Consider the following 55,686-nt stretch of genomic DNA (forward strand, 5'->3'; position numbering starts at 1 on the left):
CTTGCCGTTTTTATCGAAGAAGCGAAGCGAGATATCGCCGACGGCTCCCGCTTCCGCGAGATCAGAGAGTTCGCGAGACGAAAAGATGTTACCGGACCGTGCGAGAAGTTCGGACGGTTCGACTGCTCCGATTCCGACGATCGCAAGCGTTATGCTGCCGAACAAGTCCATCGTCTCCCGAACGTATGGATCGGCCTGCATAAGAAATTTTGCCTCTCTGGACGTCGTAACGCCCTGCACAGCGAGCAGTTTCGGCTCAGCGCCGGTCAGCCGAGCAAGCCGCGTGGTGAGCTGCGTCGCATGCGTCTGCACTGAAGGATCGCCCATGCCTCCAAGGGTTTGGACGACGTATTTCGCCTGAGCGCTCTTCAGGGGATGAATGTTCTCGACCATCTTGGAGATGGTCTGGCTCCAACTCGAAACGCCGATGATCTCCCCTGGCGCAAGCGTCACCTCCAAGAGATGAGCCGCGGCCTCTCCGATACGGGCCATGATGGCTCCGTCCCGATCTTCCGTGCACTCGACGACGATCGCCTCCGGCAAATCATATTTCTCGCGAAGCGCGCTCTCAAGCTCGCTGTAGGTGCCAACGGGGGGGGTCACGCTGGTTCGCACAATATCTTCAGCCTCGGCACGCTTGAGCATGCGCGACACTGTCGCCTGCGACAGGCGAAGGTGCTGTGCGATCTCCGCCTGTCGCCGCCCCTCCAAGTGGTACATCTGGGCGACCCTTGAGATGAGGCGGAGTTCATTGAGGCGAGTCATCGCTAATCCTAGGGTGAATTTTTATTCATCATTAGCCGTTGTTTCGCGTGCCGTCGAGCGGGCAAGTGCATCATTCCAGGTATTCAGAAGCACCGCTCGATCCACGGGTTCCGGGTCAATGACATGTGAGCTCCGCGGGAGCTCTGCGATCTCCTGAAGATCGCTCCACAAGCCAAGTGAGAGACCCGCGAGATATGCGGCCCCCAAAGCCGACGCCTCGGGTGCTTCGCATTGGATCACGGGATGTTCGATGAGGTTCGAGACACACTGCATCAGGAAGCGGTTCTGGCTCGGTCCGCCGTCGACATAGAGCGCCCCGAGCTCGCCGCCGCTTTGTGCTCGCATGGCGGCGATCACGTCGTGCACCTGGAAGGCGATCGAGTCGGTTACCGATCGCGCCATTTGCGCACGTGTCGTATTGAAGTTGATTTGGGAGAACAGGGCACGGGCGTCGGAGTTCCAATAGGGTGCGCCCAGTCCCACGAATGCTGGCACGAAGCCCGGTCCGCCCGGTTCGGCGCTCGCCGCAAGTTCGACAAGGGCCGCCACGTCCGAAAGGCCGAGAATGCCTGCCATCCAGGGGAGACTGGCGGCGCAGACGAGAATATTGCCTTCGAAAGCGAACGTCGGTTTTCCATGGAGACGCCATGCGACGGTCGTAGTGACGCCGTTGCGTGGGGGAATAAATCGCGGAAGCGTCGTCATCACCGACGAGCCGGTTCCGAAGGTTACCTTGCCATCACCCGGCTTGAATGCTCCATGACCGAACAGCGCAGCATGACTGTCTCCGATCACGGCCATGATCGGAGTTCCATCCGGCACGCCTGGCAACCCTTGCGTCCTGCCGAAGTCGGCAGAGCTGTCGAGTACCTCGGGCAGGAGCGCGATATCCACGCCGAAAATCTCGCCAAGTTCCTCGCTCCATCTCTGCTCCTGGAGATCGAACAACTGGCTCCTGGCGGCATTGGAAGCGTCGCAGACATGCCGGCGCCCGCCCGTCAGGCAGTGGACGAGCCAACTGTCGACCGTTCCTAGCCGCACCGAACGCCCGGCCGGAATACGGTCGAGCAGCCATCGGAATTTCGAACCCGGGAACATCGGATCCAATGGCAGGCCTGTGAGCGCCTGCACACGGTCAAGGCGGCCTTCGACGATGAGACGTTCACAATCCTGTGCCGTGCGACGGCACTGCCAACTCACCACCGGTCCAAGTGCTTCTCCCGTTTCGGCATCCCAGGCAGTGACAGACTCGCGCTGGTTGGAAATCGCCACGGCCTCGACAGCCACGTCGGGAGTGGCCTTCAGGCAGGCGTCGATCGCCTCGCAGACGGATGCGTAGAGCCGGCGTGGATCTTGTTCGACCCAGCCGGGTTTCGGATAGGTGATGCCGACTGGAGCCGAACCTCTGCCAACAATTTCTCCCTTTTCGGAAACCAGAACTGCCTTTGAATTGGTGGTTCCCTGGTCAATTGCCAGAATTGCCCGCATTCTATCCTCCCCAGATCAGACGGCAGCCGGGACGACAAAAAGCGTCCGGGCTGATCACGTCATCCCAGTTACTTGCGCCTGATCAGCGACTGCGCGGCGTCGGCGATTGCGGACGGCGCCATCCCGAATTCGTCGAGCAGGAACTCTGCCGAACCGGTCGGAGCGTAGACGCCGGGAACTCCGAGACGTTTCATCGGGACCGGAGCATTGTCGACCACCACTTCGGCGACCGCGGAACCGAGCCCGCCAAAGATCGAATGCTCTTCGGCTGTGACGATCGCTCCGGTTTCCTTCGCCGCGGCGATGATAGCCTCCTCGTCGATCGGACGAACCGTTGCAAGGTTGAGCACTCTGGCGTTGATGCCGCGTTCTGCGAGGATCTCGGCAGCCTTTAAGATTCGATGAGTCAAAGTGCCGTTTGCGATAAGGGTGACGTCAGAACCCTGGCGAAGGAGGTTTGCCTTGCCAAGTTCGAATTTGTGACCCTCCGGAAGAAGATCAGGCACACCTACGCGAGACAGACGCAGGAAACAGGGGCCGTTGTAGGCCGCGGCCCACTCAACCGCAGCAGCTGTTTCGATGCGGTCACAAGGCGCAATGACCGGAAGATTAGGCAGAACCCGCGTCCAGGCGAAGTCTTCGATCGAGTGATGGGTCGGGCCGAGTTCGCCATACGCCATTCCGGAAGAAATGCCGACCAGCTTGACGTTGGCATTTGAATACGAAATATCGGCCTTGATCTGCTCCAGCGACCGTCCCGTTAGAAACGGAGCGGCGGCGCACACGAACGGAAGGCGTCCGCCATTGGCGAGGCCTGCTGCAACCCCCACCATGTTCTGCTCGGCGATGCCGACATTGACGAGACGCTCTCCAAACTTCGCCTTGAAGCCGCCGAGCTTGGAGGAACCCACGGAGTCGTTGCAGACGGCAACGATCGTTTCGTTTTCGGCTGCCAGCCGCTCAAGCGTAGTAGCGAATGCGTCGCGGCAATCGTAGAGCTTGGGTGCGTTTATTGGCGCGTTCATTACAGTGCCTCCGACAATTCTGCCAATGCGATTTCGTATTGTTCCTTGCTCGGTACCTTGTGGTGCCAGTCGACTCGGTCTTGCATGAACGAGATTCCATGGCCCTTGTTGGTGTGGGCCACGATGCAATGCGGTCTCGATCCCCGGTATTCGAGGGCTGAAACGACTTCGCTCATATTGTTCCCATTGATCTCGGTGACTTCCCAATCAAAAGCTTCAAGCTTCGGACGAAGCGGGGCGAGATCGTTGGTTTCCGCCAGGGCGGCGCCCTGCTGGAACCTGTTGTGGTCGATGACCAGCGTCAGGTTATCGAGCTTGAACTGAGCGGCCGCCATGATCGCTTCCCAGTTGGAGCCCTCCTGCATCTCACCGTCGCCGGTGACGACATAGGTGTGATATTTCGCGCCTGAGAGCTTGGCGGCTTTTGCCATTCCTATTGCGACAGGAAGACCGTGGCCGAGCGGCCCGGTATTCGTTTCGACGCCAGGAACCTTGTTGCAATTTGGATGCCCGTTCAGCCTCGAATGCGGCTGCAAAAAGGTGGAAATCTCTTCCTCCGGGATGAAGCCGCGTTTTGCGAGCGTCACATACAGCGCGCATGCAGTATGTCCCTTCGAAAGAACGAACCTGTCGCGGTCGGGGTGCTTCGGCTGATCGGGCCAAACATTCAGCACACGAAAATAGAGGGCAGTCAAAATGTCGATGACCGACATTTCCCCCCCAATATGGCCGGCGCCCGCTTCAAAGACCGCCTGGAGATCGCGCAATCGGATCTCGCGAGCGACCCGCTCGAGTTCTGTCGTATTCATGGATTCCTCTCATGCATAAATATTCAGTTGTCAATATTTTTGCACAAGACACCGATTAGTCAAGCCCTTTAAGTGGAACACCGACAGTTGTAAGTCTAGAAATCCTGTTGACAGTCGGAAGGCAACTTGTTAATGAATTTTCCAGCATCAGTGAATATTTATTCGTAGAGTGAATTAGCTATTAGCCTAGGCATAGGGAGGAACAATGGTGGCGCTCGATATCAATGAACACGGGCTTTCGTCCGGGGCCTGGTTGAGCAAACTCAAGGGCGCCACCGGCCCGCTCGTGGGGCTGCTCGCGCTTTGCGTCTTCCTGAGCCTCAGCACCGACACGTTTCTTTCGGTTCGGAACGGTCTCAACATCCTCGATCAGATCACTGTCCTCGGCATCATGGCCGTCGGAATGACCTTTGTCATTCTGATCGGCGGCATCGATCTCTCCGTCGGCTCGGCACTCGCTCTTGCGATGATGGTCATGGGCTGGACTGCGAATGTCGCCGGCCTGCCGCTGCCGGTCGGGATCGCTTTTGCTCTGGTCGCAGCGGGCCTTTCGGGGCTGATCGTCGGACTTCTGGTTACGCAGTTCAGGGTTCCAGCGTTTATTGCCACTCTTGCGATGATGTCCGCGGCTCGCGGCGTCGCGAATATGATCACGGACGGCCAACAGATCGTTGGATTCCCCGACTGGTTCATGATGCTGGCAATCGATCGCCATTTCGGCGTGTTGACAGCCACTGTGTTTCTCATGCTTGCGGTTGTTCTTGCCGCGTGGCTTTTCCTGCACTTCCGGTCCGAAGGTCGCATGCTCTACGCGGTGGGAGGAAATCCCGAAGTCGCACGCCTGGCCGGTATCAACGTCCCGCTCGTGACGATAGCCGTTTATGTCGTGAGTGCCGTCCTTGCGGGGCTCGCCGGCATCGTGCTCGCCGCGCGGCTGGATTCCGTCCAGCCGTCCAGTGGTCTGGGCTATGAACTGGACACCATCGCTGCGGTCGTCATCGGCGGAACTTCGCTCTCCGGCGGCGCGGGCGGCATCGGTGGAACGCTGATCGGCGTTCTTATCATCGGTGTGCTTCGCAACGGTCTCAACCTTCTCAACGTCTCGCCCTTCCTGCAGCAGGTGATCATCGGCATCGTCATCGTGCTCGCGGTCGGCGCGGAGACCATTCGTCGGCGTCGCGCCTGACGAGCGGGGTCCGCCGCGTTGGCGAACCCGGAATTCCGCTCCAAAAATTTGGGTCGGATCAATACCCCGAGGGGGAGGACATACCCGAGGGTTCCATCAAACAACGGAGGAAATACAATGAAAATAGCGCGCACCATGCTCGCATCTGCTGCACTGCTCGGCCTCATGCTCGGCCCCGTACACGCGGCGGAACTGAAGAAGCTCGGCCTGGCCGTTGCCAACCTTCAGGCAAACTTCTTCAACCAGATCAAGCAATCGGTCGAGGCCGAAGCCAAGAAGCGCGGCATCGAAGTCATCACCGTCGACGCAAAGGGCGACGGGCCGACGCAGGTCAACCAGATCCAGGATCTTCTGACCCAGAAAATCGACGCGCTGATCTACATTCCGGCCGGCGCGGCTGCTGCGACCGTTCCGGTCAAGCTCGCGAAGAGCGCTGGTATTCCGGTCGTGAACGTTGACCGCAACGCCGAGGGAGCACCCGGCGATACCTTCCTTGCAACGGATTCCGTCGCGTCTGCCAAGGCCGTGTGCGACTACATTTTGAAGGAAGCCGGCGGCAAGGGGAAGATGGTCATCATCCACGGCCAGAAGGGCACGACGCCGGAAGTCGATCGCTCGAAGGGCTGCGCTGAATCTCTCAAGGCATATCCGGACGTCAAGGTTGTCGCCGAGCAGTTCTCGAACATCTGGAGCCAGGACGAAGGATTCCAGATCATGCAGAATATGCTGCAGGCAAATCCTGACGTTTCGATCGTGTTCGCCCAGGCCGACGGCCTCGCCCTTGGCGCCGCGCAGGCGATCAAGGTCGCCAATCCTTCCCAGAAGATCGTGGTTGGCGGCTTTGATGGTGACACCGCAGCTCTCGAAGCACTCAGCAAGGGCGTCTTCAACGTAACTGCGACCCAGCAGACGCAGAAGATGGGCCGCGACGCGGTTGAAAACGCCGCCAAACTTGTTGCCGGGGAAAAGGTGCCGCCGGTCCAACTCCTGGATGCCACGCTGACAACCAAGGAAAACGTCGCAGGCTTCATCGCCAACCATCCATAATGAAGTCGAGGTCTTGAGGAGGTGTGCCGTGACTGATCCAGTTCTTTCCCTGAAGGGCATATCCAAATGGTATGGGCCGCTCCAGGTTCTGAAGAATGTCAGCTTGAACGTCTATCCGGGCGAAGTGGTTGCACTTCTCGGTGAAAACGGGGCGGGCAAGTCAACACTATCCGGCATCATCGCCGGGTCACGCACGCCGTCCGAAGGATCAATGACATGGCTGGGGCAGCCTTATGGCCCGGCCACCCCAAGGGAAGCGATCGACAAGGGCGTTGTCCTGATCCATCAGGAACTGCAGCTTCTGCCGCAGCTGTCGATCGCGGAAAACGTCTTCATCGGACGCTGGCTGATGAAGAACGGCGTCGTCGACCGCGCCCAGATGGTTCGCCGGGCTCAGGACCAGCTCGCTCGCTTGAACCTTCACATCCCCGCAACGCGGACGGTCGCCGGCCTTTCCACGGCAAATCAGCAACTTATCGAGATCGCCAAGGCGCTGGCTCTCAACGCAAAGCTCCTGATCCTCGATGAGCCGACAGCCGCCCTTGGCGGCGCGGAGACGGAAGCTCTCTTCGAACAGGTTCGCAAGCTTCGGTCAGAAGGCGTCGGCATCGTCTACATTTCCCACCGTATGGAAGAGATCAAGCGAATAACCGACCGGATCGTCGTTCTTCGTGACGGCGAGCGGGTGCAAGAATTCTCAGACAGCGCGACCCCGGTGCGAACGATTGTCGAGAGCATGGTCGGGCGCCCGCTTGACCGCTTGTTCCCTACCCTGCCGGTTCCGACAGATCGTCCGGTACTCCAGGTGTCCGGGCTGAGCTCGCCGGACAACTCGTTCCGTGACGTTACCTTCGAGGTCCGGGCCGGGGAAATTCTGGGGATCGCCGGATTGGTCGGCGCCGGCCGCACCGAACTGGTGCGTGCGATTTCGGGAGCAGATCCAATCAGTGCTGGGTCGATCAAGCTGGAAGGCGAGGAACTCAGGCTGCGCGATCCGGCGGACGCAATCGCCAAGGGTATCGTGATGGTTCCGGAAGACCGCAAGGAGCAGGGCCTGATCGTCGGGCACCGGATCAGCGAGAACATTATCTACGCCAATCTCGACAAGTTGGGCGGGCGTTGGATTACGCCGAGCGTCAAGCGCTCGTTTGCGGAGAAGGCAGTGGCCAAGTTCGGCGTGAAGGGCCGTGCGGAGCAATATGCCTCGGACCTGTCCGGCGGCAACCAGCAGAAGGTCGTGATCGCGAAGTGGCTGATGCGCGATCCCAAGGTCGTCGTGCTCGACGAACCGACGAGAGGCATCGACGTCGGTGCCCGAGCGGGCATCTACGACATCATCGTCAATCTTGCCAAACAGGGCGTGGGGGTCATCGTCGTAAGCTCGGACCTCGAAGAAGTTCTCGGAGTCTCCAATCGCATTCTCGTGCTTGCGCAAGGCAAGCAGGCGGGGATTCTCAATCGTGACCAGGCAAATGACGTTTCGGTCATGGAGCTGGCCACCATCTAAACAAACAGAGAAAGGAAGAGCGGTGTCCGACATCACTCTGAACGCCCCGAAGCTTTTCGATCTCAGCGGCCAGGTTGCCATCGTTACCGGAGCCGGCAGCGGTATTGGTCAGCGCATTGCCATCGGCCTTGCGCAATGCGGCGCCGACGTGGCGCTGCTCGACCGCCGAACCGACGACGGACTGGCCAAGACGGCTGAACATATTCGCGCCGCCGGCCGCCGCTCGATCCAGATCGCGGCGGATGTCACGAGCAAGTCTTCCCTTGGAGAGGCAATAGCACGGACCGAGGCAGACCTCGGCCCATTGACACTTGCAGTCAACGCGGCGGGCATCGCTAACGCGAACGCAGCGGAAGAAATGGAGGAGGACCAATATCAGACGTTGATGGATATCAACCTGAAAGGCGTCTTTCTTTCCTGCCAGGCAGAGGCTCGCGCCATGCTGAAAAATGGGCGCGGCTCCATCGTCAATATCGCCTCCATGTCCGGCGTGATCGTGAACCGGGGGCTGAGCCAAACGCACTATAACGCCTCCAAGGCGGGCGTGATCCATATGTCGAAGTCTATGGCCATGGAATGGGTCGACCGCGGCATTCGCGTCAACACCATCTCCCCCGGATACACGGCAACGCCCATGAACACCCGTCCGGAGATGGTCCACCAGACCAAACTCTTCGAAGAGCAGACGCCGATGCAGCGCATGGCAGCGGTGGACGAGATGGTAGGTCCGGCGGTGTTCCTGCTGTCGAATGCAGCGAGTTTCGTGACCGGCGTCGATCTTCTCGTCGACGGCGGTTTCTGCTGCTGGTGATGAGAAAGCTCATTGCCGTTGCTGGAAAGTGACCGGTCTCGCTTCCTCCCTGGCTGAGATCGAGGCGCTGAAGGGACTAACGGGCATGACGGCGTGCGATATCGTCGTCTGCCCGCCCTTCACGCCGATCGAACGGGCTGTCGAACGGATGGAAGGCGCGGACGTCGTCACCGGCGCTCAACACTGCCTGAATTCGCGACAACCGGTTGATCTCCAATAATGATCGCATGGTAGGTCGCACCCAGATTTATTGTTTATCGATGGACAAGGAAAGAGCATGAAACGCTTTGAGCAGAAGACCGTCGTCATTACCGGGGGCAGCCGCGGCATCGGAGCGGCGATCGCCAGACGCTTTGCGAAAGAAGGCGCCAATCTCGTCGTCTCGGCCAACGAGGAGCAGGTTCACGGCGTTGCCGAACAGATCCGGGCCGAAGGCGGCAAGGCGATCTCCTTCATCGGCGACGTCACCGACAAGGCGAGCGTCACCGCCCTCTATGATGCCGCCGAGAAGGAATTCGGCTCGGTCGACGTCTCGATCCAGAACGCCGGCGTCATCACCATTGCCCGCGTCGAGGACCTGACCGAAAACGAGTGGGACAAGGTCATGGCCGTCAACACCAAGGGCGTCTTCCTCTGCGCCCAGGAGGCGATATCGAGAATGCGCAAGCACAAGCGCGGCGGCCGCATCATCAACACCGCTTCCGGCCAGGCCCGTGACGGCTTTATCTACACGCCGCATTATGCCGCCTCGAAAATGGGCGTCGTCGGCATCACCCAGAGCCTGGCCAAGGAAGTCGCGACCGAGAAGATCACCGTCAACGCCTTCTGCCCCGGCATCATCGAGACCGACATGTGGGCCTATAACGACCAGGCCTGGGGCAAGCTGCTCGGCAACTACGCCCCCGGCGAGTTGATGAAGGAATGGGTCGAGGGCATCCCGATGAAACGGGCCGGCTCCGGCGAGGATGTCGCCGGCCTGGTTACCTTCCTCGCCAGCGACGACGCCGCCTATATCACCGGCCAGACCATCAATGTCGACGGCGGCCTGATCATGTCCTGATGCATGTCGCCCAAAAGTGCGCAGTGGTTTTGGGACAACGACATGCATGGAAGGATCAAAGCACCAACGAAGCACGGAAGGCGACCCGGTCGTCGCCTCCGTGTGAACAGTGTGTCCATCGGCGTTAGGGCAGCTTTGCATTTTTGCCGGGTCGAGTGACCTTGCCATCCGCCTGTTTTTGATCCTATCTTTGAAATGTTCTCAGGGCGGGGTGTAATTCCCCACCGGCGGTATCAGGAGCAATCCTGGAGCCCGCGAGCGCTTCCGGCACCTCCTGTCGGAAGGTCAGCAGATCCGGTGAGATGCCGGAGCCGACGGTATAGTCCGGATGGAAGAGGACAACACGGGCAGTCGCACTCCATCCCGGAGTCGGCTGACGTTTGTTCGCCCAAGGGCAGAAGGCTCGCTCACGGATTGAGCCGAGCAGACCATGTCAGTCCGCTGACATAACCCTTGAAAGGCCAGACAGCATGACTATCGCAAGAATCGAAGATGCCATATCAGCCATTGCCAGCGGCAAGATGGTCGTCGTCGTCGACGACCAGAACCGGGAAAACGAAGGTGATATCGTGGTCGCGGCCGATGCCGTCACCCCGGAAACAATCGCCTTCATGATGACCCACGCCCGTGGACTCGTCTGCATCGCCATGGAAGGCGAGCGCCTCGATGCGCTCGATATCCCGCTGATGGTGCCCAACAACACGGAATCGCACAAAACCGCCTTCACGGTTTCGGTCGATTATCTCAAGGGCACGACGACGGGCATTTCTGCGGCGGACCGTGCCGCCACCGTCCGCGCCCTCGTCGACGATCGCGCAAAGCCTGACGAATTCGCCCGCCCCGGCCACATCTTTCCGCTCCGCGCCAACCCCCGCGGCGTGCTCGGCCGCCCCGGCCACACCGAAGCCGCCGTCGATCTCGCCCGCCTCGCCGGAAGGATCCCCGCCGGCGTCATCTGCGAAGTCGCCAACGACGACGGAACCATGTCCCGCCTGCCCGAACTCACGCTCTTCGCCGAACGCCACAACCTCCCCCTCGTCACCATCGAGGATCTGGTCGCCTACCTCGACCGCCAGGCGGAAAGAAACATACGCGAAGTCGCTTGATCTGCGCGAAGCGGCCAGCCCCGTCCTTCGAGGCCCCTGCGGGGCGCCTCAGGATGAGGCTGGAGAGAGGTTGCGGCCTGGTTCAACGGGAAGCGCAGCGGCAAGGCACACCGACCAGCCCTCATCCTGAGGCGCGCAGGCCGCAGGCCGGAGCCTCGAAGGACGAGGGCGGGTGGCTGGGTCCCAGACGCGCACGGCTGGTTGCCACAGCACACCTATTTCCTGCCCTATGTCCGGCTGATCGAAACCCCACCATCTGCCAGCATCGCCGTGCCGGTCACGAAGCTCGACATGTCGGAGGCCAGGAAAAGCGCTGCATTGGCGATCTCTTCGGGTTGCGCCATGCGTTTCAGCGCATGCAGCCCCTCCACGAAGGCGAGCACCTCCGGCGTGGCATCAGGCGCGTTGGTGATGCTGGCGGGCGTGTCGGTGCCGCCGGGAAGCAGCGCGTTGACGCGGATCTTCTGCGCTCCGAGTTCGGCGGCGAGCACCTGCACGAAGCCGATCAGCCCCGCCTTGCTCGCCGCATAGGCGGCCATGCCAGGCATGCCGACGGTGTGGCCGACAAAGGTCGAGGTGAAGATGAGCGATCCGCCGCCTTTTCCCATCGCCGCCGACTGGTGTTTGGCGCCGAGGAAGGCGGCGGTGAGATTTGTCTCGATCGTCTCGCGCCAGCCCTCGAGCGACAGCCCGGCGACCGGCCCCATCTCACCGATGATGCCGGCATTGTTGAAAGCGATGTCGAGCCGGCCGAAACGCGAGACTGCCGTTTCGACAAGCCTTTCCTGCAGCGCCTCGTCCCTGACATCGCCTGATATGGCGACGGCCTGCCCACCCTCCGCCTCGATTTCGGCGATGACGGCGTCGAGCGCGTCCTGTCGCCGGCCGGTGACCACGAGCTTGGCACCTTGCCGCGCAAAGAGTTTCGCCGCCGCGCGGCCGATGCCGGAGCTTGCGCCGGTGATGATTGCGATCTTGTCGTTGAGAAGTGTCATATCGATCTCTCCTTCGTTGTTGCGAGATCTGAGATGCTCAAACATCAGGCGATGCAGCCACCCGTTTCCCGCGCAGGAGGAGAAAAACGCCTATGGCCCGAACCGGCAGCGCGACGGCGCGTCCTCATCGACGCGTTGATTGTGGCGTCGGAACTGTCGGAATTCAGCTTATAAAACGGAGATTTGCCTGGACTTCCACCCACACGCCTGCGTTGACATCGGCGCCATTGTGCACCGCGTCATCGATTTATGCTTGGTGTGACATTCATCCGATTCCCTTGATGCATCTTCGCGACTAAAAGGAGCGCACAGGTAACGGGAATCTCTTCATGCCGCGGTCACGCAATACTGAGGGCGCCATCTATATGAGCTTGGCGATGGCCGGCTTTTCCGCGAGCGACGCCCTGTCCAAATCGGTGATAGCCTATATGAACGCCGGCGAGATCATGTTTCTGCGCGGCCTCTTCACCAGCCTGCTCGTCTATCTGATCGCCTGGAAAGTGGGCGCGCTGCGCTCCTGGCGCATCATGCTGCAGCCGATGATCATCTTCAGGATCATCTGCGAGACGCTCTCCGCCGTCACCTATATCACCGCGCTCGGCATGATGCCGATCGCCAATGCCTCGGCGATCCTGCAATCGCTGCCGTTGGTCGTCACCTTCGGCGCTGCCCTCTTCTTCAGCGAGCCGGTCGGCTGGCGGCGCTGGTCGGCGATCCTCGTCGGCCTCGTCGGCGTGATGATCATCATCCGCCCCGGCCCTGAGGGATTCACCGCCGCCGCCCTGCTCTGCGTCGCCGCGGTGCTGACGACGGCCGGCCGCGATCTCGCCACCCGGAGCATCAGTCCGGAGATTCCCTCGCTGATGATAACCGTCATCACCGCCATATCAGCCTCCTTCTTCGGCGCGCTGCTCATTCCGGTGCTCGGCGGCTGGCAGCCGGTCAGCGCTAACGCGCTTGGGCATCTCGTGCTCGCATCGGTGCTGGTGCTCGTCGGCTACCAGTCGGTCATCCTCGCCATGCGCACCGGCGAAATCTCCTTCGTCGCGCCGTTCCGCTATACCAGCCTGATCTTTTCCTCTCTGCTCGGCTTCCTCTTCTTCGCCGAAGTGCCTGACAGCTGGACGCTCGTCGGGGCTGCGATCGTCATCGCATCCGGCCTCTATACATTCTATCGTGAGGCCAAGCGACGTGTGTCGCCGATCGCGCAGGAATCCGCGCCGCGCGCGCCGGTCTGAGGAAGGATGATGGCTGAATTCTCGCTCGACAGATCTGATATAGCAGGCGTCGTATTGGCCGGCGGCCGCTCGCAACGCATGGGCCGCGACAAGGCAGGCGTGATGCTTGGCGCCGAGAGCCTGCTCCACCATGTGCTGACCCGCCTCTCGCAACAGGCCCCGCTCGTCGCGGTCAATGCCGATGCCGCCGCCGAGGGCGTGCCTGTCGTTCCCGACCGTTTTCGCGGCAAGGCCGGACCGATGGCCGGAATCCATGCCGCCATGGTCTATGCCGCCGGCCTGCCCTCGATCACCCATGTCGTCACCGTCTCGGTGGATTGCCCGTTCTTCCCGGCCGATCTCGTCGCCCGGCTGGCGGCAGCGGTCGAGCACCCTTCGCAGATCGCCATTGCCGCCTCCGAGGGCCGCAGCCATCCCGTCTTCGGGCTCTGGCCGGTGACGCTGGCCGCCGATCTCGAAGCCTGGATCGCCACCGACGAGAAGCGCCGCGTACGCGACTTCCTGTTACGGCATGACGTTACGGAAGTGGCGTTTCCGCTGCATCCGACCCGTGCCAGCCTGCTCGATCCCTTCTTCAACATCAACACGCCTGATGATCTCGTCGAGGCGGAACGCTGGCTGGAGGCCCTTCGCGCATGACCGCACCGAAAATCTTCGGCATCGCCGGCTGGAAGAACTCGGGCAAGACGGGTCTCGCCGTCCGGCTGGTGACCGAGTTCACCCGCCGCGGCTACAAGATCTCGACGATCAAGCACGCCCATCATGATTTCGACATCGACAAGGTCGGGGCCGACAGCTACCGCCACCGCCAGGCCGGCGCTCATGAGGTCACCATCGTCTCCGGCACCCGCTACGCCATCATGCACGAGCTGCGCGGTGCGCCGGAACCTGAGTTCGAGGAGATCCTCGCCCGCCTCGCCCCCTGCGACCTCGTGCTGATCGAAGGTTACAAGCGCGAGCCGATCCCGAAGATCGAGGCCCGCCGCCTGGAAGCGGCAAATCGTGAACCGTTGGCGCCGAGCGATCCCCATATCTGCGCTATCGCCGCCGATCATGCCGTCACGGATACGGCCCTGCCGGTCTTCGATCTAGACGACACAGGCGCCATCGCCGATTTCATCGCTGACATCGTCGGCCTTGGACAGGCGAGGCTTTGAACCACCTGCGTCGCCGCCGGATCTAAGAAGCGGAACCGTTTCGCTTGCCATCGCCTTGGCGATTTCCTTGGCGAGCTGAGCCTGATCATAGGGCTTTGCCAATCTAGGAAGATCGATATCGGTGCCGGCAGGAAGATCGGCGTAACCTGTCGCCAGTACGATCGGCAATGCCGGATAAATGTCCCGCGCGGCCTGCGCAAGCTGTGCGCCGGTCATACCGGGCATCGAATAATCGGTGATGACAAGGTCGAAATGCTGACCGCTGCTGATCAATTCCAGTGCCTGCGAGCCGGAGTTTACTTCGACCACCTCGTGGCCGAGATCTTCAAGCATGTCGACCGAACTCATGGCGATCAAGGCATCGTCATCGACCAGCAGGATCTTCAGTCTGGATGCAGATTGCGGAACGGGCAATTCCGCTTCGATCGCCCGCTCGGGGCGCCGTTGGGTCGCCGGAAGCCACAGCTCGGCGGTCGTTCCCACTCCAAGCTCGCTGGTCAGACGAAGTGCGCCATTGAGCTGAACGGCAAGTCCGTGGATCATCGACAAGCCTAGGCCCGTGCCCTTTCCGAGTTCCTTGGTCGAGAAAAACGGATCTATTGCCTTCTTCAGCGTCTCCGCGTCCATGCCGGTGCCGCTGTCGGCCACCGCCAACACAAGATAGGCGCCCTTGTCGAGAGTGCCGTCATCGCCGGCCACCTGCGCATCACGCAGCGATATGGACAGCGTCCCGCCATCCGGCATCGCATCGCGGGCATTGACCGCAAGGTTGAGCAGCGCCAATTCGAGCTGGTTCGCATCGACCAGCGCCGGCGGCAGCGTCGCCGGCAGGATGGTTTCGATGCTGATCGAGGATCCGACCGAGCGCCGCAACAGGTCGTTCATGCCGGAGACCAGCTCGGCCAGATCGATGGGCTTGACCTGCAGATCCTGCTGTCTGGCAAAAGCCAGCAGCCGCTGCGTCAGCGCCGCCCCACGCCGCGCGCCCTGAATCGCCCCGTCGACCAGACGCGTCGCCTTGGCATCTCCGGCAACGTGCTTGCCGAGCAGCTCCAGATTTCCGAGAACGACCATCAGCAAATTGTTGAAATCGTGGGCGACGCCGCCGGTCAGTTGGCCGATCGCCTCCATCTTTTGCGATTGGCGAAGCTGCTCCTCGGCTCTTTCACGCTGGGCGACTTCCTCGAGCAGGGTCTGGTGAGCGGTGTTGACCTCTTTGGTCCGTTCCCTCACACGCTCTTCTAGGTTTTCATTGAGCCGTCTCAGATTTTCCTCGATGGTCTTTCGGACGGTAGTATCGGAACAGACGCCAACGAGTTTCCTGGCGGAACCATATCTGTCGGAATAGAGCTGCGCATGGACCTCGGTCCAATGCAGCGATCCATCCGGCCAGATCGTCCTGTGCTCGATCGAATAGTCGCGTCCGGTATCGATCGTCTGGCGCAGGCGTGCCAGCACAAGATCCCGGTCGTCGGGATGGATGCTTGCGATCAGATCGTCGCGCGTCACATCATCGTCGGGCTTTCGACCGAAGACCGCTTTGCAGGTGGCCGAAGCAGACAGGGCCATCGAGGACAGCTCCAGCTCCCACGCCCCGAGACGACCGGCGGCAAGCGCCGTCTGCAACCGTCGCTCTCCTTCGCCCAGAGCCTCGAGCCGGGCTCGCGCTTCATATTGGCGCAGGCGCCCCTTCAATGCGGTCCGGGCAACGCTGATGAAGGAGGTCGCATGGAACGGCCTTTCCAGGAAGGTGACGTTGCCAAGAACCTCGGAAAGCCTGGCAGCGGCCGGATTTCGCTCAGGTCCCCCGCCGCGTTGGGTGAGAACGATGAACGGCAGGTCTGACCAGCTCGGCTGGGCCGAAACCCAGGCGGCGATCGGTTTGAGATCGCTCGAGCGAACGGCCTCTTCCGTCAAGACGCCAAGCGCGATGTCATCGCTGAGCGATGAGGCGAACATAGACAGGTCGGTGGCGGCAATCGATGCCAATCCGGCCTCATCGACCAACGATCTCGCCACCCAGGCATCGCGACCGACGGGGGTGTAGATCAATGCTTTCGGTTTGCCGGAATTAGGAATTGCCGCTATCCCCGCCATCGGTCGCGAGGAGCGGCGTTGAGGTCGTGACAAATTCTGGAACGCCGCGAAGCACGCCCTGGAACCCGACGAGAGGATCTCCAAACCTCAGGCCGGAAGCGTCTATGCGATACTCCCGGATGGTATCCTCGTGAAAGCCGGTTCTCTTCTTGATCACCGAGACTGCTCGCCGCACCTTTCCCGCCGCCTCGAAGTAACGCAGCAGAATGACGGTATCGGCGAGATAGGTAACGTCGACAGGCGCCTTCATGTCACCAACCAACCCGTGCTGGGCAACGGTAAGAAAGGTGTTGGCGCCTTGCCTGTTCAAATATTGCAGCAGCTCATGCATATGAAGGATCAGCGAATTCTCATCCGGCATCGAAGCTTGATAACCGTTGATACTGTCGATGATGACGGTTTTCGCATCCGACTTGTCGACGCAGCTGCGCACACGGTGGGCGAATTCGCCCGGCGACAGTTCGGCGGCATCGAGCTGTTCGATGTGGATATGACCGGCGTCCCGCATGGCTTCGAGATCTATTCCGAGCGCCTTCAGCCGCGTGAAGAGCAGGCCCAGCTCCTCGTCAAAAATAAAGGCCGCCACTTTCTCGCCGCGCGCGACCGCAGCCACCAGGAATTGAAACGAGAACGTGCTTTTGCCGGTGCCGGCAGGACCAAGGATGAGCGTGCTGGAACCTCGCTCGAGGCCACCTCCCAGAAGAAGGTCCAGTTCCGCAATATTGCAGGAAATCTGATCGCGGGCGTAGCTCGACCTGTGTTCGGCGGCGACGAGCCGCGGAAAGACGATAACGCCGCCAGTCTGGATGATGAAATCGTGATAACCGCCGCGGAAGGCCTGACCGCGATATTTTATGACCCTTAGACGTCGTCGTTCGGAGCCGTAGTTCGGCGCCATCTCTTCGAGATGGATCACGCCGTGAACAACGCTGTGCACCGTCTTGTCGAGCACGTCGGAGGTCAGATCATCGAGCAGAAGGACTGTCGCACCCTGCCGGGCAAAATAGTGCTTGAGCGCGAGGATCTGCCGGCGGTAGCGTAGTGAGCTTTGCGCGAGCAGCCTGATCTCCGACAGGCTGTCGAGAACCACGCGACGTGGCTTGACCCGCTCGAAAGCGGCAAAGATTTCCTTTGTCGTCTCTCCGAGTTCAAGATCCGACGAATAAAGCAGGCTTTGTTGCTGGTCGGCATCCAGCAGGCTTTCCGGAGGCACGACCTCGAAGATCTCGATATTGCCATCGATCACCATGCCGTGCGATGCGGCACCTGACCGGAGTTCGCTCTCGGTTTCCGAAAGGGTGATGTAGAGACCCTGCTCGCCGAGCCGTGCACCTTCTATCAGGAACTGCAGCGCAATCGTCGTTTTGCCCGCTCCCGGATTTCCCTCCAGGAGAAACACGTGGCCCGGCGAAAGGCCCCCCGCCAGAACTGTATCCAAACCGGACACGCCAGTCCGAGCTTTCGTGGCAGGTGCCGCAGTATTCATTCACCGTTTCCTTCAATTTCAAGTGTGAATTAGCGGCGAGTGAAGGAATGTCAAATTACGGGCAGGCATGATTTCCTTCCGGCAAGAGCCGATCACCAGTGGTTCGGATATATGCCTGTCCGGGCGGCCCGAAATGGTGGGCACCTATCCTCGATAGCGAAGTGCATCGACGAGGAGGGCAAATGCCGGCGACGTATGCCTGCGGCTCGGATAGTAGAGATGGTAGCCGGAAAACGGCAGGCACCAATCCTCGAGGACGCGCACCAGCCGTCCATCGGCAAGGTATGCCTCGACCAAGTTCTCCGGCATGTAGGCAAGTCCCATGCCCGCCAGCACTGCGTTTAGCCGCAGGGCTATATTGTTGAAGACCAATTGCCCTTCGACGCGAACCCTGAGCTCGCGCCCATCCTTCTCGAACTCCCATGCATAAACGCTGCCATAGGTCGGCAGGCGTAGATTGATGCAATTGTGGTCCGTAAGGTCCTGCGGCGTCCGCGGCTTCGCCCTGCTGTCGAAATAGGCGGAAGTACCGACCACGGCCATGCGCATATCGGGACCGATGCGAACCGCGATCATATCTTTCGCCACCTGTTCTCCAAGCCGCACCCCCGCATCGTAACGCTCCGCGACGATGTCGGTCAGACCGTAGTCGACGATGATCTCGACATTGATATCGGGATAATCGGGCAGCAGCTTTTGCAAGGCCGGCCAGAGGACGGCATCGGCCGCATGCTCGCCGGCATTGATGCGAATGGTGCCTGCCGGCTTCTCCCGGAACGCGCTCAAGGCAGCCAGCTCGCTCTCGATCTCGTCGAGCCGCGGTCCGATGGAAACGAGCAGACGTTCGCCCGCCTCTGTCGGCGCGACGCTGCGGGTCGTGCGTGTCAGCAATCGCAGTCCAAGCCGCTCCTCAAGCCCGCGGATGGTGTGGCTGAGCGCCGATTGCGACACGCCCAGCTTACCGGCCGCCTTGGTGAAACTCTGTGCGCGTGCAACGGCAAGGAAGGCGATGAGGTCGTTGACGGCGGGGCGCGGCATTTATGAAACTTTCTCATGGGTTCTTGCCGTTTATACCATCTAATCGCGACCTGGCGCACGCCCTAAATACCTTGCTACTCGAGTGGACACGTCCACCCCGACATCGAAAGGAAGACAAAGATGGAGATCAAGCGAAGCGGTTCGCAGCCTTCGGCCAAGGGACCAGCCGATTGGTTTACCGGCAGCGTGCGTGTCGACCCGCTGTTTGCCGTGACCAGCCCCGCACGCGCGGCTGGCGCCAGCGTCACCTTCGAGCCCGGAGCCCGCACCGCCTGGCACACTCATCCGCTCGGCCAGACGCTGATCGTCACATCGGGCTTCGGTCGCGTGCAGCGCGAAGGCGGTCCCGTCGAGGAGATCCGCGCCGGCGACGTCGTCTCTTTCGCACCGGCTGAACGCCATTGGCACGGCGCATCGCCGACGACGGCGGTGACCCATATCGCCATCCAGGAACAGCTCGACGGCAAGGTCGTCGACTGGATGGAGCATGTCACCGACACGCAATACCAAGGTTAGAAAAGGAAATTTCTATGCAGAAGCGTGAACTTGGAAAGAGCGGACTTCAAGTCTCGGCCATCGGTCTCGGCTGCATGGGGCTGAGTTACGGCTATGGCCCGGCGACAGATATTCAGGAAGCGACCACACTGATCCGGCGGGCATTTGAACGCGGCGTGACCTTCTTCGACACGGCCGAGGCCTACGGCCCCTATAAGAACGAAGAGCTTCTGGGAGAGGCCCTCGCCCCCTTCCGCGAGGAGGTGGTGATCGCCACGAAATTCGGTTTCAACTTCGATGCCAATGGCGGCCAGAGCGGCATGAACAGCCGGCCCGAGCAGATACGCGCGGTGGCCGACCAGGCGCTGAAGCGTTTGAAGACTGATGTCATCGATCTCTTCTACCAGCATCGCGTCGATCCCGATGTTCCGATCGAGGATGTCGCCGGCACGGTCAAGGCGCTGATCGCGGAAGGCAAGGTCAGACATTTCGGCCTCTCGGAAGCGGGCGCCCAGACGATCCGCCGCGCCCATGCCGTCCAGCCGGTGGCGGCGTTGCAGAGCGAATATTCGCTGTGGTGGCGCGAACCAGAGCAGGAAATCCTGCCGACGCTTGAAGAACTCGGCATCGGCTTCGTGCCCTTTAGCCCGCTCGGTAAGGGCTTTCTGACTGGCGCGATCAGCGAAACGACCACCTTCGACAGCAAGGATTTCCGCAACGTCGTGCCGCGCTTTTCTCAGGAGGCGCGAAAGGCCAACCAGGCGCTCGTCGATCGTCTCGGAGAAATCGCCGCCCGCAAGAAGGCAACCTCCGCCCAAGTGGCTCTCGCATGGCTGCTGGCGCAGAAGCCCTGGATCGTGCCGATTCCCGGCACCACCAAGCTGCATCGCCTCGAGGAGAACATCCAGTCCGCCGAGATCGAACTGACGGCCGAGGATCTCCGTAGCATCGAAAGCGCGCTCGCCACGATCAAGGTGGAAGGCGATCGTTATCCCGCGCATCTGCAGGCAAGGGTCAACCGCTAAAAGCGACCGACGGGCCATGAAGGCGACATTTTATCGCCAAGGCTAGAACACCAGAAGAGAATCGGCCGCAGTCACTTGCGGCCGATTCTTCATAGATTGGATCATTGTCTCGGGGCCGGTGCGTTCTCCTGGAAAGCCGGTATCGCCTCCAGTCTGGCGACAATCTCCGCGATATTCGGCCAGCGGGCGAGATCGAAGCCGAGGCGCCGAGCGCTGATCGCCTGCGGGAAGAGAAAGATCTCGGCAATACCAGGCTGATCCGCAACAGCGAAAGCCCCTTGCCTGTGGCCGGCGATCATCGCCTCGACCGCGGCCATTCCTTCACCGACCCAATGACGATTCCAGGCAGTAATGGCATCGGCATCCGCCTGGAAGACCTTGCCGAGATGCAGACCGATCCGCGGCGGCAGCAGCGCGTGGATCTCGGCTGCGATCGCAAGCGCGATCGACCGCGCCTGCGCCCGGCCTTCCGCGGTGTCAGGCAATAACGGCGGTTCAGGCTTTATCTCATCGAGATATTCGACGATCGCCAGCGACTGGGTAATGAGGACGCCACTATCCGTCAGCAAGGCGGGCACGAGCCCCTGCGGATTGATACTGCGATATCCGGCCTGCCGGCTCTCGGAATTTTCGCCGAGGATGGTGACCGGCAGCGCTTCGGCCATCAATCCTTTCAGGGCGAGTGCGATGCGGACTCGAGATGTCGCCGAGGAAATTTCGTTCTGATAGAGTTTCACTGTCTTTCTCCCTGGTGATCTAAAAGAACAGCTGGAGCGGCAGCCGCTCCCCTGCGGATGCCGCCGTCACCAGGCCGGCAAGCGGCGACGGCTCCTGTGACGTTACATCGTAGATGCAGGGCGCTGCGAAAATCGTCGCCCCCAGAATGCAGATCATCATCAGTCTCATTGGTTCCTCCATCGACGAGGCCCAACTGGCCTCGTCAAGTTTCCTTTTGGCGATCGATCCCATCTGTCAGGCAATGCTCAATTCGACATTGATATTGCCGCGGGTTGCTTTCGAATAGGGGCAGGTCCGGTGCGCTTCATCCACAAGCGCCCTTGCCAGATCCGCTTCGATGCCCGGCAGGCTGACCTTGAGGCGAGCCTGTAGGAAATAGTCGCCGTCGGTCGCCCCGAGATCGACCTCGGCGTTGACGGCGGCATCTGCAGGAAGCTTGACCTTCAGCTTGCCGGCAGCAATGCCGATCGCGCCGATGAAGCAGGCAGACCAGCCGGCGGCGAAAAGCTGTTCGGGATTGGTGCCGGCACGGTTGCTGCCCGGAGGCGAAAGCTTGATATCAAGCTGCCTGTCGTCGCTATGCGACGCGCCGTCGCGCCCGCCCGTCGTGTGGGTCTTGCCGGTATAGAGAACCTTGTCGATCTTTGTCATGAAACACTCCTTTGTTGCGTCGCTAAGGCGACTGGCCGCGGTGCGCGGCCGGGTTGACGGAGTGTGGTTTGACCGACGGATATATCCGCCATGTTTCCAAAATCGCCCGAAATGTCACAAAGCGTAGCATCCGATATCGAGGACATCTTCGCATACAAAACGTCTCGAAATTTTGCGGCGCGCCCCGATGTCAACGGATAGTGATTTCCGCAGCCAGCCCACCGCCGGCGCGATTGTAGAGCCGGAGCGACCCACCGATCTTGGCCGTCAGCTGCTGGGCGATCGCAAGACCGAGACCGGTGCCGCCGGTCTCCCGGTTGCGGGATTGCTCCAGCCGGAAGAAAGGCTGCATGGCAGCCTCGAGCATATCGTCGGGGATTCCAGGCCCACGGTCCATGACTGATATGACGATATCGTTCTCGGCGCTACGCTCGACGCTGATCTCGGCAGCACCGGCAAACTTCAGCGCATTGTCGATGAAATTCGACAGAATGCGGCGAAGAGCATGCGGCTTGGTAATGGCGGCGCCCTGAACCAGGCCGACGACGGTGACGGCCTTTCCAGTATCCTGGTAGTCGTAGGCTATGCTGTCGATGAACGAGGCGAGATCGATGCGGGCACTCTTCTCGCCATTGCCATGCGCACTGCGTGCATAGGCAATGCCGTCTTGAACGAGGCGCTGGATCTCGCCGAGATCGTGCACCAGCTTGTCTTTGTCAGGCGAATCCTCCGCCATGTCGGCGCGCAGCCGCATACGGGTAATCGGCGTCTGCAGGTCATGCGAGATTGCAGCCAGGATCTGGACGCGCTCTTCGAGGTAGTGGGCGATCCTTTCCCGCATCGCATTGAATGCCCGCGCCGCATGCGCGACTTCTCTCGGCCCCGCCTCGCTCAAAGCGGGACCGTCCTTGTTCGGGTCGAGGGCATCGGCGGCGGCGGCAAGCTCGCCCAGCGGCCGGATCGCCTGGCGAACCGCAAACCAGGTACAGAGGATGAGCAGCGCCATCTGGATGACGAAGACGTAGGGCAGCCATGCGGCGATCGGCATGACGCCCTTCGGTGTGACGTCGATCGTCAAGGGGCTTCCGTCGCTCAGCGTCAGATGCGCCTGCAATCGGTTCACATCGCCCGGAATCCGTTCGATACGGATTGGAAAGCGGTGCCCGATAGCCTCCTCGATCTTTCCTGAGATTTCTGCCCCTTTGCTTGACGTGTCAGGCACGCCGGGAAGGCCGGGTCCGAGCACGAAACGGTAATTGCCGCGGCTCAGCCGGTCGAGCAGGTCGCCGCGCTCACCTGGCGGAAGCCGATCGAGAACAGCAATCGATGTTGCCACGTCATTTTCCAGCGTGCCGAGCATCACCGCCTTGGCCGACATGTACCGCTCCATGTAGAGCACACTGAAGGACAGACCGTAGGCGAAGGCCAGTCCGATCAGCAGGATCAGGAAGATCCGCGACCGCAACGTGCTCGGCCACGTCAGGCCCGAACGCAAGGGGATTGCCGCCTTCATTGGCGCGGCTCCGATATTTCGACCGGGACCGAAAACACATAGCCTTCGCTGCGCACCGTCTTGATATAAGTCGGTTCGCGCGCATCGTCGCCCAGCCGCTGACGCAGGCGACTGACCAGAAGATCGATCGAGCGATCGAAGAGATCGGCGTCGCGCCCCTGTGTCAGGCTCAGAAGCTGGTCGCGATTGAGCACCCGCTGCGGGTGATCGATGAAGATTCGGAGCAGACGGTATTCGGCACCGCTCAGCGCAATCGCGGTCCCTTCCCTGTCGAGAAGGTGCCGGGCGACCGTATCGAGCCGCCAGTCGCCGAAGGTCAGCAATTGCCCGGCTTCGCTGATCTGCAGGTTGGGCGGCAACATCCGCGTGCGCCGCAGCACCGCCTTGATGCGGGCGAGCAGCTCGCGCGCAGCAAAGGGCTTGGGAAGATAGTCGTCGGCGCCCATCTCCAGCCCGAGGATCCTGTCCATTTCGTCGGTGCGGGCCGTCAGCATCAGGATCGGGATCGCCTTGTGCCGGCCGGCGCGCAGTTCGCGGCACAGCACCAGCCCGTCGTCGCCGGGCATCATCACGTCGAGCACGATCAGGTCGACGGCATTGGCGTCGACAAAACTGCGCATCTGGCGCCCGTCGGCGGCAACGCTCGTGCGCAGGCCGTTCTTCTGCAGATAGCCCGATACCAGCTCGCGGATTTCGCGATCGTCATCGACGATCAGGATGTGATCGACATGATCCATATTTCCCTATTCCCCATCGATAGTAGCGGCCGCGCCGGTCGCTTCGTTCCTGACCGAAGCGACAGCCGCGACCTACGCATATTCCGCTGGCCGGAGCAACGAGGCGCTGCAACCGGCATCGTCGATCTAGAAACGATCAACGTCTATGACCGCCTGCGCAAAAGCCTGCGGCGCTTCCTGAGGCAGGTTGTGGCCAATGCCGCCGCCGATCGTGCGATGCTCGTATTTACCGGAGAATTTTCCGGCATAAGCGGAAGGCTGCGGATGCGGCGCACCGTTTGCATCGCCCTCCATGGTGATGGTCGGCACCGAAATGACGGGCGTTGCGGCGAGCGTCGTCTCGTAGGCATCGTACTTGGCCTCGCCTTCGACAAGCCCCAAGCGCCAGCGATAATTGTGAATGACGATCGCGACGTGGTCGGGATTGTCGAAGGCAGCGGCCGATCTGTCGAATGTCGCATCGTCGAAGTTCCACTTCGGCGATGCCGTCTGCCAGATGAGCTTTGCGAAATCATGCGTGTTGCTCTCGTATCCCTGACGACCGCGTTCAGTGGCGAAATAGAACTGGTACCACCAGGCAAGTTCGGCTTTCGGCGGAAGCGGCTTCTTGTTGGCCTCCTGGCTGCCGATCAGGTAGCCGCTCACCGACACCATCGCCTTGCAGCGCTCGGGCCAGAGCGCAGCCATGATGTTGGCGGTCCGCCCGCCCCAGTCGTATCCGGCAATGACAGCTTTCTCGATATCCAGCGCATCGAGCAGCGCGATCATATCGGCGGCGAGCGCTGACGGCTGGCCGTTGCGTGGCGTCTGGTCGTCCAGGAAGCGGGTCGTCCCGTAACCGCGCAGATAAGGCACGATCACCCTGTAGCCCGCCGAGGCAAGCAGCGGTGCGACATCGACGAAACTATAGATGTCATAGGGCCAGCCATGCAGCAGCAATACGACCGGGGCATCCGGCTTTCCCGCCTCGGCATAACCGATGTCGAGCACGCCTGCCTTGACCTGTTTCAGCGCTTCGAAGGACGTGTTGGTTCCAGGCTTTATAGCTGGCACCGATGCGGCAGTCGCAGACGACTGGGCGGCGGCCGTGCCGGCCACGCCGAATTCGACCGCCGCAAGGGCGATTGCAGTCATGCCGAAGAAACGGCGGCGGTGATGGTTGATTTGCTCTGACATCGGTCACTCCTGTCGAATGGATCACGGTCGCGAAAAGGCGTTCTACTTGTATCCCCGATATGTCGTAAGCAACCGTTTTTTGAATGCGGATGTAGCTTCCGGCCGCCTGGATACATTCCGATACAATCGCACTGCCTCAGCAAGTGGTCGCAATGGCCGCAGCCGTTTCCTCGCCACCGCGGCAGTTTGTATCGCTTTGTATCGCCACCCCCTACCCCGACACTTCGGTACATTTTCCCGCAAAGCCGGACACATCGGGGATACTTCACACCGGCCATATCCCCGCCGTTGCTGGTTCAGGCCCCATCGCCGCCCAGAGCCCGATCAATCGGTTTCAAAGGAAACGATGATGACACTTCTGATCATTGCCTATCTCGGAGGCGCGCTGACGATCCTCAGCCCGTGTATCCTCCCCATCCTGCCCTTTGTCTTCGCACGCGCCGGACAGCCCTTCGTCAGAAGCACGCTGCCGATGCTGGCGGGCATGGCCGCCACTTTCGCGCTGGTCGCCACGCTTGCTGCAGTCGGTGGCAGCTGGGCCATTCGCGCCAATGAATATGGCCGCCTTGCCGCCATCGTCCTGCTTGCCCTCTTCGGCGCGAGCCTGCTTTCGCCGCGTTTCGCAAGCACGCTTGCCCGGCCGGTCGTCGACCTTGGCAACAATCTTGTGAACGCCACCGGCGGCGGGCGCGGCACCACGACAGTGAAGAGCGCGCTTCTTCTCGGCGTCGCCACCGGACTGCTCTGGGCGCCTTGCGCCGGTCCGATTCTCGGCCTTGTGCTGACCGGAGCCGCATTGCAGGGCGCTAATCTGCAAACGACCTTCCTGCTGACCGCCTATGCCGCTGGTGCTGCAAGTTCGCTTGCCGTCGCCCTGCTTGTCGGCGGCAAGCTCTTCGCCGCCATGAAGCGCTCCCTCGGCCTTGGCGACAGGATTCGTCAGGGGCTCGGCGCTGCCGTGCTGGCGGGCGTCGCCGTCATCGCGCTCGGCCTCGACACCAGCCTGCTCGCCCGGCTCTCCTATGCCAGCACCGCATCGCTGGAACAGGCCGTGCTCGACAGGCTGCATGCAAAGCCGCTCAGTGGCGCATCTTCCGAGCTGGCGAGCAACGAGGTGATGATCGCCGCAGCCGATGCGAACAAACCCTTCCGTAGCGACTTGCCCGTCGAAGGCCACGCCCCTTCGCTCGACGGCGCGGTCGAATGGCTGAACTCTGAGCCTCTCACCACGGAACAGCTGCGAGGCAAGATCGTGCTCGTCGATTTCTGGACCTATTCCTGCATCAACTGCATTCGTACCATCCCCTATGTCAGGGCCTGGGCCGAAAAATATGCGGATCAGGGTCTTGTGGTGATCGGCGTCCACGCCCCGGAATTTGCCTTCGAGAAGAAGATCGACAACGTCAAAAAGGCGATCGGCGACTTCCAGATCGGCTATCCCGTTGCGATCGACAATGATTACAAAGTCTGGCGCGCCTTCGAAAACAGCTACTGGCCTGCCGCCTATCTGATCGATGCCAAGGGCCAGATCCGCTACCACCATTTCGGCGAAGGCAATTACAACAGGACCGAAAAGGCCATTCAGGACCTGCTGCGCGAAGCCGGCAGCCAAACGACGGCGAGTGCGCCGGTCGTGCCGAATGCCAAGGGCGTGGAAGCAGGTCCTGATCTCGGCAATATCCGCTCCGGCGAAACCTATCTCGGCTACGAACAGGCGGCGAACTTCGCCTCTCCCGAAGGGCTGCAGGCCGACACGGCGCGCAACTATTCGATCGCCGAACCCGGCCTCAATGGATGGGGCCTGTCTGGAACCTGGATCGTCGGCCGGGATCAGGCGACGCTTGACCAGCCGGGCGGCGGCATCACCTATCGCTTCAGCGCCCGCGATCTGCATCTCGTTCTTGGGCCTGGCGCCGGCGACAAGCCGATCCGCTTCCAGGTGAAGATCGACGGCAAGGCGCCAGGGCCCGACCACGGGTCAGACATCGATGCCGATGGCAACGGCACGGTGACCGCGACAAGGCTTTATCAACTCGTCCGCCAATCCGGCACGGTCGCCGCCCGCAACTTCGAGATCCGCTTCCTCGATCCCAGCGTGCAGGCTTACGCCTTCACATTCGGCTGAACCTGAAACGCATCGATATCCCGATCATCCACAATGACCAAAGGAGTGATATTCATGAACAAACGTCTTCTTTTCACTGCAGCGCTTGCATTTGCCACCACCGCCATCGCGTTCGCAGCAGAGGCTGCCGCGGTCAAGAACATCGTGATCGTCCACGGCGCGCTGGCCGATGGCTCGGGATGGCGCAAGGCGACGGACATTCTCGAGAAGCGCGGCTTCAACGTCACCATCGTCCAGCAGCCCATTACCTCGCTCGACGACGATGTGGCGGCGACCAAGCGGGTTCTCGACCTTCAGGACGGACCGGTCCTGCTCGTCGGCCACAGCTATGGCGGCATGGTCATCACCGAAGCCGGCAACGATCCCGTGGTCGCGGGCCTGGTCTATGTCGCGGCATTCCAGCCAGACAAGGGCGAAAGCCTGCTGAGCCTCGCCAGCTCGAAGCCCGCCGGCAGCATGGATATAAAAGAAACGAAGGACGGCAAATATCTCTATCTCGATCCGGGCGCCTTCGCCGCGGATTTCGCAGCCGACCTTCCGCAAGCCGAAGCCGATTTCATGGCAAAGTCACAGGTCTTCGCCGCAAAGCAGGCATTCTCCGCCAAGATCACTCAGCCGGCATGGCGGACGAAGAAAAGCTGGTCGATCGTCGCCACCGAGGATCGCTCCATCAACCCCGAGCTTGAACGCGACATGGCAAAACGTGCCGGAAGCGACGTGACTGAAATAAAGGCAAGCCACGCCGTCTTCGCATCCCAACCGGAAAAGGTTGCCGATGCGATCGAAACGGCAGCAAGGAAAGCCGGCGAGTAGCGCGCGCAGCCAGGAATGTCCTCAGCAGCCGCGAGGATGAAGCCTCTGGTCGGAAGGCCACCCCGACCAGAGGCGTGACGAATTCCCCCCTGCCGGCCGAGAATGTCGATCTCGTCGTCACCCGCTTCCCCGCAGCCGAAGTGAGGCGCCATCTATGCAGTTTTGTGACTATTCCATCACAAAAATGGAAGATTGGTCACAAATTCTCATTTCAAATTGCCGGGTTTCCCTGTAAAATTGTGACGATATGCCATGTTGCGCGCAACTGGCTGGTGCAGAAGCTGTAGCTCGGCGCAAATGCCGAATCGTAGCTCGAGGGACATACAAGATGAGAATGGCAGTCCCTTGTTAAATTTTGATCAGAACACTATTCCAAGTGTAAACGATAAGGGAGAGATGCGATATGGATAGTCGCAAGGGCCGGCGCATCGCAGTCTTATCCGAGGCCCTTTCACAACATCGCATTCTGCACATCAAGAATGCTGCGGAGATCCTGGGCGTCTCAGAGATGACGGTTCGGCGTGATGTCAGCGCGAATACAGACCAATTCGCGTTTCTCGGCGGTCATATCGTTGCAGCTGTCGAAGCGGAAAGCGATCCCTATGAAATTTCCAAGGCAGCCGACAGTCATGCCGCTGCAAAACGGCAAGTTTGCACACAAGCCATTGATTACATTCACCATGATGATACGGTGTTTTTCGATTGCGGCACCACGCTACCCTATCTGGTCGATCTCCTCCCAGACCAGATTCATATAACGGCGATCTGTTACGCCATGAATGTCGCTGATCGTCTGACGCGAAAACCCAACGTTCGCCTTGTTATGCTCGGTGGTCTTTACCACCCAGCATCGGCGAGCTTTTCCGGTGCCACGGGGCTGGAAATGCTCGATCAGCTTGTGATCAACGTGGCATTTCTATCAGCAGCCGGTGTCGATTCCCGACGTGGCGCAACCTGCGCGCATTTTCACGAAGCGGAGATCAAGAAAAAGGCGATGTCACGGGCACGAAAGAATATTCTTCTCGCCGACAGCAGCAAAATCGGCAAGCTCAAGCCAGCCTTTTTCAGCGACATGAAGTCGTTCGACGTGGTCATCACCGAAAACGGCATGAACGATTTCGATTGAGAAATCCCGCATTTTTTCCGCCTCTGCCGAAATCTAAACTTGACGCAGCGGCGCGGTGATGCAAACTTCACAATCAGTGAAAAAAAAATCACATTTGTGCCAGTCGTGAAGCTTCCTCTGCGTGCCTCTGCATTGATGGCAACAGGGTCTTCACGTTCGGATCGGGAGGATTCTAGTTGGAAACCGTTGCTGTTCACAATGCGGCAAACGCGGCGCATGATCGAGGCCCTTCGCGATTGCCGGACGGCACCCATAACCGGCCGCGCAATACCGGTATGGAACTCGATCTGTCGTGGGTGCTTGATACCCGGGTCAACCTGTCTGCCACCGAGCGCCGCGTAGCCTCGCTTCCCGGACGCCGCACCGTCAAAAAGGACGCACAGGCTGCTTGGCTCCTGAAGGCGGTGACCTGCATCGACCTGACAACGTTGAACGGCGACGATACCCCCGAACGCGTCAAGCGGTTGTGCGCGAAGGCGATGAATCCGATAAGTGCCGACATTCTGGATTCCCTTGGCATGAGCGGCCGTTCGATCACCACCGGCGCCATCTGCGTCTACCATCGTTTTGTTGCAACGGCCGTCGACGCGCTCGGAGATTCCGGCATTCCGGTCGCCGCGGTTTCGACCGGTTTCCCTGCCGGCCTCAGCCCGCACCACCTCAAGGTCAAGGAAATCGAGGCGTCAGTTGCCGATGGCGCGAAGGAAATCGACATCGTCATCACCCGCGAGCATGTGCTGACCGGCAACTGGACAGCACTCTACGAGGAAATGAAAGAATATCGCGCCGCCTGCGGTGATGCGCATGTCAAAGCCATTCTGGCGACTGGCGACCTGAAGACGCTCCGCAATGTCACCAGGGCCTCGCTGGTCTGCATGATGGCGGGAGCCGATTTCATCAAGACCTCGACCGGCAAGGAAGGCGTCAATGCGACACTGGCCGTGACATTGACCATGCTGCGGGCGATCCGCGCCTATCAGGAGCGCACCGGTATCAAGATCGGCTACAAGCCGGCCGGAGGCATTTCCGCGGCGAAGGACGTGTTGAACTACCAGTTCCTGATGAAGGACGAACTGGGGCGCGAGTGGCTGGAGTCCGATCTCTTCCGCATCGGTGCATCAAGCTTGCTTGCGGATATCGAGCGGCAGCTGGAGCATCACGTCACCGGTGCCTATTCGGCCCTCAACAGACACCCGATTGGATGATCCAGATGACTGTTGCAAAGTATTTCGACGAAATGTCCTACGGCCCCGCCCCTGAATCTGATATCGAAGCTCGCGACTGGCTGGCGCGCCACACTTCCGGCTTCGGTCACTTCATCAATGGCGCATTCGTGCCCTCCGCGTCGGGAAAGAACTTCGACACGTTCGAGCCAGCCACCGGCAAGGTCCTGGCGAAGCTCGCGAACGGCGGCGCGGCGGATGTGAACAACGCAGTTGCGGCGGCCCGCAAGGCACAGGCGTCATGGGCGCGACTGCCGGGCCATGCGCGGGCGCGCCATCTCTATGCACTTGCCCGGATGATCCAGCGCCATGCGCGTCTGATTGCTGTGGTCGAGGCAATCGACAATGGCAAGCCGATCCGCGAAACCCGCGATCTCGACGTGCCCCTGGCAGCCCGTCATTTCTATCATCACGCCGGATGGGCGCAAATCCAGGACACGGAATTTGCCGATCATGTGCCGGTGGGCGTCGTCGGCCAGATCATCCCGTGGAATTTCCCGTTCCTGATGCTGGCCTGGAAAGTGGCGCCGGCTTTGGCGCTCGGCAACGCCGTCATCCTGAAGCCTGCCGAATTCACGTCGCTGACGGCGCTTCTCTTTGCCGAACTCGCATCCGCGGCGGGCCTTCCGCCGGGCGTCCTCAATATCGTGACGGGAGAAGGCGAAACAGGCGCGCTGCTCGTCGGGCATGAGGATATCGACAAAATTGCCTTTACCGGATCGACCGAAGTCGGGCGCGTTATTCGCGAGCGGACCGCGGGTAGCGGTAAATCGCTGACGCTGGAACTCGGCGGCAAGTCCCCTTTCGTCGTCTTTGACGACGCCGATATTGACGGCGCCGTGGAAGGCGTGGTCGACGCGATCTGGTTCAACCAGGGACAGGTCTGCTGCGCCGGTTCGCGGCTTCTGGTCCAGGAAGGCATTGCCGATCTTTTCCACGAGCGGCTGAAGCGCCGGATGGAGACATTGCGGGTCGGTCAGCCCTTGGACAAGTGCATCGATATGGGTGCAATCATAGCGCCCGTGCAATTGACGCGTATTGAAGCGCTGGTGAAAAAGGGAGTTTCAGAAGGCGCGACACTGCATCAGGCCAAGATCGACCTGCCGAAGGGCGGCAGCTTCTACCCGCCGACGCTTCTGAGCGGCGTGCAGCCGACATCGATCGTCGCGACCGAGGAAATCTTCGGCCCGGTTGCGGTCTCCATGACTTTCCGGACACCGGAAGAGGCTATCCAGCTTGCCAATCACACCCGCTACGGCCTCGCCGCCAGCGTTTGGAGCGAGACGATCGGCTTGGCGCTGAACGTTGCGGCAAAGCTTGCAGCCGGCGTGGTCTGGGTGAATGCCACCAATCTTTTCGATGCCGCCGTCGGTTTTGGCGGCAAGCGCGAATCCGGATTCGGCCGCGAAGGCGGACGCGAAGGTTGCTACGAATATCTGAAGCCGAAGGCTTGGGTCGGTCGCAAGGCGCGCGCAGCAATGCCCGCACTTTCGCAAGTAAAGCCGGTTGCCGGCGATTTTGCCCTGCCAAGCATCGACCGGACGGCAAAGCTCTTCATCGGCGGCAAGCAGGCGCGCCCGGACGGCAATTATTCCCGTGTCATCGCCTCGCCCAAGGGCAAGGCGATCGGGGAGGTCGGCGAAGGCAACCGCAAGGACATCCGCAATGCGGTGGTTGCCGCACAGGCCGCCTCCGCCTGGTCGAATGCGACCACTCATAACCGCGCCCAGATTCTCTATTACATCGCCGAAAACCTCAGTGGCCGCGCCGACGAGTTCGCCTCGCGGATAACAGCGATGACCGGAGCTTCCGCAGCCAATGCAAATGCCGAGGTCGACGCCGCGATTTCCCGTCTCTTCACCTACGCAGCCTGGGCGGACAAATACGAGGGCGGCATTCACCAGCCACCGCTTCGAGGCGTTGCCCTGGCCATGCCGGAAGCCATCGGCGTCGTTGGCGTCATTTGCCCGCCGGAAGCGCCGCTGCTCGGCTTTATCAGTCTGGTTGCGCCGTTGATTGCCACCGGCAATCGTGTCGTCGTGGTGCCGAGTGAGCCCTTCCCGCTTTCGGCCACGGATTTCTATTCCGTTCTGGAAACGTCGGATGTGCCTGCCGGTGTCGTCAATATCGTCACCGGGTCGGCGATCGAACTGGCAAAGATCCTTGCCGCGCACAATGACGTTGATGCGTTGTGGGCCTTTGGCTCTGCGGAACTTTCGACGACGGTGGAGAAGCTGTCTTCGGGTAATCTCAAGCGAACCTTCGTGGACAATGGCAAGGCGACGGACTGGACGGACAGAGCCGCTGGCGAAGGCGCGCTATACCTTCGCCGCGCTGTGGATGTGAAGAATATCTGGATCCCCTACGGAGAATAAGGGCTCCAACTCTGGTCATCCGGGCGGGAGGAGAACCGCACCGGCAGCCGAGAACGACGAAATTTGAGGGAATCGCAGAGCTGTAACGGAACTGCGGTTATCAGGCTCTGTTTTGCGGCACGAGGTGCTGCGAAATGGTGCAACTAAGGGAGGATTTCCATGCTGAAGAATATCGATCCGGCTCTGAATGCGGATGTGCTGCACGCGCTCCGGTCCATGGGGCATGGCGACACAGTCGTCGTTTCCGACACCAATTTTCCTTCGGATTCCATTGCCCGGCAAACGGTGCTCGGCAAGCTGCTGCGGATAGACAATGTGTCTGCTGCCCGCGCCATCAAAGCTATTCTTTCGGTGATGCCGCTGGATACGCCGCTGCAGCCGTCCGCCGGGCGAATGGAAATCATGGGCGCGCCGGACGAGATCCCTCCAGTGCAGCAGGAAGTCCAGGCCGTTATCGACGGCGCCGAGGGCAAGCCGGCGCCGATGTATGGCATCGAGCGTTTCGCCTTCTATGAGGAGGCCAAAAAGGCCTATTGCGTCATCACCACGGGCGAAAACCGCTTCTACGGCTGCTTCCTGTTCACCAAAGGCGTGATTCCGCCGGAAACCGTTTGAGGGGAAACGAAATGAAGGTGGGTGTTTCGATCCTCGGGATTTTCGTCGCCGACACGGCCTATCTGGCCAAGCGCATGCCAAACGTTGGCGAGACCATCACCGGGACCGGTTTTGCAGTAGGCCCGGGCGGCAAGGGATCCAACCAGGCTGTCGCTGCTGCCCGCGCCGGTGGAACAGTCTCCTTCATCTCGAAGATCGGCCGCGACACGTTCGGCGATATGGCGCTGAAGACCTATGCGGAAGCAGGCGTGACGCCGAAGGTTGTGCAGATGGACGATATGCCGACCGGCGCCGCCTTCATCTACGTCAATGACGGTAACGGCGACAATGCGATCATCGTTTATCCAGGTGCCGCAGGCACCATCGGCATTGCTGATGTTGAGGCGGCACGCGAAACCATCGAGCAATCGGCTGTCTTCGTGACCCAACTCGAACAACCGGCCGAAGCGGCGCAGCGCGCCCTCGAAATCGCCCATGCGGCCGGCGTTACCACTGTTTTCAATCCAGCGCCGGCCGAGCCGTTTCCGGACACGATCTACCCGCTCTGCGACTATATCGTGCCAAACGAAACCGAGGCAGCGGCCATCGTCGGTTTTCCGCTCGACACGCTCGACGACGCCAGACGGGCTGGCGACGCCTTACTTGCCAAGGGCGTGAAAGCCGCGCTGATCACACTGGGTGGTCGCGGTGTGCTCTATCATACGGCCGGGCAATCGGTTCATGTTCCGGCGGTCTCGTCGGGAGCAGTCATCGATACCACCGGCGCCGGCGACGCATTTGTCGGTGGCTTCTCGGCAGCGCTCTCGCGGGGCGCTAGTCCGGTCGAGGCCGTGCGTTTCGGCTGCGCGACCGCCGGTATTGCGGTGACGCGGCGGGGTACCGCGCCTGCAATGCCGAAGATCGAGGAAATCGAGGCGCTTCTCCAGAAAGGAGGCGCAGCATGACCCGCAACGATCCGATCAAACACTTCTTCATCTGGCCGGCGCTGCTGATCGTGCTGGTGATCTCGATCTTCCCGCTGATCTATTCGCTGACCACCAGCTTCATGAGCCTGCGGCTCGTGCCGCCGATCCCCGCGCGTTTCGTCGGCTTCGGCAACTATACGGAACTGCTTCAGAATCCGCGCTTCTGGAATGTCGCCTGGACGACGACGATCATCGCTTTTATCGCGGTGACGCTGCAGTATGTCATCGGTTTTTCCGTGGCGCTGGCGCTCAACCGTCGGGTGCCCGGCGAAGGTTTGTTCCGGGTCAGCTTCCTGGTGCCAATGCTGGTAGCGCCCGTTGCCGTTGCACTCATTGCCCGCCAGATCCTCAATCCCACGATGGGCCCGCTCAATGAGCTGATGACCGTCTTCGGCTTTCCCAACCTGCCGTTTCTGACGCAGACCAGATGGGCTATCGGCGCCATCATTTCCGTCGAAGTGTGGCAGTGGACACCCTTCGTCATCCTTATGCTTCTTGCCGGGTTGCAAACCCTGCCGGAGGACGTCTACGAGGCTGCCGCGCTTGAAAATGCCAGCCCCTGGCAGCAGTTCTGGGGGATCACTTTCCCGATGATGCTGCCGATTTCGGTGGCTGTGGTCTTCATCCGCCTCATCGAGAGCTACAAGATCATCGACACGGTGTTCGTCATGACAGGCGGAGGGCCTGGCATTTCGACTGAAACGCTCACCCTGTTCGCGTATCAGGAGGGCTTCAAGAAGTTCAACCTCGGCTACACCTCCGCCCTGTCCTTCCTGTTCCTGATCGTCATTACCGTGATCGGGCTCGTCTATCTCGCCATCCTGAAGCCCTATCTGGAGAAGCACAAATGAGCGTGCGTGACCTCAAAGGATCCGGCCGCTGGTGGGCGCTCGCAGGCTGCCTACTGTGGCTCGCCTTCACCTTCTTTCCGCTTTACTGGGTGGCGATCACCTCGTTCAAGTCGCCGCTCGGCGTCGTCGGCGGACCGACCTATATTCCGTTCGTCGATTTCGACCCGACGCTGACAGCCTGGAGCGAGCTTCTGTCGGGCGCGCGCGGCCAGTTCTACAACACCTTCATCGCCTCGACGATCATCGGGCTATCCGCATCGGTGCTGGCCACCTTCATCGGTTCGATGGCAGCCTATGCGCTGGTGCGCTTCACCTTCGAGGTGAAGCTGCTATCCGGGGTGATTTTCGTCGTTGTTGCCTTCGGCGGATATATTCTTGGCCGTCATGTTCTGGGCTACGGGCAGGCTATTTCGCTGATCTACGCCTTTGTCGCCGCGCTTGGGCTCGCCATCGGCTCCAGCCGTATCAAGCTTCCAGGGCCGCTCCTGGGCAATGATGATATCGTCTTCTGGTTCGTCAGCCAGCGCATGTTTCCGCCGATCGTCGCCGCCTTTGCCCTGTTCCTGATGTATACGGAAATGGGCAAGTTGGGGTTCAAGCTGGTGGACACCTATACAGGCCTCACCTTCGCCTATGTCGCCTTCTCGCTGCCGATCGTGATCTGGCTGATGCGCGATTTCTTTGCGGCACTGCCGGTGGAAGTCGAAGAGGCGGCGATGGTCGACAATGTGCCGTCGTGGAGAATTTTCTTCGGTATCGTCCTGCCCATGTCCAAGCCGGGCCTGATCGCGACATTCATGATCACGCTCGCCTTCGTCTGGAACGAGTTCCTGTTCGCACTCTTCCTGACCAGTTCCAAATGGCAGACCCTTCCCATTCTCGTTGCCGGGCAAAACAGCCAGCGCGGCGACGAGTGGTGGTCGATATCGGCAGCCGCCCTGGTCGCGATCATACCCATGGTCGTCATGGCGGGCATTTTGAGCAGGCTGATGCGGTCTGGCCTGCTTTTAGGAGCAATAAAGTGACCGTTCGACAAGCCTAGTCATTGTTCAATTCCGGGGAGGAAAACATGAGAAGATTGCTATTGAGTTCAACGGCGGCGGTACTGCTTGCTGCAGCGGGCACCGCACCGGCGCTCGCGTGCGAACCGGACTACACCGGTGTCACGCTCACTGCCACGACGCAGACGGGGCCTTACATCGCATCTGCGCTGCAACTGGCGGCCAAGGGCTGGGAGGAAAAGACCTGCGGCAAGGTGAATGTGGTGGAATTTCCGTGGTCGGAACTCTATCCGAAAATCGTAACCTCGCTGACCTCGGGCGAAGACACGTTCGACGTGGTTGCCTTTGCGCCGGCCTGGGCACCGGACTTCACCGACTTTCTCTCGGAAATGCCGAAGAACATGCAATCAGGTGCCGACTGGGAGGACATCGCGCCGGTTTACCGCGAGCAACTGATGGTCTGGAACGGCAAGGTCCTGTCGCAGACCATGGACGGTGATGCCCATACCTATACCTACCGCATTGATCTGTTTGAAAACGCGGAAAACCAGAGCGCCTTCAAGGCGAAGTATGGCTACGATCTGGCCCCGCCGAAGACATGGAAGCAGTATCTCGACATCGCTGAATTCTTCCAGCAGCCGGACAAGGGCCTTTGGGGCACGGCGGAAGCCTTCCGCCGTGGTGGCCAGCAATTCTGGTTCCTGTTCAGTCACGTGGCAGGATACACCAGCCATCCCGACAATCCCGGCGGTATGTTCTTCGATCCTGACACGATGGAAGCGCAGGTCAACAATCCGGGCTGGGTGCGCGGCCTGGAAGAATATATCCGCGCCTCCAAACTGGCGCCGCCAAATGCGCTGAACTTCTCGTTCGGCGAAGTGAACGCGGCCTTTGCCGGTGGCCAGGTCGCGGAATCGATCGGCTGGGGCGATACCGGCGTCATCGCCGCCGACCCGAAGCAGTCGAAGGTTGCTGGTAGCGTCGGCTCGGCATCCCTGCCGGGATCCGACGAGATCTGGAACTACAAGACCAAAAAGTGGGACAAGCAGCCCGAGGTCGTCCAGACTTCCTTCATGGCCTTCGGCGGTTGGCAGGCGGCTGTTCCGTCGTCCTCCAAGAACCAGGAGGCCGCTTGGAACTATATCCAGTTCCTGACGAGCCCGGCGGTTTCCGGCCAGGCGGCCATCACCGGCGGCACAGGCGTCAATCCTTACCGTCTTTCGCACACGACAAATACGGCGTTGTGGTCGAAGATCTTTTCCGAGCGTGAGGCCAAGGAATATCTTGGAAGCCAGAAGGACGCGGTGACCGCCAAGAACACGGCGCTCGACATGCGCCTGCCGGGCTATTTCTCCTATACGGAAATTCTCGAAATCGAGCTTTCCAAGGCATTGGCTGGAGAAGTGACGCCGCAGCAGGCGCTGGATACCGTGGCTGCCGGATGGAACAAGCTGACGGACGAGTTCGGCCGCGACAAGCAGCTGGCAGCCTATCGTTCGTCGATGGGTCTGCCTGCAAAGTAAACCCATCCTCAACATCCCATCCCGGCGGTGCCGGGATGGGATCAGACATCGTTGGAAGAAGAAGCAAACCATCGCCGCTTAGAGTGCCGTGCGTCCTTTCGGAGGCACAAAGGACGCTCTAACACTTTGAATCTACGCATCGTGCTTTCCGAAAATCGATTCCGATTTTCGGGCCTATGCGCTGGGCCAGGCGCTGGAATTCTCATGAAAAGGTTACAGCATGTCCCAGGTGCGTTTGGATCAGGTCACCAAATCCTTTGGTAGCGTTGAGGTCATTCCTCCGCTCGATTTGGCAATTGCCGACAAGGAATTCGTGGTTCTTGTCGGGCCTTCCGGCTGCGGGAAGACAACCACCCTGCGGATGATCGCGGGGCTGGAACAGACGACATCAGGGGAAATCCGTATCGGCGAGCGGGACGTTACTGCGCTGCGCCCGGGTCTGCGCAATTGCTCGATGGTGTTTCAGAATTACGCGCTCTATCCGCATATGACAGTTGCCGAAAACATCGGCTACGGCATGAAGGTGCGCGGAACGCCGAAGCAGGACATCGATGCCGCCGTTGCAAATGCGGCGCGCATTCTCAATCTCGGTGCCTATTTGAAACGCAAGCCGAACGCGCTCTCCGGTGGCCAACGCCAACGCGTGGCGATTGGTCGGGCGATTGTTCGCCAGCCGGATGTGTTCCTCTTCGATGAACCGTTGTCCAATCTCGACGCTAAATTGCGCATTGAAATGCGAACAGAAATCAAGCTGTTACACCGCAGGCTCAAAACCACGATCGTGTACGTTACACATGATCAGGTAGAGGCAATGACGATGGCAGATCGGGTCGTGGTTATGAATCAAGGGCGGATCGAACAGGCCGCTGATCCGATCACCCTTTATGAATCTCCCAAGAATCTCTTCGTTGCTGCCTTCATCGGCTCGCCAAGCATGAACTTCATCGAGGGGCAACTTGTGCAAAACGCCGGTGGAATTGCCTTCCAAGCCGAGGACGGGGTCGACATTCCGGTTCCCACACAAAGAGCCGAGCGGCTTTCGGCGGCAGTGGGACAGTCAGTGGTTCTCGGAATCCGACCGGAACATACTATGGTTGGGGATCCCAACGTTTCAACTGTGAGCCTTCATGTCGCCGATATCGAGCCCCTCGGTCCATACACACTGGCGATCGGCAAGGTCGGGTCAGCGGCCTTTACTGCCCAGATCCACGCGTCATCACGCGTTGGCCCGGATGACAGGATTAGTGTTCCAATTGATACCCAAAAAATGCACTTTTTCCTTAAAAGCACCGGAGACACGGTGGGCTAAAAAGCACCGGGAACTATACGGCAATCCACCAAGAGGACATCGCGATCTGCGCCGTATGAATTCAAAGATACGGGGCGTCGATAGGCGCTAAAGAAGGGAGTGAGCCGCACGTCTCAATCACCCTTCAAGCCACTTGGAAAGAAGAAGCAAGACCGAAATGCCCCTCCCCGGAAGGGAGGGGCAACATCATTACTTGTTGGCAGCGACCGGGCGGACCAGCGCCGTGACACGGCGGATGGTGACGCGGCGGTTTTCCTGCTCAGGGGCCGAGGTGTTGACCTTCAGGTAATTCTCACCATAGCCCTGCGTCGCCAAGTTCTCCGGCGCGATGCCGTAGACGTCGGAGAGCACGTTGGCAACCGATTCCGCCCGCTGGTCGGAGAGGATCAGGTTGCTCTGGTCTGAGCCGACAGCATCCGTATGACCCTCGATCAGGAAGGTTTCGCTCGGATCCTTCTCGAGCACCTGGCTGATAGCGTCGGCGACCTTGCGCAAGGTGCGCGCCTGGGTCATCGGGATATCGGCGCTGCCGGTCGCGAAGGTGATCGTGTCGAGGTCGATGCGGCGCACCTTGTCGCGGATACGAGCAGAATACTTCACCTCATCCAGCGAATAGACGCGTTCCACTGGCTCGACCGGCGGCTCGCTCAGGAACTCGTAATAGTCCCGGTTCGGGTCGCTGCGGGTATCGATGATGTAGTCGCTGAGCGGCACGCGCAGCCGCATCGGCGGCAGGTCGGCGCCCGGATCCTCGAAATAGTCGCGGTCCGGATCGTCATAGAGGTCCTGCGAATAATAGAGCACGTCCTCGCGTCCGCGGGCATCGACGCGCGACCGCTGGATGATGTCGCCATAGCGGTTGCGGATCGTCACGATGCGATAACCTTCCGGCCGCGTGATGGTCTCGCGGTAGCGGTCGCCGGAGAGCTCTTCGTAGCTCGGCCGTTCGCCGTCGCGCAGGAAGCGCCTGTCGTCGTCGCCGCGCACGATCGTCCGGTTGTCGTACTGGATGATCACACGGCTGTCGTCGCTCCCACGGTCGTCGAAGCGCGCGCCGTCAGGACGGACGAATCGCGGCCGCTCGTCGAGCTTCCTGCCCTTCTCGCGGGTCACCGCCTCGAGCTTGACCGGCGCCGGCGCTTTGGCGCCGCTCAAGGCCTGTGCATCGGCATCCGAGGTCGGCACCTTCACCTCCTGGCTGTCGGCGCGCTGCCTGTCTCGGTCGCGGCGGCCTTCCCGGCCCTTGCTGCGGTCGGCATCCTTGTCGCTGTCGAGCACGGCCGCACCGTTCTCCACCGGCAGCACGACGGTCTCGCTGCTCTTGGCCGGATCTGCGGCGATCTTCTTACGGCGCTCCAGCTCCTCGGGCGAAGCCTTTTCCGGCGCTGGAATAGCCTGCTCCACCTGCTGGCCGCCGCTGGCGTCCGGCAGCGGCTGGGCAGTGTCAGTCGCGGGCGCGGCCGGTTGCGCGCCGGCGGGCTGTTCACCGGCAGGCTTTGCCGCAGTGCCATCCTTGGGCTTTTCGGCGGGCACGGCTTCCGGTGCCGCCGCCTTGTCCTCGGTCGCCTTGCCTTCGGTTGCCTTGCCTTCGGTCGCCTTGTCTGTGGGTGCTTTGTCTGCTGGTGCTGCAGTCTCGCCCTTTGCCGGCTTTTTCTCGGCCGGCGCCTCGGCGGCGGGTTTTGCCTCAGGCGTGGCTTCGGGCTTGGCCGATTCCGCAGTCGGCGTCACGGCTTCGGGAGCGGCAGGCTGCGCTTCTTTCTCAGTCTTGCCCTTGCCTTTATCCCGGCCCTGGGCCTTGTCCTGTCCTTTATCCCGTTTGCCGCTGTCCGGCTTGGCTTCGGGCTGTGCCTGCTCGGCTTCCGGCTGAGCTTCCTTTGCTGCCGGCTGCTGTTCGGGCTCGGCCTGCTGTGCCTCAGTCTTCTTGGGCTTTTTCGGCTTTTCCTGGGTTACCGGCTGCTCGGCCTCGGGCTTTGCCTCGGGCTGGGCTTCCGACTTGGCTTTCCGCTCGGGCTTGCTTTCCGGCTGCGGAGCAGGCTCCTCTTTCGGCGCTGCTTCGGCCTTGGGCGGTTCCGGCTCTGCCTTGGGTTCGGGCGCCGGAGCTTCCTTGCGCTCAGCCTTCGGCTTTTCCGCGGGCGCTTCCTGCTGCGCCGGCTTTTCGGCCGGGGCTTCTTCCTGCTGCTTGCGCTTCTTCTTCAGCAGTTCCTCCTCGGAAGGTGCATCCTGCGCCACCTCGAAGCTGCCTTGCTCGGCCTGCCGCACGGCCGAGGCCTGCGTCGCGACGTCGCGCACGGCCGCCATCGCCGTTGCCGGCTGCAACGCCAGCGAAAAAGAAAGCAACGGAAAAGCCGCGCTCGCGAACAATCTTGATTTCATGCCCATCGGGTTTCCTCGATCCTGTTTGAGCTTCTTGAGGCCGCTAGGCCCTGGTTCCGCCCCTAGCTTCGCATTGAGGCGAAACGGCGGAATGGCAATCGCCAGGCCGCCGATTTGTTCCGGTTCTAGGAAGTCGGGGATTAACCTCGCGTGAATGTTGCAGTCTGCCGGCGTTCATCTCGCCTGCTATTTGCACCGCACAATTGCGGTGGGATTTGTGTTGCAATTCCATGAAAAAAAGTCTGATTATCGCCGCAAGGCGGTCTCGGCACCGTTGAACTGCGGCCGTCAGCCAACAGAAAAAGGAGCGACGGCTACCAACAGAGAGGATCCTCATGCTTAATTCTACCCGTATTTTCGCGGCAGCCTCGATCGCGGCGATGTCCCTTTTTGCCGGCTCGGCCATGGCCGATGGCGAGAAATATGTGATCGGCACCGATTCGACCTATCCGCCCTTCGAATTCGTCGATGCCAGCGGCACGATCCAGGGCTTCGATATCGACATCACCAAGGCGCTCTGTGCTGAAATGAAGGCCGAATGCTCCTTCGTCAGCACCGACTGGGACGGCATCATCCCGGCGCTCAACGCCAAGAAGTTCGACATGATCGTCTCCTCCATGTCGATCACGCCGGAGCGTCTGAAGCTCGTCGATTTCTCGAACAAGTACTACAACACCCCGCCGGCCATTGCCGTGCCGAAGGATTCGACGATATCAGACGTCGCCGGCCTCAAGGGCAAGGTGATCGGCGCGCAGACCTCCACGACGCACGCCAACTATGCCGAGAAGCATCTCGCCGACACCGAGCTGAAGCTCTATCCAACCGCTGACGAATACAAGCTCGACGTTGCCAGCGGCCGTGTCGACGCCGTCATCGACGACGTCGTCGTTCTCTCCGAATGGGTCAAGTCCGACGCCGGCGCCTGCTGCAAGATCCTGACGACCCTGCCGGTCGACAAGGAAATCAACGGCAACGGCGCAGGCATTGCCATCCGCAAGGGCGACCCGTTGAAGGAAAAGCTGAACACGGCGATCGCTGCAATCCGCGCCAGCGGTGAATACAAGAAGATCCAGGACAAGTACTTCGACTTCGACGTTTACGGCGAATAAGAAATTCGTTATCTCGCCGATGAAGGTAATGGCGGAAGGCTTGCTCTTCCGCCATTTTTGTTTGACAAAGATAGCAAGATTAAAACGGCAAAAGCCGTGAGGGGAATTCTCGCATGGGCGGATTATTTTCCGCGCTGGGCTCCTTCTGGAGCTGGATTGTGCACATTTTCGATCCGCTGTGCGGGCCCGTTGGCATCTTCACTTGGTTAGGTCAGTCAACGATCCTTGCCTGTGGCGATACCGGCTGGGGCGACGAGATTGCGCTTGGCCTGCAGGTCACCGTTTCGGTGGCGATCGTTACCCTGCCGATCGGCCTCGCCATCGGCTTCCTGGTGGCGCTTGGCCAGCAGTCGGAGGAAAAGCCGCTGCGGCTGGCTGCCGGCATCTACACGACGATCTTCCGCGGCCTGCCGGAGCTTTTGACGCTCTTCATCATCTATTACGGCATGCAGATGCTGATCCAGTCTCTGCTGACCTTCGTCGGTTATGACGGGCCGCCGATCGAGATCAACGCCTTCCTCGCCGGCGTCATCGCGCTTTCGGTCGTCTTCTCCGCCTACTGTTCGGAAGTGCTGCTCTCGGCGTTCCACGCCATTCCCAAAGGACAATATGAGGCGGGCGACGCGCTTGGGCTGCATCGCGGCCGCACGCTGCGCCTGATCATCCTGCCGCAACTCGTGCGCATCGCGCTGCCGGGCCTGACGAACCTCTGGATGGTGCTCCTGAAGGACACCTCCTACGTCTCGATCATCAGCCTTGCCGATATCCTGCGCCAGACAAGTGTTGCCGTGCGCGTGACCAAGGAACCCTTCTTCTTTTATGGTGTGGCCTGCTGTCTCTATCTGGTGCTTGCCATCCTCTCCTCCTTTCTGCTCGTCTATGTCGAGCGTTGGGCAAAGCGTTCGGAGGTCCGTCGATGAGCTACGCCGAAACGCTGATCCCGCCGCAGCCAGCACCCCGCGAGGTGATAAAGCCGATGACGCCGGCGCGCATGGCCGGCTATATTCTCGTCGCCATCTGGGCTGTGCTCGCGGCCCTTCTTGTCATTTCCGTCATCAATGGCTGGGATCCGGAAAAATTCATTCGCTACGGGCCGCGTTACCTCCATGGTCTCTGGATAACGCTGAGCCTCGTTTTCATTTCCGTTATCTGCGGCGCCATCCTGTCGTTGCCGCTTGCCATGGCGCGCATGTCAAACAATCGCGTGCTGAATGCGCTGGCCTACGGCTACATCTATTTCTTCCGCGGCACGCCGCTGCTTGCCCAGCTGTTCCTGGTCTATTACGGCCTCGGCGTATTCCGGCCGCAGCTTGAGGCCGTCGGCATCTGGTGGTTCTTCCGCGAAGCCTGGTATTGCGGCCTTTTTGCCATGACCATCAATACCGCGGCCTACCAGGCGGAAATCCTGCGCGGCGCGATCGAAAGCGTGCCGCACGGCCAGCGCGAGGCGGCCGCGGCACTTGGCATCCATAACAGCATCGCCTTCCGCAAGATCATCATGCCGCAGGCCTTCATCGTCGCACTTCGCCCTTACGGCAACGAGATCATCCTGCTGATCAAGGGCTCGGCGGTCGTTGCCATCATCACCGTGCTCGACCTGATGGGCGAAACCCGCTACGCCTTCTCCCGCACATTCGACTACCAGACCTATCTCTGGGCGGCGATCTTCTACCTCACCATGGTTGAGGCCTTGCGCCATCTCTGGGCCTGGTTCGAGCGCCGCCTGACCCGGCACCTCAAGCGCTGATGCGCGACGCCCAAAACTGTGTCGCGGCTTTGGGATTAACGGCATTCATCAAACAAAAGCCAGTTTGGCAGCACTCTCAGGACGATGCTGCCAAACCATTGATATTAAAAATAAATTGTCCTTTTATGAAGTATCTGTAAAGCTTCCGTTAACCACTCGCATGTTTCCATATCATGTAGCGCTAATAAGCGCGCGAGTGGGAACAAGAAGAAGCGGAATACGATGCACAAGGACATGGAAAAACAACTGAAGGGCTATGGTCTGACGACCGCCCAGATCCTGTACCGCCTGCCGGACCACCCGGTGATCCTACAGACCTATGTCTGGCAGGATTACGACCTCGCCCCCGACTTTCCCGAAATGCGCGGCTTCCTGAAATTCTGGGAAGAGAAGCTGGACGGGCCACTGCATTCGGTGCGCTACATCCACCGCAAGCTGATCTCGGCAACCGAGTGGCGAGCACTGAAGGGCGAGTTCATCCTGCACTGATCGGCTCTGCAGCATGATGCCGAAAAGTGTGAACGGCTCGGGCGATATGTTCTGACCGCGTCAGACATGCGCCTCGCCATGGCCGAATTCGCCTTCGTCGCGATCCGGGCGCAGGGCGAAACCGAGGATGCCGAGATAGAAAGCGACGACGGCTGCGATGACCGCAAGGCCGGGAACCGGCCCGAGCACGGCATTGTCGATGACATAGGCCCATGACTGCGCCTGCAGCGCCGGCATGCCCTCCGTCTGCAGTTTTGGCGTCGAGATCTTCAGGCACCAGGCGAGCAACAGAATGAAATACATCCAGCCGTAATTGCGTTTGAGCCGGCGGTGCATCGCCTCTTGATAGCTGAGCAGGAAGCGCGGCCTGCGCAGGCTGCTGGCGACCACCACCGCCCATTCGCTGCCGGCATTGGCGTCAGGCGCCAGGATTTGCGCGAAATAGCAGCGCTCGATCTGGCGAATGCGGGCGCGATAGATATCGAAGAAGCGGTAGCGCCGCGCCTCGATCATCAGAAGCAGCGTCACCAGCATCATCCCGAACAGCAGCACCCCGTGATGCGAGGTCGGCGTCGACAGCGACACCGAGAGGAGTGCGGCGACCACGGTGATCGCCCAGTTGGACGTCCGGTCGATGCGGTCGCGCCAGCTCGTCATCCGCCCGAGTTCACCGCGGTAATAATGGCTGAGCGTGTTGGTGACCTCGTTTGGTGTCGTAGGTAGCAGGAATGCCCGGTCGGCCTCTCCTTCCCTCGCCGATGATGTCCTCTCTGGCTCCGTTTTCATGACCTTTCCTCCCTTGGTCTTCTTTTCGGCCATTCTGCGCCCGCAATCGCGCCATTGCAAAACATCGAAAGCCGCCTTAGACGCATGCCTGAAACAAAAGGACGATGGACTGCGATGGCAAAGAAGATCGACGAAGAAGCCCTTGGCGGGGCCTATAACCGCGCGCTGGCGCTGGAAAAGGCCGGCGATGTCGACGCCGCCGTTGCAGCCTATGAGGAAGTCCTGGCACTCGATCCCGACGATCACGGCGGTGCGGCCGTGCGCATTGCCGCGATGGGCCGCGGCGAAACGCCGGTCAAGGCGCCCGATGCCTATGTCGAGACCTTGTTCGACCAGCATGCCGAGGTTTTCGAGGATGTGCTCGTCGAGCAACTCGGCTATCACGTGCCGATGCTGGTGCGCCAGCGCCTGCAGGCGCTGAATCTCGGACCGTTCAAGCGGCTGCTCGATCTCGGCTGCGGCACGGGCCTCACCGGCGGCGCGCTGCGCGACCTCTGCGCCGACATGACCGGCATCGACATATCGGAGAAGATGGTCGAGATCGCCCATGAGAAGGATCTCTACGAGACGCTCTTCGTCGCTGAGGTCGAGGATTTCCTCGACGACAACGACGAGGAAGCCTTCGACATCATCGCCGCCACCGACGTGCTGCCCTATCTCGGCGCGCTCGAACCGCTGTTCTTCGGCGCCGCCGAGAACCTGACACCGGGCGGCCTGTTCATCTTCTCCTCGGAAACCCTGCCCGAGGAAATACTCGCCGGCCGCGCCTACATGGTCGGCCCGCACCAGCGTTTCGCTCATGCCGACGCCTATGTCAGAGAACGCCTGATGGCCACCGGTTTCGACCTCCTCGAGATATCGGATATCAACGTGCGCATGGAAAACGGCCAGCCGACACCAGGCCATCTGGTGATCGCACGGTATAATGGCTGACGCCAACACCTGGTAGATCGGCCGACGGATTACTTGCACGGTTGGCGAAGTATTTATTGCGTGATGCGTCACGACCTGATAGTTAGTCGATCGGTAAAGTTTACCGCAACGATAGAAAGGTCGCCGCATGTCGCTCGTGCTCTATGGGCATCCGCTCGCCTCTTTCTGCCACAAAGTGCTGATCGCGCTTTATGAAAACGGCACTCCCTTCGAAAATCGCATCGTCGATCTTTCCGACGAAAGCTCGCGCGCCGATCTCTTTCGCTTCTGGCCGATCGGCAAGATGCCGCTGCTGCGGGACGAGGCGCGTGACAGCACCATTCCCGAGACATCGATCATCATCGAATATCTCGAGCAATATTATCCCGGCCCCGTTCGCCTGCTGCCGCTGGAGATCGACCGAGCGCTGCAAGTTCGCCTCTGGGACCGCTTTTTCGACCACTATGTCCAGGCCCCGATGCAGACCATCGTCGCCAATCGCCGACGCCCCGAGGGCACGGCGGACGAAATCGAGGTAGCCGCCGCCAAGGCGACACTCGCGACCGCCTATGCTATGATCGAAAAGCAGCTCGCCGATAAGCAATGGATATCAGGCGACGGCTTCACCATGGCCGATTGCGCCGCCGCCCCCGCGCTTTTCTATGCCGAGACGCTGATCCCCTTCACTCCGGAACAACCGAACCTTCGCGCATATTACGATCGGCTGCTGGCGCGCCCGTCCTTTGCAAGGGCACTGGATGAGGCCAGCCCCTATTTCAAGTTCTATCCGTACAAAGAAAGACTGCCGGCTCGCTTCCGGGATGCGGCGGAATGATGGAGGGCCAGGCGGATCTAGACCGCATGTTCCATGCACTTTCCGATCGCAGCCGCCGCGGCATGATCGATCGTCTCGGCCGCGGCCCGGCCTCCGTCACCGAACTGGCCGCGCCGCTCGCGGTTGCCCTGCCGACTGTGATGAAACATCTGCAGGTGCTGGAGGAAAGCGGCCTCGTTTTCTCCGAAAAATCCGGCCGGGTGCGAACCTACCGCTTGCAGCAGGACGCGCTTGCCCTCGTCGAGCGCTGGGTGGAACAGCGGAAGATCCAATGGACGACCACTTTCGACAGGCTGGACCACTTTCTCGCCAATGAAACGGAGACCCTTCCCGAATGACGACACGATCCGCCGAACACGCCACTCTCGTCGTCGAACGCCATCTCAAGGCGCCGATTTCCCGCGCCTTCCGCGCCTGGTCAACACCGGAATCCAAACGGCAATGGTTCGCCTGCCATGGCGAGTGGGTGCCGCTGGACTACGGGCTCGATTTCCGCCCCGGCGGCACGGAAAGGAACTACGTCGCCGATACTGACGGCCTTCTGCACGCCTATGACGCCCATTACATCGATATCGTGCCCGATACCCGCATCATTTATGCCTATGAGATGAAGCTTGGCGAAAGCCGCATCTCCGCCTCGCTCACAACCGTTGCCTTCGAAGCCGCATCTGGCGGCACGAAAATGGTCTTCACCGAACAGGTGGTCTTCCTCGACGGCTACGCCGACAACGGCGCCCGCCTCCAGGGCACCGAGATCGGCCTCGACAATCTGGAACTCTTCCTCGAGCGCGAGGAAAGCCCGATCCACTGATCGCATGTCACGCAAAACCAAATCGCCTCGCATGAATCAAGTTTGACGCGACGCGTTTCAGGCGAATTAAGCCAAGCCTCAAGCGCTGCTTGGTTTCTTGCCCGAGCCGGCAGGACGAGCGGCGGCCCGCTTTGAAGTGTTGAGTACGACAGCACCGCGAATGAGCGCTTTCAACGCCTGCTCGTCAATCTCGTCGCCTTCGTGGAAATCGATGGCGCGCCTGGTATTGCCGTCAAGGCTGGAGTTGAAAAGGCCTGAAGGGTCCTCCAGCGAGGCGCCCTTGGCGAAGGTCAGTTTCACCACGCTCTTATAAGTCTCGCCGGTGCAGATGATCCCGGCGTGCTCCCACACCGGAACGCCTCTCCACTTCCATTCCTCGGCCACGTCGGGCTCGGCCTGCCTGATGAGAGTTCGGACCCGAGCGAGCATCTCGCCGCGCCAATCGCTCAACTCCTCGATTCTCGCATCGATCAAACGAGAAGGAGAGTCTCCGTCCCTCTCTTCGCTGGAGCCGCTCTTCTTCAGGGTTGCCGTGACTTTCTTCATCGATATCTCCGCTCCATCCCTTAAGTGCTGATAGCCTGGAGCGCCGTGCGTTCTTTCGGACGCACAAAGGCGCTCTGACTCTTTCAATCCTCGCGTCCGCTCACATTCGTTCGCCGGGCAATTGGCTGGCCTGTTCCACCCAGGCGGCGAGTTGAGCCTCGTCGAGTTGGTCTCCCTCATGAATGTGGAAGTAACGCACTTCCTTTTGTTTGGACTCGCCGGGCGGGATGGGGCTGAGCGACGTGCCGCGGAAGAAAGCAACCTTGATATATTTCGCGAAGCAATGCACACCGAGGAACCAGCCCTGCCCTTCGATGCCGTAGAGCGGCGAGTTCCATTTCACGGCCTTATATACCCCGGGCACCGTGCGGGTGATGAGCGCATCGAGGCGATGCCCGGCGTCGCTCTTCCAGCCGGGCATGGCGGCGATGTAGGCTTGCACGGGAGCGTCGCCGTAACCCTTGGCGATCTGAGGGTTGCCGCCCGAGAGAAGGACCGGCTCCGCGGTATCAGGCTTGGCGGCTGTCTTCTTCGTGACCTTTGCCGCGGTCTTGGATGTCTTCCCGGACATTGCCTTCACTCCTACCCTCCGCTGCGTCCCGCGCCACGCCACTTGGTGGCATATGGCAGCGCGAACAAGTAGAGACCGGTGAGCAGCAGCAAGGTCAGCGGCAGCAGCGCCATGAGGCCCACCCAGACCGACGATTTCTCCTGCACCATCGCGATGATATTAATTATGACGGCCAGCGTAAAGGCAATGGACAGCCAGCGGTGGATTTGCCGAAGCCAGTTATTCCAATTCAAGGGAACCTCCTGCGAAAACGAGCCGAAGCGGATGGCGTGATCCGTTTGGCCGCGACCTCACCCTATCCGCGTCAGCACCTGCTCCAGCTTTGCGAAGAACTGCTGCCAACCGCTTTTGGCGCCCCCGTAAGCCTGCCGCTGATCCGGCCGGAAGCCCGACTGCTCCATGCGCAACTGCGTGCCCGCACCCTTGGGTGTGAGAGTCCAGGTGACGACACTTTCGAGATCATAGGCAGCCCAGGTGTAAGACAGGGTTTTGTTCGGCTCGACTTCCAGGACCTGGCAGTCGACGGAGCCCCAATCCGCGCTCAGCTTGAAACGGTGATCCACCACCGGCACGAAGTCGTTCTTCATCAGCCAGTCCGCGATTAGATGCGGTTGCGTGAGCGCGCGCCAGATCTTTTCCGGCGGAAAAGGGATCTCTCGTTCGACGATGACGGAACGGGTTTCGTTTGAAATTTCGGTCATTGGTCCATCCTTTTCAATAGATCTTCCAGCTGGTCGAACCGGTTTTGCCAAAAGCCCGCCATCTCACTTGTCCAGTCGACCAGCGGCGCCAGCGCACCGAGCTGGGCGCTGTAATGCGTCTGGCGACCTTCGTGACGGTCGCGCACCAATCCGGCCTGCTTCAGGATTCCGAGATGTTTCGAGACGACCGGTTGCGAGACCCCGGCCCGAGCCGTCAGAGCCCCGACCGTCTTCTCTCCTTCGCGGCACAGCCGTTCGAAAAGAGCCCTCCGGGTCGGATCGGCAAGCGTTCTGAAGAGCACATCCTGGGTGTCCGACATCTACAATCCATACCCCGTTGGCTATGGATTAACGTATAGCCATGGAGGTATGAGTGAGTCAAGCTGGACGTAAAACAACTCAAGAAAATATTGCTGCATTTAGCACGCGTGGCAGCGCGGTTGGCAGAGGCGAGTGAATTTCACATACCCGAGCGGCTATACATTTTCGCCATTGGGCATGCATGCTCGCGCGGACACGCCTCGCCTATGCCGAGGTCATGTAGCGTCGCGAATAGCGCTGGGATCAATGGCCGCCGTCGGTGCCGAGAATCGCGGCAAGCAGCCGGCCTTCCAGCTCGGCGAGACCAGGATGGCCGTGGCGGCGCGGACGAGGATAGGGAATGGGAAGATCGAGTGCGATCCGCCCCTCATCGAGCACGATGACCCGATCGGCGAGATGCACCGCCTCGCTGACATCATGGGTGACGAGCACGGCGGTGAAGCCGAGTTCGCGCCAGACACGGTTGATGAGTTCCTGCATGCTGATCCGCGTCAGCGCATCGAGTGCGCCGAGCGGTTCGTCGAGCGCCAGCACGCCTGGCCGGCTGACCAGCGCCCGCGCCAGCGCCACGCGCTGCCGCTGCCCACCGGAAAGCCGCGCCGGCCATTCCCCGGTCTTTTCGCCAAGCTGGACTTCGGCAAGCACGGCTTCAGCCGCCTTGGCCGCAGCCCGGCTGTCGATGCCGTCTCCAAGCCCGACGACGACATTGTCAGCGACGCTGAGCCAGGGCAGCAGCCGCGGCTCCTGAAAGACAATGCGCGCATTCGGGCTCGCCTGCGCGCCGTCGGCATCTTCGAAATGCAGCTCGCCGGCGCTCGGTTCGTCGAGGCCCATCAGGATGCGCAGCAGCGTGCTCTTGCCGCAGCCGCTCTTGCCGATCACGGCGACGAATTGGCCGGCCGGAATATGCAGGTTGATGCCGCGCAGCACACGGTTGCCCCCAAAACTCTTTTCAAGTCCGGTCAAGCTGATCGCCGCGGGCGCACTGCGGCTCACTGCCGGCGCGTTTTCGCGCGTATAGGCTGGCTCTTTGGCGACGGCGTGAAAACGCTCATGTGCGATCGATGTCATGGCGTTTCTCCTATTTCTGATAGACCGGGTTCCAGGCGAGCAGCCGCCTCTCCAGCACCCGGGCGATGACATCGGCAAGCTTGCCGAGCACGGCATAAATGACGAGGGCGAGCACGACGACGTCAGTCATCATGAATTCGCGGGCATTGTTGGCCATGTGGCCGATGCCAGACGATGCAGCGATCGATTCCGATACGATCAGCGTCAGCCACATGATACCGAGCGCATATCTGAGGCCGACGAAGATCGACGGCAGCGCACCTGGAAAGATCACCTTGCGAAAAAGCGTCCAGTTGCCCATGCCATAGACCTTGCCCATCTCGATCAGATCGCGATCGACATTGCGCACCCCGTGATAGGTGTTGAGATAAACCGGGAAGAGCACGCCGAGCGAGGTCAGAAACAGCTTCGATTCCTCGCCGATCCCGAACCACAGGATGACAAGCGGGATCATCGCCAGATGCGGAATGGTGCGCAGCATCTGCAGCGTCGTATCGGTCAGCTGTTCGGAGATGCGCGACACGCCATTGGCGATACCGAGCAGGAAGCCGATCGAACCGCCGACGAGAAGGCCGGCAAAGGCGCGGCCGGCGCTCACCAGCACGTCGTTCGGCAACTGGCCGGAAACCGTCGTCGACCAGAAGGCGAGGCCGACATCGGCCGGCGACGGCATGATGCGCGATGAGATCCAGCCGGCCGAGGAGGCAAGCTGCCACAACGCCACGATCGCCATCGGCACCAGATAGGGGGTCAGCTTGTCCAGGCCGGGCAGCGGCAGGCGCGAACCCGCCTTCCCGGCTTTTTCGGAAGCGACCGACCGTACGAATGGAGTATCGAAAGTCGACATGCATTGTCCTCGCGCTTATCGGGAGCAGGATGCCACAAGCCCTAAGCGACTTGCGGCGGTGTCACGCTCTGCGTCTTCGTTCGAGTTCAGGAGCCGGAGACGACTTTCAGATTGCCGCCATGGCTGCCGCCTGCGAAGACCTGCTTGCGGCCGAACTCGTTGTTGAAGCCCAGGCGCTGTTGCTCGCGGGTGATGCCGAGTTCGGGGAAAAGCAGTTCGGCGACGCGATAGGCCTCTTCGAGATGCGGATAGCCGGAGCCGATCACCGTATCGATGCCGATCTCCTGATACTCGCGAAGGCGCGCGGCCACCGTCTTCGGCGAGCCGACCAGCGCCGTGCCCGCACCGGCGCGCACCAGGCCGACGCCGGCCCAGAGGTTCGGCGAGACTTCGAGCCTGTCGCGCCGGCCGCCGTGAAGGGCGGCCATGCGCTTCTGGCCGACCGAGTCGGACTCATGAACGAAGCGCTCCTGCGCCTCGCGGATCGTATCGTCGTCGAGATGGCGGATCAGCCGCTCGGCCGCCTCCCACGCCTCCTCGTCGGTTTCGCGCACGATGAAGTGCAAACGAATGCCGAAGCTTACCTCGCGGCCGCGCTCGCCGGCGGCTTTGCGCACCTTGGTAATCTTCTCGGCAACCTGTGCCGGCGGCTCGCCCCAGGTCAGGTACTTGTCGACACGGCCGACGGAGAAATCGATGCCGGCATCCGACGAGCCGCCGAAATAGAGCGGCGGGCGCGGGTTCTGCACCGAGGGAAAGCCGAGGCGCGCATTGGTCGCCTTGATGTATTTGCCGTCGAAGCTTGCCGTTCCCTTTTCCAGCAGTTCCTCGAAAACGGTGAAGAACTCCTCGGCATGGGCGTAGCGCTCGTCATGCTCGAGATGGATGCCATCACCGGCAAGCTCCGCCGGGCTACCACCGACGACGATGTTGAGCAGCAGGCGGCCGTTGGAGATGCGGTCGAGCGTCGTCGCAAGACGCGCGTAATAGGCAGGCGATGCCGTGCCGGGACGGATCGCCACCAGAAACTGCAGCTTCTCGGTCTTGGCGGCAAGGGCTGCCGCCGTCACGAAGGATTCTTCGCAGGCAACCCCGGTTGGCAGCAACACGCCGGAATAGCCGAGCCGGTCGACGGCCTGGGCGATCTGCGTGAGATAGCCGATCTCGGGCGCGCGGTTGAGATCGGAGGAGCCGAGATAGGTGCCGTCGCCCGATGTCGGGATGAACCAGAGGAAGTTGATGGGCTCGGATGTGCCAGTATTGGAGATGGTGGTCATTGGAAGACGGTCCTTTAGCTGCGGAATTCGAAAATCAACTCGCGTGGTCGAGATGGCTCTCTGTCTGCCTTGCCTAGCGCCGCCGCCGCACAGATGCTTGGGAGGATCGTGGTGGCGGCGGAGGCGGCAAGAAGGCCGGCTGTCTGTCTATGCGCGAGCATCTGAAATATCCCTGTCGATCGGATGGCAGCAGGCAGATGCCTTTCGGTGTCCGCTCGATCGCGAGGATAGTGACATAGACCATCAATTAGATCGACAATATCAATTTGCTATTCTAATCCGTTTTGGAGAATATTTTTCCGGTTCAGCGGCATGGAGGCCCTCTCCATGCCGCCTCGCGGAAATCTTGGCTCGGCCGGAAAATCAGCTTGCCTTGGGACGCCAGACGATATCGCCGGTCGTAAGCTTCTTCGGCAGGATGCCGAGCCCGTGGAACTCGTCGGCGAGCGCCTGCTGATAGGCGGCGGCGGCATCGGTGATGGTCGAGACGCTGCCGAGATCGGCGCCCTTTCGCGTCAAGGTCACGCGCGTCACGTCAACCGGCACGCCGGTGATCTCGGAAAGTTCCTTCACCGTCTCGTCGAGATTGCTCTGGGCCGACGTGCCGACCTTGGCAAGCTCATCGATCACGTCGACGACCACCTGCCCATTGGCATCGGTGAAATCGCGATTGGCGAGGAAGAAACTGTAGGAGTCGACGATGCCTTCGGCGGTCGTCAGGATACGTGTCTCCGGATCGGCTTCGGCAATCGCCAGATAGGGGTCCCAGATCGACCAGGCGTCGATGCTGCCATTCTTAAAGGCGGCGGCGGCATCCGGCGGCGAAAGGTCGAGCTGCTCGACATCTTCGGGCTTCAAGCCCGCCTGGCGCAGAACCTTGACGGTTACGTTATGCGCGCTGGAGCCGCGCTTGAAGGCAACCTTTTTGCCCTTGAGGTCTTCAAGCGTCTTGATGGGCGAATCCTTGCGCACGAGGATGGCCGAGGCTGCCGGGCTGCCCTGGTAGAGACCGACATAATAGAGCTGCCCGCCGGCCGCCTGGGCAAAGAGCGGCGGCACATCGCCGGTCGCACCGAAATCGAGAGCGCCGGCGCCCAGCGCTTCGAGAAGCGGTGGACCGGAGGTGAACTCCGACCAGCTGACGGTAATGCCGCGATCGGCAAGCCGCTTCTCAAGCGCGCCGCGCCGCTTGGCGAGCGCCAGCACGCCATTCTTCTGCCAGCCGATGCGGAATTCGCTGGCGGCAGCGCGTGCCGGCCGGACAGCCGGCAGGATTGCCGTGGCCACAGCAGCTCCGAAAAGCCCGAGCGTTTGTCGACGTGAAATCATGACTTTTCCCCTTTTTGATGATGCCAAGCCAGTTTTCGGCTGGTCGACCTGTCAGTGATGAATGTCATGATGATGAAATCTATATTTTAGATCGACAATTTTATTTGCAACATTTGGCCTTTGCTGAAATTTTGCGGCCCGGAAATCGACCTCAAGCGGAATTTTTTTCGCGCGTCCCTCACTCCCGACCTTCGGCGGCCAGGCGCTCACGGATGAAGGTGGGGCCGCCGGCAAGACGCTTCGCAAGCAGGCTTGCGGGATCGACCATGCGCCAATAGGGCGTAACCGTCGAAACCGGCTCGCCCTTCTCCAGCGCGCCGAATGACAACTCGGCGATCGCACGCAAATGCCGCTGCACGGTCACCGGACAACAGGCGTCCGCCCCGTATTGAGCGGCGAGGCGGCGGCGGAGAGTGCCGACTTCGGTGAAGACACCTTCCGGTGCCGATCGAATCTGCTCTACGACCATCTGCTGCGATGGAATAAGCATCGCCTGCATTCCGCTACGGCCTTTGCGCCGCGGCTTGATCGTCGGAATTTCGCTCATGTCACCCCCGGAACATAATGCCTTCCCTCCAATCTAGGGCTCGGCCGAACGGTAGCCAGCCTCATATGCGTCAATCGGAAGGAAGTCCGTATTCACGGGCTTTTCTGCTCCCGCCGTTTCGGTTAATCCTCGGGCCTGCACTTGAGGAAAAGGATAGGACATATGGCAAAAGTCGCGTTCATCGGTCTCGGCGTCATGGGTTTCCCTATGGCGGGACATCTGAAGACGAAAGGCGGCCACGATGTCACCGTCTATAACCGCACGCCGGCAAAAGCCGCCGCCTGGGCCGCGAAATTTTCAGGCCACGCCGCCCCCACCCCGGCCGAGGCCGCCGCCGG

The 55,686-nt window shown here is 60.7% G+C and carries 58 protein-coding genes and 1 riboswitch (2 of these 59 cut by a window edge); of the genes, 32 read left to right on the top strand and 26 right to left on the bottom strand.

Annotated elements, in window-relative coordinates; translation table 11 throughout:
- From GR198_RS12315 to GR198_RS12330, 4 genes are all read right to left on the bottom strand, one after another.
- Positions 1-765 carry the 5' portion of a sugar-binding transcriptional regulator gene (locus tag GR198_RS12315; RefSeq protein WP_003540269.1) on the bottom strand. 186 nt of this gene lie to the left of the window's left edge, so 765 of the gene's 951 nt are visible here — the first part of the coding sequence; its start codon is at positions 763-765; the stop codon falls past the left edge of the window.
- 21 nt (positions 766-786) lie between these two features.
- Positions 787-2,253 carry an FGGY family carbohydrate kinase gene (locus GR198_RS12320; RefSeq protein WP_029870791.1) on the bottom strand — a complete coding sequence of 489 codons (1,467 nt, stop codon included), beginning with the start codon at positions 2,251-2,253 and terminating at the stop codon, positions 787-789.
- 68 nt (positions 2,254-2,321) lie between these two features.
- The gene (locus GR198_RS12325; RefSeq protein WP_012757733.1) at positions 2,322-3,278 is read right to left on the bottom strand and encodes a transketolase family protein; all 957 of its coding nucleotides are present in this window, start codon (positions 3,276-3,278) and stop codon (positions 2,322-2,324) included.
- The gene (locus tag GR198_RS12330) at positions 3,278-4,087 is read right to left on the bottom strand and encodes a transketolase (protein WP_029870790.1); all 810 of its coding nucleotides are present in this window, start codon (positions 4,085-4,087) and stop codon (positions 3,278-3,280) included. The genes GR198_RS12325 and GR198_RS12330 overlap by 1 nt, the downstream gene beginning before the upstream one ends.
- A 205-nt stretch (positions 4,088-4,292) precedes the next feature.
- On the opposite strand from GR198_RS12330, the gene GR198_RS12335 reads away from it, so the two are divergent.
- From GR198_RS12335 to ribB, 7 genes are all read left to right on the top strand, one after another.
- Positions 4,293-5,273 carry an ABC transporter permease gene (locus GR198_RS12335; protein WP_003540274.1) on the top strand — a complete coding sequence of 327 codons (981 nt, stop codon included), beginning with the start codon at positions 4,293-4,295 and terminating at the stop codon, positions 5,271-5,273.
- Positions 5,274-5,390: 117 nt separating this feature from the next.
- Complete coding sequence (locus GR198_RS12340; RefSeq protein WP_003540275.1) at positions 5,391-6,320, top strand: sugar ABC transporter substrate-binding protein; 930 nt, start codon at positions 5,391-5,393, stop codon at positions 6,318-6,320.
- Between the two features lie 28 nt (positions 6,321-6,348).
- Positions 6,349-7,827, top strand: coding sequence for a sugar ABC transporter ATP-binding protein (locus GR198_RS12345; protein ID WP_164069071.1), 1,479 nt, complete (start codon positions 6,349-6,351; stop codon positions 7,825-7,827).
- A gap of 22 nt (positions 7,828-7,849) precedes the next feature.
- The gene (locus tag GR198_RS12350) at positions 7,850-8,638 is read left to right on the top strand and encodes an SDR family oxidoreductase (protein ID WP_164069202.1); all 789 of its coding nucleotides are present in this window, start codon (positions 7,850-7,852) and stop codon (positions 8,636-8,638) included.
- A 28-nt stretch (positions 8,639-8,666) separates the two neighbouring features.
- A complete protein-coding gene (locus GR198_RS12355; RefSeq protein ID WP_017988531.1) occupies positions 8,667-8,858 on the top strand; it encodes a triose-phosphate isomerase in 192 nt (63 codons plus the stop codon).
- 57 nt (positions 8,859-8,915) lie between these two features.
- Complete coding sequence (locus GR198_RS12360) at positions 8,916-9,698, top strand: glucose 1-dehydrogenase (protein ID WP_164069072.1); 783 nt, start codon at positions 8,916-8,918, stop codon at positions 9,696-9,698.
- Between the two features lie 193 nt (positions 9,699-9,891).
- A riboswitch (FMN riboswitch) is annotated at positions 9,892-10,042 on the top strand.
- 126 nt (positions 10,043-10,168) lie between these two features.
- A complete protein-coding gene (ribB, locus tag GR198_RS12365) occupies positions 10,169-10,804 on the top strand; it encodes a 3,4-dihydroxy-2-butanone-4-phosphate synthase (protein WP_164069073.1) in 636 nt (211 codons plus the stop codon).
- A gap of 227 nt (positions 10,805-11,031) precedes the next feature.
- Here ribB and GR198_RS12370 read toward each other — a convergent pair whose 3' ends face one another.
- Entirely contained in the window at positions 11,032-11,799 is a 768-nt protein-coding gene (locus tag GR198_RS12370; RefSeq protein ID WP_164069074.1) for an SDR family oxidoreductase, read from the bottom strand.
- Positions 11,800-12,128: 329 nt separating this feature from the next.
- Between GR198_RS12370 and GR198_RS12375 the strand changes: the two genes are divergently transcribed.
- The 3 genes from GR198_RS12375 to mobB are packed head-to-tail and all read left to right on the top strand — an operon-like array spanning position 12,129 to position 14,194.
- The gene (locus GR198_RS12375) at positions 12,129-13,037 is read left to right on the top strand and encodes a DMT family transporter (protein ID WP_164069075.1); all 909 of its coding nucleotides are present in this window, start codon (positions 12,129-12,131) and stop codon (positions 13,035-13,037) included.
- A gap of 9 nt (positions 13,038-13,046) precedes the next feature.
- Complete coding sequence (gene mobA / locus GR198_RS12380) at positions 13,047-13,676, top strand: molybdenum cofactor guanylyltransferase MobA (RefSeq protein ID WP_164069076.1); 630 nt, start codon at positions 13,047-13,049, stop codon at positions 13,674-13,676.
- Positions 13,673-14,194 (top strand): molybdopterin-guanine dinucleotide biosynthesis protein B, encoded by a 522-nt coding sequence (gene mobB / locus GR198_RS12385; protein ID WP_017960745.1) that lies wholly within the window; start codon positions 13,673-13,675, stop codon positions 14,192-14,194. The genes mobA and mobB overlap by 4 nt, the downstream gene beginning before the upstream one ends.
- Here the strand turns inward: mobB and GR198_RS12390 are convergent.
- From GR198_RS12390 to GR198_RS12400, 3 genes are all read right to left on the bottom strand, one after another.
- On the bottom strand, positions 14,126-16,291 hold the full coding sequence (locus tag GR198_RS12390) for an ATP-binding protein (protein ID WP_164069203.1): 2,166 nt from the start codon (positions 16,289-16,291) through the stop codon (positions 14,126-14,128). The two genes, mobB and GR198_RS12390, sit on opposite strands and share 69 nt — an antisense overlap.
- Complete coding sequence (locus GR198_RS12395; protein ID WP_164069077.1) at positions 16,266-17,777, bottom strand: ATPase domain-containing protein; 1,512 nt, start codon at positions 17,775-17,777, stop codon at positions 16,266-16,268. The genes GR198_RS12390 and GR198_RS12395 overlap by 26 nt, the downstream gene beginning before the upstream one ends.
- Positions 17,778-17,921: 144 nt before the next feature.
- Positions 17,922-18,815 carry a LysR family transcriptional regulator gene (locus GR198_RS12400; RefSeq protein WP_029870780.1) on the bottom strand — a complete coding sequence of 298 codons (894 nt, stop codon included), beginning with the start codon at positions 18,813-18,815 and terminating at the stop codon, positions 17,922-17,924.
- Positions 18,816-18,935: 120 nt separating this feature from the next.
- Here GR198_RS12400 and GR198_RS12405 point away from each other — a divergent pair, with 120 nt between their 5' ends.
- Positions 18,936-19,331, top strand: coding sequence for a (R)-mandelonitrile lyase (locus GR198_RS12405; RefSeq protein ID WP_027689113.1), 396 nt, complete (start codon positions 18,936-18,938; stop codon positions 19,329-19,331).
- A 14-nt stretch (positions 19,332-19,345) separates the two neighbouring features.
- Positions 19,346-20,335 (top strand): aldo/keto reductase, encoded by a 990-nt coding sequence (locus GR198_RS12410; RefSeq protein WP_164069078.1) that lies wholly within the window; start codon positions 19,346-19,348, stop codon positions 20,333-20,335.
- Positions 20,336-20,436: 101 nt separating this feature from the next.
- Here GR198_RS12410 and maiA read toward each other — a convergent pair whose 3' ends face one another.
- The 6 genes from maiA to GR198_RS12440 form a co-directional block, all read right to left on the bottom strand.
- Positions 20,437-21,072 (bottom strand): maleylacetoacetate isomerase, encoded by a 636-nt coding sequence (gene maiA, locus GR198_RS12415; protein ID WP_029870778.1) that lies wholly within the window; start codon positions 21,070-21,072, stop codon positions 20,437-20,439.
- Between the two features lie 19 nt (positions 21,073-21,091).
- Complete coding sequence (locus tag GR198_RS12420; protein ID WP_164069056.1) at positions 21,092-21,241, bottom strand: hypothetical protein; 150 nt, start codon at positions 21,239-21,241, stop codon at positions 21,092-21,094.
- A gap of 66 nt (positions 21,242-21,307) precedes the next feature.
- Complete coding sequence (locus GR198_RS12425) at positions 21,308-21,724, bottom strand: organic hydroperoxide resistance protein (protein ID WP_029870777.1); 417 nt, start codon at positions 21,722-21,724, stop codon at positions 21,308-21,310.
- A gap of 190 nt (positions 21,725-21,914) precedes the next feature.
- Positions 21,915-23,237 (bottom strand): sensor histidine kinase, encoded by a 1,323-nt coding sequence (locus tag GR198_RS12430; protein WP_029870776.1) that lies wholly within the window; start codon positions 23,235-23,237, stop codon positions 21,915-21,917.
- Positions 23,234-23,974, bottom strand: coding sequence for a response regulator (locus tag GR198_RS12435; RefSeq protein WP_029870775.1), 741 nt, complete (start codon positions 23,972-23,974; stop codon positions 23,234-23,236). Before GR198_RS12435 ends, GR198_RS12430 begins: the two co-directional genes overlap by 4 nt.
- Before the next feature lie 126 nt (positions 23,975-24,100).
- Entirely contained in the window at positions 24,101-25,150 is a 1,050-nt protein-coding gene (locus GR198_RS12440; protein WP_164069079.1) for an alpha/beta fold hydrolase, read from the bottom strand.
- 349 nt (positions 25,151-25,499) lie between these two features.
- On the opposite strand from GR198_RS12440, the gene GR198_RS12445 reads away from it, so the two are divergent.
- From GR198_RS12445 to GR198_RS12495, 11 genes are all read left to right on the top strand, one after another.
- The gene (locus GR198_RS12445) at positions 25,500-27,275 is read left to right on the top strand and encodes a cytochrome c biogenesis protein DipZ (RefSeq protein ID WP_029870773.1); all 1,776 of its coding nucleotides are present in this window, start codon (positions 25,500-25,502) and stop codon (positions 27,273-27,275) included.
- A gap of 54 nt (positions 27,276-27,329) precedes the next feature.
- Positions 27,330-28,088 carry an alpha/beta fold hydrolase gene (locus GR198_RS12450; RefSeq protein WP_029870772.1) on the top strand — a complete coding sequence of 253 codons (759 nt, stop codon included), beginning with the start codon at positions 27,330-27,332 and terminating at the stop codon, positions 28,086-28,088.
- Positions 28,089-28,491: 403 nt separating this feature from the next.
- Positions 28,492-29,214 (top strand): DeoR family transcriptional regulator, encoded by a 723-nt coding sequence (locus tag GR198_RS12455; RefSeq protein ID WP_029870771.1) that lies wholly within the window; start codon positions 28,492-28,494, stop codon positions 29,212-29,214.
- A gap of 176 nt (positions 29,215-29,390) precedes the next feature.
- A complete protein-coding gene (deoC, locus tag GR198_RS12460; RefSeq protein WP_029870770.1) occupies positions 29,391-30,419 on the top strand; it encodes a deoxyribose-phosphate aldolase in 1,029 nt (342 codons plus the stop codon).
- A 5-nt stretch (positions 30,420-30,424) separates the two neighbouring features.
- On the top strand, positions 30,425-32,812 hold the full coding sequence (locus tag GR198_RS12465; protein ID WP_029870769.1) for an aldehyde dehydrogenase family protein: 2,388 nt from the start codon (positions 30,425-30,427) through the stop codon (positions 32,810-32,812).
- Between the two features lie 159 nt (positions 32,813-32,971).
- Positions 32,972-33,427, top strand: a complete 456-nt coding sequence (locus GR198_RS12470) for an RbsD/FucU family protein (protein ID WP_020050260.1) — start codon at positions 32,972-32,974, stop codon at positions 33,425-33,427.
- Positions 33,428-33,438: 11 nt separating this feature from the next.
- The gene (gene rbsK / locus GR198_RS12475; RefSeq protein ID WP_029870768.1) at positions 33,439-34,371 is read left to right on the top strand and encodes a ribokinase; all 933 of its coding nucleotides are present in this window, start codon (positions 33,439-33,441) and stop codon (positions 34,369-34,371) included.
- A complete protein-coding gene (locus GR198_RS12480) occupies positions 34,368-35,243 on the top strand; it encodes a carbohydrate ABC transporter permease (RefSeq protein ID WP_017988548.1) in 876 nt (291 codons plus the stop codon). Before rbsK ends, GR198_RS12480 begins: the two co-directional genes overlap by 4 nt.
- Positions 35,240-36,268 (top strand): carbohydrate ABC transporter permease, encoded by a 1,029-nt coding sequence (locus GR198_RS12485; protein ID WP_164069080.1) that lies wholly within the window; start codon positions 35,240-35,242, stop codon positions 36,266-36,268. The genes GR198_RS12480 and GR198_RS12485 overlap by 4 nt, the downstream gene beginning before the upstream one ends.
- A 44-nt stretch (positions 36,269-36,312) precedes the next feature.
- Entirely contained in the window at positions 36,313-37,767 is a 1,455-nt protein-coding gene (locus tag GR198_RS12490) for an extracellular solute-binding protein (RefSeq protein ID WP_029870764.1), read from the top strand.
- Positions 37,768-37,987: 220 nt separating this feature from the next.
- Positions 37,988-39,076 (top strand): ABC transporter ATP-binding protein, encoded by a 1,089-nt coding sequence (locus GR198_RS12495; RefSeq protein WP_029870763.1) that lies wholly within the window; start codon positions 37,988-37,990, stop codon positions 39,074-39,076.
- Positions 39,077-39,265: 189 nt separating this feature from the next.
- Here the strand turns inward: GR198_RS12495 and GR198_RS12500 are convergent, their stop codons facing one another.
- Complete coding sequence (locus tag GR198_RS12500) at positions 39,266-41,455, bottom strand: OmpA family protein (protein ID WP_029870762.1); 2,190 nt, start codon at positions 41,453-41,455, stop codon at positions 39,266-39,268.
- A 329-nt stretch (positions 41,456-41,784) separates the two neighbouring features.
- Here GR198_RS12500 and GR198_RS12505 point away from each other — a divergent pair, with 329 nt between their 5' ends.
- From GR198_RS12505 to GR198_RS12520, 4 genes are all read left to right on the top strand, one after another.
- Positions 41,785-42,558 carry a transporter substrate-binding domain-containing protein gene (locus GR198_RS12505; RefSeq protein ID WP_011652285.1) on the top strand — a complete coding sequence of 258 codons (774 nt, stop codon included), beginning with the start codon at positions 41,785-41,787 and terminating at the stop codon, positions 42,556-42,558.
- 113 nt (positions 42,559-42,671) lie between these two features.
- Positions 42,672-43,478, top strand: a complete 807-nt coding sequence (locus GR198_RS12510) for an ABC transporter permease (RefSeq protein WP_003540341.1) — start codon at positions 42,672-42,674, stop codon at positions 43,476-43,478.
- Positions 43,475-44,305 (top strand): ABC transporter permease, encoded by an 831-nt coding sequence (locus GR198_RS12515; RefSeq protein WP_017994318.1) that lies wholly within the window; start codon positions 43,475-43,477, stop codon positions 44,303-44,305. Before GR198_RS12510 ends, GR198_RS12515 begins: the two co-directional genes overlap by 4 nt.
- A gap of 222 nt (positions 44,306-44,527) precedes the next feature.
- Positions 44,528-44,794: an usg protein gene (locus tag GR198_RS12520; protein WP_003540344.1), complete on the top strand. Its 267-nt coding sequence runs from the start codon at positions 44,528-44,530 to the stop codon at positions 44,792-44,794.
- A 60-nt stretch (positions 44,795-44,854) separates the two neighbouring features.
- On the opposite strand, the gene GR198_RS12525 is transcribed toward GR198_RS12520, so the two are convergent.
- The gene (locus GR198_RS12525) at positions 44,855-45,580 is read right to left on the bottom strand and encodes a DUF2270 domain-containing protein (RefSeq protein ID WP_029870761.1); all 726 of its coding nucleotides are present in this window, start codon (positions 45,578-45,580) and stop codon (positions 44,855-44,857) included.
- A 114-nt stretch (positions 45,581-45,694) separates the two neighbouring features.
- On the opposite strand from GR198_RS12525, the gene GR198_RS12530 reads away from it, so the two are divergent.
- From GR198_RS12530 to GR198_RS12545, 4 genes are all read left to right on the top strand, one after another.
- Positions 45,695-46,513 carry a class I SAM-dependent DNA methyltransferase gene (locus tag GR198_RS12530; RefSeq protein WP_164069081.1) on the top strand — a complete coding sequence of 273 codons (819 nt, stop codon included), beginning with the start codon at positions 45,695-45,697 and terminating at the stop codon, positions 46,511-46,513.
- 127 nt (positions 46,514-46,640) lie between these two features.
- On the top strand, positions 46,641-47,327 hold the full coding sequence (locus tag GR198_RS12535; protein ID WP_029870759.1) for a glutathione S-transferase family protein: 687 nt from the start codon (positions 46,641-46,643) through the stop codon (positions 47,325-47,327).
- Positions 47,324-47,665, top strand: coding sequence for an ArsR/SmtB family transcription factor (locus tag GR198_RS12540; RefSeq protein ID WP_029870758.1), 342 nt, complete (start codon positions 47,324-47,326; stop codon positions 47,663-47,665). Before GR198_RS12535 ends, GR198_RS12540 begins: the two co-directional genes overlap by 4 nt.
- Positions 47,662-48,138, top strand: coding sequence for an SRPBCC family protein (locus tag GR198_RS12545; RefSeq protein WP_029870757.1), 477 nt, complete (start codon positions 47,662-47,664; stop codon positions 48,136-48,138). The genes GR198_RS12540 and GR198_RS12545 overlap by 4 nt, the downstream gene beginning before the upstream one ends.
- Positions 48,139-48,216: 78 nt before the next feature.
- Here GR198_RS12545 and GR198_RS12550 read toward each other — a convergent pair whose 3' ends face one another.
- From GR198_RS12550 to GR198_RS12595, 10 genes are all read right to left on the bottom strand, one after another.
- Positions 48,217-48,684: a DUF1801 domain-containing protein gene (locus GR198_RS12550; RefSeq protein WP_029870755.1), complete on the bottom strand. Its 468-nt coding sequence runs from the start codon at positions 48,682-48,684 to the stop codon at positions 48,217-48,219.
- A 100-nt stretch (positions 48,685-48,784) separates the two neighbouring features.
- Positions 48,785-49,255 (bottom strand): DUF1801 domain-containing protein, encoded by a 471-nt coding sequence (locus GR198_RS12555; RefSeq protein WP_029870754.1) that lies wholly within the window; start codon positions 49,253-49,255, stop codon positions 48,785-48,787.
- 11 nt (positions 49,256-49,266) lie between these two features.
- Positions 49,267-49,488, bottom strand: coding sequence for a hypothetical protein (locus tag GR198_RS12560; protein WP_003540360.1), 222 nt, complete (start codon positions 49,486-49,488; stop codon positions 49,267-49,269).
- A gap of 57 nt (positions 49,489-49,545) precedes the next feature.
- The gene (locus GR198_RS12565) at positions 49,546-49,956 is read right to left on the bottom strand and encodes an SRPBCC family protein (protein ID WP_164069082.1); all 411 of its coding nucleotides are present in this window, start codon (positions 49,954-49,956) and stop codon (positions 49,546-49,548) included.
- Positions 49,953-50,276, bottom strand: a complete 324-nt coding sequence (locus tag GR198_RS12570) for an ArsR/SmtB family transcription factor (protein ID WP_003540367.1) — start codon at positions 50,274-50,276, stop codon at positions 49,953-49,955. The genes GR198_RS12565 and GR198_RS12570 overlap by 4 nt, the downstream gene beginning before the upstream one ends.
- 244 nt (positions 50,277-50,520) lie before the next feature.
- Positions 50,521-51,348: an ATP-binding cassette domain-containing protein gene (locus GR198_RS12575; protein ID WP_017994328.1), complete on the bottom strand. Its 828-nt coding sequence runs from the start codon at positions 51,346-51,348 to the stop codon at positions 50,521-50,523.
- A 10-nt stretch (positions 51,349-51,358) separates the two neighbouring features.
- The gene (locus GR198_RS12580) at positions 51,359-52,195 is read right to left on the bottom strand and encodes an ABC transporter permease subunit (protein WP_003540374.1); all 837 of its coding nucleotides are present in this window, start codon (positions 52,193-52,195) and stop codon (positions 51,359-51,361) included.
- An 86-nt stretch (positions 52,196-52,281) separates the two neighbouring features.
- Positions 52,282-53,472, bottom strand: coding sequence for an FMNH2-dependent alkanesulfonate monooxygenase (ssuD, locus tag GR198_RS12585; RefSeq protein WP_003540376.1), 1,191 nt, complete (start codon positions 53,470-53,472; stop codon positions 52,282-52,284).
- A gap of 363 nt (positions 53,473-53,835) precedes the next feature.
- The gene (locus GR198_RS12590) at positions 53,836-54,801 is read right to left on the bottom strand and encodes an aliphatic sulfonate ABC transporter substrate-binding protein (RefSeq protein WP_029870752.1); all 966 of its coding nucleotides are present in this window, start codon (positions 54,799-54,801) and stop codon (positions 53,836-53,838) included.
- A 178-nt stretch (positions 54,802-54,979) separates the two neighbouring features.
- On the bottom strand, positions 54,980-55,348 hold the full coding sequence (locus GR198_RS12595; RefSeq protein WP_029870751.1) for a hypothetical protein: 369 nt from the start codon (positions 55,346-55,348) through the stop codon (positions 54,980-54,982).
- A gap of 162 nt (positions 55,349-55,510) precedes the next feature.
- Between GR198_RS12595 and GR198_RS12600 the strand changes: the two genes are divergently transcribed.
- Positions 55,511-55,686, top strand: the beginning of a protein-coding gene (locus GR198_RS12600) for an NAD(P)-dependent oxidoreductase (protein ID WP_003540382.1). Its footprint extends 694 nt past the window's final position; 176 of the gene's 870 nt are visible here — the first part of the coding sequence; the start codon lies at positions 55,511-55,513; its stop codon lies off the right edge, out of view.

Source organism: Rhizobium leguminosarum (genome assembly GCF_010668065.1).
Classification (GTDB): Bacteria; Pseudomonadota; Alphaproteobacteria; order Rhizobiales; family Rhizobiaceae; genus Rhizobium; species Rhizobium leguminosarum_S.

Coding starts and splice junctions, on each gene's coding strand:
- GR198_RS12320 (WP_029870791.1), bottom strand. CDS start 2,253: ATGCGGGCAATTCTGGCAATTGACCAGGGAACCACCAATTCAAAGGCA.
- GR198_RS12325 (WP_012757733.1), bottom strand. CDS start 3,278: ATGAACGCGCCAATAAACGCACCCAAGCTCTACGATTGCCGCGACGCA.
- GR198_RS12330 (WP_029870790.1), bottom strand. CDS start 4,087: ATGAATACGACAGAACTCGAGCGGGTCGCTCGCGAGATCCGATTGCGC.
- GR198_RS12335 (WP_003540274.1), top strand. CDS start 4,293: ATGGTGGCGCTCGATATCAATGAACACGGGCTTTCGTCCGGGGCCTGG.
- GR198_RS12340 (WP_003540275.1), top strand. CDS start 5,391: ATGAAAATAGCGCGCACCATGCTCGCATCTGCTGCACTGCTCGGCCTC.
- GR198_RS12360 (WP_164069072.1), top strand. CDS start 8,916: ATGAAACGCTTTGAGCAGAAGACCGTCGTCATTACCGGGGGCAGCCGC.
- ribB (WP_164069073.1), top strand. CDS start 10,169: ATGACTATCGCAAGAATCGAAGATGCCATATCAGCCATTGCCAGCGGC.
- GR198_RS12370 (WP_164069074.1), bottom strand. CDS start 11,799: ATGACACTTCTCAACGACAAGATCGCAATCATCACCGGCGCAAGCTCC.
- GR198_RS12375 (WP_164069075.1), top strand. CDS start 12,129: ATGCCGCGGTCACGCAATACTGAGGGCGCCATCTATATGAGCTTGGCG.
- mobA (WP_164069076.1), top strand. CDS start 13,047: ATGGCTGAATTCTCGCTCGACAGATCTGATATAGCAGGCGTCGTATTG.
- mobB (WP_017960745.1), top strand. CDS start 13,673: ATGACCGCACCGAAAATCTTCGGCATCGCCGGCTGGAAGAACTCGGGC.
- GR198_RS12390 (WP_164069203.1), bottom strand. CDS start 16,291: ATGGCGGGGATAGCGGCAATTCCTAATTCCGGCAAACCGAAAGCATTG.
- GR198_RS12395 (WP_164069077.1), bottom strand. CDS start 17,777: ATGAATACTGCGGCACCTGCCACGAAAGCTCGGACTGGCGTGTCCGGT.
- GR198_RS12400 (WP_029870780.1), bottom strand. CDS start 18,815: ATGCCGCGCCCCGCCGTCAACGACCTCATCGCCTTCCTTGCCGTTGCA.
- GR198_RS12405 (WP_027689113.1), top strand. CDS start 18,936: ATGGAGATCAAGCGAAGCGGTTCGCAGCCTTCGGCCAAGGGACCAGCC.
- GR198_RS12410 (WP_164069078.1), top strand. CDS start 19,346: ATGCAGAAGCGTGAACTTGGAAAGAGCGGACTTCAAGTCTCGGCCATC.
- GR198_RS12420 (WP_164069056.1), bottom strand. CDS start 21,241: ATGAGACTGATGATGATCTGCATTCTGGGGGCGACGATTTTCGCAGCG.
- GR198_RS12425 (WP_029870777.1), bottom strand. CDS start 21,724: ATGACAAAGATCGACAAGGTTCTCTATACCGGCAAGACCCACACGACG.
- GR198_RS12430 (WP_029870776.1), bottom strand. CDS start 23,237: ATGAAGGCGGCAATCCCCTTGCGTTCGGGCCTGACGTGGCCGAGCACG.
- GR198_RS12435 (WP_029870775.1), bottom strand. CDS start 23,974: ATGGATCATGTCGATCACATCCTGATCGTCGATGACGATCGCGAAATC.
- GR198_RS12440 (WP_164069079.1), bottom strand. CDS start 25,150: ATGTCAGAGCAAATCAACCATCACCGCCGCCGTTTCTTCGGCATGACT.
- GR198_RS12445 (WP_029870773.1), top strand. CDS start 25,500: ATGACACTTCTGATCATTGCCTATCTCGGAGGCGCGCTGACGATCCTC.
- GR198_RS12450 (WP_029870772.1), top strand. CDS start 27,330: ATGAACAAACGTCTTCTTTTCACTGCAGCGCTTGCATTTGCCACCACC.
- GR198_RS12455 (WP_029870771.1), top strand. CDS start 28,492: ATGGATAGTCGCAAGGGCCGGCGCATCGCAGTCTTATCCGAGGCCCTT.
- GR198_RS12465 (WP_029870769.1), top strand. CDS start 30,425: ATGACTGTTGCAAAGTATTTCGACGAAATGTCCTACGGCCCCGCCCCT.
- GR198_RS12470 (WP_020050260.1), top strand. CDS start 32,972: ATGCTGAAGAATATCGATCCGGCTCTGAATGCGGATGTGCTGCACGCG.
- rbsK (WP_029870768.1), top strand. CDS start 33,439: ATGAAGGTGGGTGTTTCGATCCTCGGGATTTTCGTCGCCGACACGGCC.
- GR198_RS12480 (WP_017988548.1), top strand. CDS start 34,368: ATGACCCGCAACGATCCGATCAAACACTTCTTCATCTGGCCGGCGCTG.
- GR198_RS12485 (WP_164069080.1), top strand. CDS start 35,240: ATGAGCGTGCGTGACCTCAAAGGATCCGGCCGCTGGTGGGCGCTCGCA.
- GR198_RS12490 (WP_029870764.1), top strand. CDS start 36,313: ATGAGAAGATTGCTATTGAGTTCAACGGCGGCGGTACTGCTTGCTGCA.
- GR198_RS12495 (WP_029870763.1), top strand. CDS start 37,988: ATGTCCCAGGTGCGTTTGGATCAGGTCACCAAATCCTTTGGTAGCGTT.
- GR198_RS12500 (WP_029870762.1), bottom strand. CDS start 41,455: ATGGGCATGAAATCAAGATTGTTCGCGAGCGCGGCTTTTCCGTTGCTT.
- GR198_RS12505 (WP_011652285.1), top strand. CDS start 41,785: ATGCTTAATTCTACCCGTATTTTCGCGGCAGCCTCGATCGCGGCGATG.
- GR198_RS12510 (WP_003540341.1), top strand. CDS start 42,672: ATGGGCGGATTATTTTCCGCGCTGGGCTCCTTCTGGAGCTGGATTGTG.
- GR198_RS12515 (WP_017994318.1), top strand. CDS start 43,475: ATGAGCTACGCCGAAACGCTGATCCCGCCGCAGCCAGCACCCCGCGAG.
- GR198_RS12520 (WP_003540344.1), top strand. CDS start 44,528: ATGCACAAGGACATGGAAAAACAACTGAAGGGCTATGGTCTGACGACC.
- GR198_RS12525 (WP_029870761.1), bottom strand. CDS start 45,580: ATGAAAACGGAGCCAGAGAGGACATCATCGGCGAGGGAAGGAGAGGCC.
- GR198_RS12530 (WP_164069081.1), top strand. CDS start 45,695: ATGGCAAAGAAGATCGACGAAGAAGCCCTTGGCGGGGCCTATAACCGC.
- GR198_RS12535 (WP_029870759.1), top strand. CDS start 46,641: ATGTCGCTCGTGCTCTATGGGCATCCGCTCGCCTCTTTCTGCCACAAA.
- GR198_RS12540 (WP_029870758.1), top strand. CDS start 47,324: ATGATGGAGGGCCAGGCGGATCTAGACCGCATGTTCCATGCACTTTCC.
- GR198_RS12545 (WP_029870757.1), top strand. CDS start 47,662: ATGACGACACGATCCGCCGAACACGCCACTCTCGTCGTCGAACGCCAT.
- GR198_RS12550 (WP_029870755.1), bottom strand. CDS start 48,684: ATGAAGAAAGTCACGGCAACCCTGAAGAAGAGCGGCTCCAGCGAAGAG.
- GR198_RS12555 (WP_029870754.1), bottom strand. CDS start 49,255: ATGTCCGGGAAGACATCCAAGACCGCGGCAAAGGTCACGAAGAAGACA.
- GR198_RS12565 (WP_164069082.1), bottom strand. CDS start 49,956: ATGACCGAAATTTCAAACGAAACCCGTTCCGTCATCGTCGAACGAGAG.
- GR198_RS12570 (WP_003540367.1), bottom strand. CDS start 50,276: ATGTCGGACACCCAGGATGTGCTCTTCAGAACGCTTGCCGATCCGACC.
- GR198_RS12575 (WP_017994328.1), bottom strand. CDS start 51,348: ATGACATCGATCGCACATGAGCGTTTTCACGCCGTCGCCAAAGAGCCA.
- GR198_RS12580 (WP_003540374.1), bottom strand. CDS start 52,195: ATGTCGACTTTCGATACTCCATTCGTACGGTCGGTCGCTTCCGAAAAA.
- ssuD (WP_003540376.1), bottom strand. CDS start 53,472: ATGACCACCATCTCCAATACTGGCACATCCGAGCCCATCAACTTCCTC.
- GR198_RS12590 (WP_029870752.1), bottom strand. CDS start 54,801: ATGATTTCACGTCGACAAACGCTCGGGCTTTTCGGAGCTGCTGTGGCC.
- GR198_RS12595 (WP_029870751.1), bottom strand. CDS start 55,348: ATGAGCGAAATTCCGACGATCAAGCCGCGGCGCAAAGGCCGTAGCGGA.